49 protein-coding genes (2 of these 49 running past the window's edge) are annotated in these 57671 nt (G+C 70.5%); 14 read left to right on the forward strand and 35 right to left on the reverse strand.

The window, feature by feature from the left end; translation table 11 throughout:
• From AABA78_RS36705 to AABA78_RS36755, 11 genes are all read right to left on the reverse strand, one after another.
• Positions 1-1342 carry the 5' portion of a baseplate J/gp47 family protein gene (locus tag AABA78_RS36705; protein WP_338270141.1) on the reverse strand. It extends 2429 nt beyond the left edge of the window, so the window shows 1342 of its 3771 coding nt (coding positions 1-1342); its start codon is at positions 1340-1342; its stop codon lies beyond the left edge, outside the window.
• An 88-nt stretch (positions 1343-1430) separates the two neighbouring features.
• A complete protein-coding gene (locus tag AABA78_RS36710; RefSeq protein WP_338270142.1) occupies positions 1431-1805 on the reverse strand; it encodes a GPW/gp25 family protein in 375 nt (124 codons plus the stop codon).
• Positions 1805-2992, reverse strand: a complete 1188-nt coding sequence (locus AABA78_RS36715; RefSeq protein ID WP_338270143.1) for a phage late control D family protein — start codon at positions 2990-2992, stop codon at positions 1805-1807. The genes AABA78_RS36710 and AABA78_RS36715 overlap by 1 nt, the downstream gene beginning before the upstream one ends.
• On the reverse strand, positions 2992-3270 hold the full coding sequence (locus tag AABA78_RS36720) for a LysM peptidoglycan-binding domain-containing protein (RefSeq protein ID WP_171417096.1): 279 nt from the start codon (positions 3268-3270) through the stop codon (positions 2992-2994). The genes AABA78_RS36715 and AABA78_RS36720 overlap by 1 nt, the downstream gene beginning before the upstream one ends.
• A gap of 10 nt (positions 3271-3280) precedes the next feature.
• Entirely contained in the window at positions 3281-4009 is a 729-nt protein-coding gene (locus AABA78_RS36725) for a CIS tube protein (protein WP_338270144.1), read from the reverse strand.
• A complete protein-coding gene (locus AABA78_RS36730; protein WP_338270145.1) occupies positions 4006-4224 on the reverse strand; it encodes a hypothetical protein in 219 nt (72 codons plus the stop codon). Before AABA78_RS36730 ends, AABA78_RS36725 begins: the two co-directional genes overlap by 4 nt.
• A gap of 20 nt (positions 4225-4244) precedes the next feature.
• Positions 4245-5120 (reverse strand): hypothetical protein, encoded by an 876-nt coding sequence (locus tag AABA78_RS36735; RefSeq protein WP_338270146.1) that lies wholly within the window; start codon positions 5118-5120, stop codon positions 4245-4247.
• Between the two features lies 1 nt (position 5121).
• The gene (locus tag AABA78_RS36740) at positions 5122-5613 is read right to left on the reverse strand and encodes a phage tail protein (RefSeq protein ID WP_171417088.1); all 492 of its coding nucleotides are present in this window, start codon (positions 5611-5613) and stop codon (positions 5122-5124) included.
• A gap of 44 nt (positions 5614-5657) precedes the next feature.
• Positions 5658-6200: a phage tail protein gene (locus tag AABA78_RS36745; RefSeq protein WP_338270147.1), complete on the reverse strand. Its 543-nt coding sequence runs from the start codon at positions 6198-6200 to the stop codon at positions 5658-5660.
• Entirely contained in the window at positions 6200-8521 is a 2322-nt protein-coding gene (locus AABA78_RS36750; protein ID WP_338270148.1) for a phage tail sheath subtilisin-like domain-containing protein, read from the reverse strand. Before AABA78_RS36750 ends, AABA78_RS36745 begins: the two co-directional genes overlap by 1 nt.
• A gap of 16 nt (positions 8522-8537) precedes the next feature.
• Positions 8538-10496 carry a hypothetical protein gene (locus AABA78_RS36755; protein ID WP_338270150.1) on the reverse strand — a complete coding sequence of 653 codons (1959 nt, stop codon included), beginning with the start codon at positions 10494-10496 and terminating at the stop codon, positions 8538-8540.
• Positions 10497-10768: 272 nt separating this feature from the next.
• On the opposite strand from AABA78_RS36755, the gene AABA78_RS36760 reads away from it, so the two are divergent.
• The gene (locus AABA78_RS36760; protein ID WP_338270151.1) at positions 10769-11143 is read left to right on the forward strand and encodes a DUF1622 domain-containing protein; all 375 of its coding nucleotides are present in this window, start codon (positions 10769-10771) and stop codon (positions 11141-11143) included.
• Between the two features lie 175 nt (positions 11144-11318).
• Positions 11319-13640, forward strand: a complete 2322-nt coding sequence (locus tag AABA78_RS36765; protein WP_338270153.1) for a PAS domain-containing sensor histidine kinase — start codon at positions 11319-11321, stop codon at positions 13638-13640.
• Positions 13641-13642: 2 nt separating this feature from the next.
• Here the strand turns inward: AABA78_RS36765 and AABA78_RS36770 are convergent, their stop codons facing one another.
• The 4 genes from AABA78_RS36770 to carB all read right to left on the reverse strand — a co-directional run bounded on the left by AABA78_RS36770 (position 13643) and on the right by carB (position 20315).
• The gene (locus AABA78_RS36770; RefSeq protein WP_338270154.1) at positions 13643-14140 is read right to left on the reverse strand and encodes a hypothetical protein; all 498 of its coding nucleotides are present in this window, start codon (positions 14138-14140) and stop codon (positions 13643-13645) included.
• A gap of 26 nt (positions 14141-14166) precedes the next feature.
• Complete coding sequence (locus tag AABA78_RS36775) at positions 14167-16176, reverse strand: rhomboid family intramembrane serine protease (protein WP_338270155.1); 2010 nt, start codon at positions 16174-16176, stop codon at positions 14167-14169.
• A 148-nt stretch (positions 16177-16324) separates the two neighbouring features.
• Positions 16325-17002 (reverse strand): SMI1/KNR4 family protein, encoded by a 678-nt coding sequence (locus AABA78_RS36780; RefSeq protein WP_338270157.1) that lies wholly within the window; start codon positions 17000-17002, stop codon positions 16325-16327.
• A gap of 61 nt (positions 17003-17063) precedes the next feature.
• Positions 17064-20315, reverse strand: a complete 3252-nt coding sequence (carB, locus tag AABA78_RS36785; protein WP_338270158.1) for a carbamoyl-phosphate synthase large subunit — start codon at positions 20313-20315, stop codon at positions 17064-17066.
• Positions 20316-20457: 142 nt separating this feature from the next.
• Between carB and AABA78_RS36790 the strand changes: the two genes are divergently transcribed.
• Positions 20458-21207 (forward strand): hypothetical protein, encoded by a 750-nt coding sequence (locus AABA78_RS36790; RefSeq protein ID WP_338270159.1) that lies wholly within the window; start codon positions 20458-20460, stop codon positions 21205-21207.
• Positions 21208-21265: 58 nt separating this feature from the next.
• Here the strand turns inward: AABA78_RS36790 and AABA78_RS36795 are convergent, their stop codons facing one another.
• From AABA78_RS36795 to AABA78_RS36815, 5 genes are all read right to left on the reverse strand, one after another.
• Complete coding sequence (locus AABA78_RS36795) at positions 21266-22459, reverse strand: pyridoxal phosphate-dependent aminotransferase (protein ID WP_338270161.1); 1194 nt, start codon at positions 22457-22459, stop codon at positions 21266-21268.
• 79 nt (positions 22460-22538) lie between these two features.
• On the reverse strand, positions 22539-23021 hold the full coding sequence (gene coaD, locus AABA78_RS36800; protein ID WP_120557127.1) for a pantetheine-phosphate adenylyltransferase: 483 nt from the start codon (positions 23019-23021) through the stop codon (positions 22539-22541).
• A gap of 47 nt (positions 23022-23068) precedes the next feature.
• Positions 23069-23626 (reverse strand): 16S rRNA (guanine(966)-N(2))-methyltransferase RsmD, encoded by a 558-nt coding sequence (gene rsmD / locus AABA78_RS36805; protein ID WP_171414345.1) that lies wholly within the window; start codon positions 23624-23626, stop codon positions 23069-23071.
• 10 nt (positions 23627-23636) lie between these two features.
• Positions 23637-24692, reverse strand: a complete 1056-nt coding sequence (locus tag AABA78_RS36810; protein ID WP_338270162.1) for a hypothetical protein — start codon at positions 24690-24692, stop codon at positions 23637-23639.
• 48 nt (positions 24693-24740) lie between these two features.
• Positions 24741-25745: a cation diffusion facilitator family transporter gene (locus tag AABA78_RS36815; RefSeq protein ID WP_338270163.1), complete on the reverse strand. Its 1005-nt coding sequence runs from the start codon at positions 25743-25745 to the stop codon at positions 24741-24743.
• A 113-nt stretch (positions 25746-25858) separates the two neighbouring features.
• Between AABA78_RS36815 and AABA78_RS36820 the strand changes: the two genes are divergently transcribed.
• From AABA78_RS36820 to typA, 3 genes are all read left to right on the forward strand, one after another.
• Positions 25859-27448, forward strand: a complete 1590-nt coding sequence (locus AABA78_RS36820) for a sigma 54-interacting transcriptional regulator (protein ID WP_338270164.1) — start codon at positions 25859-25861, stop codon at positions 27446-27448.
• Positions 27445-28368, forward strand: coding sequence for an alpha/beta fold hydrolase (locus tag AABA78_RS36825; protein ID WP_171414353.1), 924 nt, complete (start codon positions 27445-27447; stop codon positions 28366-28368). The genes AABA78_RS36820 and AABA78_RS36825 overlap by 4 nt, the downstream gene beginning before the upstream one ends.
• A 166-nt stretch (positions 28369-28534) precedes the next feature.
• Positions 28535-30388: a translational GTPase TypA gene (typA, locus tag AABA78_RS36830; protein ID WP_338270165.1), complete on the forward strand. Its 1854-nt coding sequence runs from the start codon at positions 28535-28537 to the stop codon at positions 30386-30388.
• Between the two features lie 78 nt (positions 30389-30466).
• Here the strand turns inward: typA and AABA78_RS36835 are convergent, their stop codons facing one another.
• Positions 30467-31273, reverse strand: coding sequence for a hypothetical protein (locus AABA78_RS36835; protein WP_338270166.1), 807 nt, complete (start codon positions 31271-31273; stop codon positions 30467-30469).
• 160 nt (positions 31274-31433) lie between these two features.
• Between AABA78_RS36835 and AABA78_RS36840 the strand changes: the two genes are divergently transcribed.
• A complete protein-coding gene (locus AABA78_RS36840) occupies positions 31434-32252 on the forward strand; it encodes an AraC family transcriptional regulator (protein WP_338270167.1) in 819 nt (272 codons plus the stop codon).
• Between the two features lie 4 nt (positions 32253-32256).
• Here the strand turns inward: AABA78_RS36840 and cglE are convergent, their stop codons facing one another.
• The 14 genes from cglE to AABA78_RS36910 all read right to left on the reverse strand — a co-directional run bounded on the left by cglE (position 32257) and on the right by AABA78_RS36910 (position 48644).
• Positions 32257-32856 (reverse strand): adventurous gliding motility protein CglE, encoded by a 600-nt coding sequence (gene cglE / locus AABA78_RS36845; protein ID WP_171414384.1) that lies wholly within the window; start codon positions 32854-32856, stop codon positions 32257-32259.
• A 164-nt stretch (positions 32857-33020) separates the two neighbouring features.
• Positions 33021-35126, reverse strand: a complete 2106-nt coding sequence (locus AABA78_RS36850; protein ID WP_338270168.1) for a TonB family protein — start codon at positions 35124-35126, stop codon at positions 33021-33023.
• A 56-nt stretch (positions 35127-35182) separates the two neighbouring features.
• Positions 35183-35470 carry a hypothetical protein gene (locus AABA78_RS36855; RefSeq protein WP_171414363.1) on the reverse strand — a complete coding sequence of 96 codons (288 nt, stop codon included), beginning with the start codon at positions 35468-35470 and terminating at the stop codon, positions 35183-35185.
• 158 nt (positions 35471-35628) lie between these two features.
• On the reverse strand, positions 35629-37119 hold the full coding sequence (locus AABA78_RS36860) for a tetratricopeptide repeat protein (protein ID WP_338270169.1): 1491 nt from the start codon (positions 37117-37119) through the stop codon (positions 35629-35631).
• The gene (locus AABA78_RS36865; RefSeq protein WP_338270170.1) at positions 37116-40805 is read right to left on the reverse strand and encodes a tetratricopeptide repeat protein; all 3690 of its coding nucleotides are present in this window, start codon (positions 40803-40805) and stop codon (positions 37116-37118) included. Before AABA78_RS36865 ends, AABA78_RS36860 begins: the two co-directional genes overlap by 4 nt.
• Positions 40806-41066: 261 nt before the next feature.
• A complete protein-coding gene (locus AABA78_RS36870) occupies positions 41067-42605 on the reverse strand; it encodes a tetratricopeptide repeat protein (protein WP_338270171.1) in 1539 nt (512 codons plus the stop codon).
• A 2-nt stretch (positions 42606-42607) separates the two neighbouring features.
• Complete coding sequence (locus AABA78_RS36875) at positions 42608-43837, reverse strand: outer membrane beta-barrel domain-containing protein (protein WP_338270172.1); 1230 nt, start codon at positions 43835-43837, stop codon at positions 42608-42610.
• A gap of 9 nt (positions 43838-43846) precedes the next feature.
• On the reverse strand, positions 43847-44665 hold the full coding sequence (locus AABA78_RS36880; protein ID WP_338270173.1) for an outer membrane beta-barrel domain-containing protein: 819 nt from the start codon (positions 44663-44665) through the stop codon (positions 43847-43849).
• A gap of 354 nt (positions 44666-45019) precedes the next feature.
• Positions 45020-45688 (reverse strand): 50S ribosomal protein L3, encoded by a 669-nt coding sequence (rplC, locus tag AABA78_RS36885; RefSeq protein ID WP_171414376.1) that lies wholly within the window; start codon positions 45686-45688, stop codon positions 45020-45022.
• Positions 45689-45831: 143 nt separating this feature from the next.
• Positions 45832-46602 (reverse strand): hypothetical protein, encoded by a 771-nt coding sequence (locus AABA78_RS36890; protein ID WP_338270174.1) that lies wholly within the window; start codon positions 46600-46602, stop codon positions 45832-45834.
• An 80-nt stretch (positions 46603-46682) separates the two neighbouring features.
• Positions 46683-47156, reverse strand: a complete 474-nt coding sequence (locus tag AABA78_RS36895) for a hypothetical protein (protein WP_014396048.1) — start codon at positions 47154-47156, stop codon at positions 46683-46685.
• A gap of 55 nt (positions 47157-47211) precedes the next feature.
• On the reverse strand, positions 47212-47865 hold the full coding sequence (locus AABA78_RS36900) for a HupE/UreJ family protein (RefSeq protein WP_338270175.1): 654 nt from the start codon (positions 47863-47865) through the stop codon (positions 47212-47214).
• A gap of 66 nt (positions 47866-47931) precedes the next feature.
• Positions 47932-48501, reverse strand: coding sequence for a hypothetical protein (locus AABA78_RS36905; RefSeq protein ID WP_338270176.1), 570 nt, complete (start codon positions 48499-48501; stop codon positions 47932-47934).
• Positions 48498-48644, reverse strand: a complete 147-nt coding sequence (locus AABA78_RS36910; RefSeq protein WP_216619045.1) for a lmo0937 family membrane protein — start codon at positions 48642-48644, stop codon at positions 48498-48500. The genes AABA78_RS36905 and AABA78_RS36910 overlap by 4 nt, the downstream gene beginning before the upstream one ends.
• A gap of 303 nt (positions 48645-48947) precedes the next feature.
• Between AABA78_RS36910 and AABA78_RS36915 the strand changes: the two genes are divergently transcribed.
• From AABA78_RS36915 to AABA78_RS36945, 7 genes are all read left to right on the forward strand, one after another.
• On the forward strand, positions 48948-49685 hold the full coding sequence (locus AABA78_RS36915; RefSeq protein ID WP_338270177.1) for a lytic transglycosylase domain-containing protein: 738 nt from the start codon (positions 48948-48950) through the stop codon (positions 49683-49685).
• 221 nt (positions 49686-49906) lie between these two features.
• Entirely contained in the window at positions 49907-50230 is a 324-nt protein-coding gene (locus tag AABA78_RS36920) for an STAS domain-containing protein (protein WP_338270229.1), read from the forward strand.
• A gap of 144 nt (positions 50231-50374) precedes the next feature.
• Positions 50375-51355 (forward strand): AAA family ATPase, encoded by a 981-nt coding sequence (locus tag AABA78_RS36925; RefSeq protein ID WP_338270178.1) that lies wholly within the window; start codon positions 50375-50377, stop codon positions 51353-51355.
• Positions 51352-52332, forward strand: coding sequence for a DUF58 domain-containing protein (locus AABA78_RS36930; RefSeq protein WP_338270179.1), 981 nt, complete (start codon positions 51352-51354; stop codon positions 52330-52332). Before AABA78_RS36925 ends, AABA78_RS36930 begins: the two co-directional genes overlap by 4 nt.
• Entirely contained in the window at positions 52329-54398 is a 2070-nt protein-coding gene (locus AABA78_RS36935) for a transglutaminase TgpA family protein (RefSeq protein ID WP_338270181.1), read from the forward strand. The genes AABA78_RS36930 and AABA78_RS36935 overlap by 4 nt, the downstream gene beginning before the upstream one ends.
• Positions 54399-54817: 419 nt before the next feature.
• Positions 54818-55705, forward strand: coding sequence for an RNA polymerase factor sigma-32 (locus AABA78_RS36940; RefSeq protein WP_014396039.1), 888 nt, complete (start codon positions 54818-54820; stop codon positions 55703-55705).
• A gap of 69 nt (positions 55706-55774) precedes the next feature.
• Positions 55775-57671 carry the 5' portion of an OPT family oligopeptide transporter gene (locus AABA78_RS36945; RefSeq protein ID WP_338270182.1) on the forward strand. 569 nt of this gene lie beyond the right edge of the window, so 1897 of the gene's 2466 nt are visible here — the first part of the coding sequence; the start codon lies at positions 55775-55777; the stop codon falls past the right edge of the window.

The raw sequence follows: 57671 nt of genomic DNA on the forward strand, positions 1-57671 counted from the left end.
GCGCCAGCAGCAGCTGCTCGGCCTGGAGCCAGCCCGCGTGCACCGACGTCCAGGCCTCGGTGCGCCGCACCAGCGCCGTGCGCAGCCCGCCCTCCAGTTGCAGCGCGGTGCCGGTGATGACGAAGAGGGAGCAGTCCTCGACGGCAATCTCCCCCGGCGTGCCCACGTCCAGCACCGGCTCCAGACCGCCCAGCGGCGCGGCCACATGTAGCCCCACGACGTCCGCATCGGAGGGGAACGCAGGCAGCGTCAGCGGTCCCACGACCGAAGCCGACAGTGCATCCAGCGCGGCGGTGAGCCAGTCCGACCACGCCGAGGCCGGCTGCGCGGCCACCGGAACCGGCGCGGCCGACACTCGGCTCACCTCCACGTCGCGAACCGCCACCGGCTCCAGGGAAGGGCCGCCCAGCACCCGCATGCCCGTGGCGCGCGAGCCGCCCGCGACGTCCTCCACCTGCCCGATGCCCGCTTCGATGCCCTGCCCGCCCAGCGCGAGCAGGCCCAGCGCGAACGCCCCCTGCACCCGCTGCACGGTGAAGCCGCGCAACTGCAGCGCGCCCACGGAAGCCGCCATCAGCCCGACGCTCCACTCCGTCCCCAGCGCCTTCACGTCAGTGACGGACACGTCCACCGCGGACAGTCCCTCGCCCTCCTCCCGGGCGACCAGCACCCGAGCGCCGGTCGCGCTTCCGCCGGACACCATCGCCACCGTGAGCCCGGACAGGTCCGCGCGGGTGAAGCCCGCCAGCTCCATGCCCACGCCCGCCCCTACGCCCACGACGTCCCGCACCGTCACATCCGCCCACTGCGAGCGCTGACAGACCGCCCGCACGCCAAAGGCCTCGCCCACCGTAGCCTCCACGGCCCCGATGGACAGGCCCGTCACGCGGGCCTCCGCCGCCAGGAGCCGGAGCCCCGTCGCGTCCTCGCCCTTCGCCGCCGTCACCGAGAGCGAGTCGATGACCACCGTGCCGTCAGGGGTCTCCACGCTCAGCGCCGCGCAGTCGCCCGGGGAGTTGGCGCTCACCGTGACGTCCGCCACCTCCACCCGAGCGCCCAGGAGGATCAACCCGGCGTCCACCGCCACCACCGTCACGCCCGAAAGGCTGGTGACGAGGCCCGTGACCTCGAGCGTTGCGCCATCGAGCTTCAGCGCCACTCCCGGCCCACCCGTGAGCCGCAGCGCGTGCGCGGGCGTGCCGACGACAAGGTCCGTGGTGAGCACGCCCTCGCCCACGGGCAGCACCCACTCCACCTCGCCCGGCGGCGTCGCCAGCAACGCGGCCTGCGCCGCCGCGAGCGATGCCTCCAGCGGCAATGACAGCAGGACGCGCACGCTCACGGCAGCGCCTCCAGGTGCAACGGCTCCGCGTGCTCCGCCCCCATGACCAGCGAAGCCTCCAGCGCCAACGTCCGCAGGACGCGCGCGCTCACGGCGGCGCCTCCAGGTCCCGGCGGAACAGCTCCGCGTACTCCTCACCCGTCGCCAGCAGCGTGTAGAGGATGTCCACGTAGAGCGTCGCGTCCTCGGCGCTCACCTTCACCGCGTCCAGGCGCACCACGTCGCGCATGAACTCCTGCACGTTGAGGCGGATGATGTACTCGGCCGCGGCGGCGGCCTCCGGGCTCGCGGCGCCGAACACCATCCGCTGCACGCCGCACCCGAAGCGCGGCCGGTTCACCCGCTCTCCGGGCAGCGTGAAGAGCAGTTGCTCCAGCTGTTGCCGGACGACCTGCGTGGGCCCCACCGTGCGGGGCGTGCCCAGGTCTCCCAGCTGGAAGGGGAAGTGCAGGCCGCGTCCCATCACGCCACCCCGTTGAGCGCGTCGCGCGCCAGGTCCACGTCCACCTCGTAGCGGGCCAGCGCCTCCGCCCACACCCAGCGGTGCCGCGCGCCGCGCACGTACCAGGTGCCGTCCATCAGCTTGCCCGCGCCCACCAGCCCCACCGGACGCCGCGCGCGGAGGATGCGCTCGTACCGCAGCCCCTGAACCGTGCCGTTCGCCTCCGCCAGCCAGTCCGCCTCGCGGTAGTCCGCCCACGCCAGGTTCTCCACCTCCGGCACGTCGTGCGGCACGTCCACGAACTGCAACCCCACCGCCTTCGTCTGGGGCCGCCTGGGCAGCACCGCCGCCATGCGCGCCTTGAGGATGTCCGCGCGGCTCGTCGTCCCCATGCGAGGGAAGCGCGGCGCCGTCACCACCGCGGAGCGGATGCGCCGCGTGCGCTCGTCGATGTGCTCGCCCCGCAGCTCCGTGGGCCGGTGGCTCTCCCAGCGCGCCTTGAGCTCGATGACGGACGGCGTGGAGCGTGGAATCAGCGACAGGTCCGGCTGCTTCGGCCCGTCCGGCCGGGGCAGGTGGAAGTGGCCCACGCACTCCGCCGCCGCGTTCGCGCCCGCGCCCACCGGGCCCTGCTTGCGCTCCACGAAGGCCTCATAGCCGTTGCGCCGCGCCAGCCACCGGACGAGCGCCGCATCCGTGCCGCGCTGGAGCACCACCGCGCGCGCCGGGTCGCGCACCGGCGCCGTCTCCTGCACGTCCAGCGCGAAGCCGTATTCGCCGTAGAGCTGCCGCACGATGCCGGCGTCGGACAGCCCGCTGAACGACCGCGTGCGCTCCTCCAGGTGCATCAGGCACGACGCGTCCAGCCCGTACACCTCCAGCGACGAGTCCGGCACGCGCGACGGGCCGAAGTACGGCTCCACCGCGGTGATGTAGCCGTCGAACACCACGTCCTGCACGTCTGGCGCCTCGCTGTCCGGAAGCCCCAGCCCGAAGCTGATGGTGATGCGCTTGAGCAGCGCGAACCGGCCGTCCGCCAGCGCGTCCCAGTCCCCCGCGTCCGTGGGCGCCATGTCCAGCGACAGGTGGAAGGACGACGCGTCGTCGGTGCGCTCGTCCACCTCCAGGCGTGACACCCGGCCGCGGGCGTCCGTCATGGGCTGCCCGTCCACCCACAGCTGGAGGAACGCCGCGCGCTGCTCCGCCATCAGGGCTTCTCCGGGATGAGCAGCACCGTGCCCGGCACCAGGAGCGCCTCGGGCTCGAAGGTGGGGTTGGCGTCCACGATGCGCCACGCCTGGAACGGGTCGCTGAAGTAGCGCTGCGCGAGCAGATCCAACCGGTCCCCCGCCACCACCTTGTGCAAGAGGGACGTGGGCACGCGCGGCGCCACCCGGGGCACGTAAAGCGACACCGTGGCGCCCTCCGGGCCCAGCGGCACCGCGTACGTCGGCAGGTCCTTGTGTCGCGAGGAGGGGTCGCTCATGGCCTTCTCTTCAGCTCGCTCCGTTGAGCTTCACCTGCGGCGCCAGGGCCTGCGCGATGAGGGTGCTCGCGTCCGCGCCCTTCACCACCGCCAGGTCCTCCATCCGCAGGCGCAGGTCGCGCAGGTTGGCGAACGCCTGGGCCACCTTGTTGTTGGCCGCGTTCTCCCCCACCTCCAGGATGCGCATGCGCAGGTCCACCTCCGCGCGCAGCGGGTACAGCGCCGGGTCAAACCGCTGCTCCACGATGGTCATGCCGGTGATGACCACCGGGAAGGTGCGCGGCCCCAGCATCAGCAGCAGCTCCGTGGGGTTGAGCGACACGAGCTTCGTCGCGGGCTTCTTCTCCTCCTCGCCCGTCTGGTCCTTGCCCAGCGCCATGCCCTCCAGGATGGCCAGCTCCGGCAGCACGCCCTGCGTGCCCGCCCCGGTCGTGTCGCGCAGGAGCGCCTCCGTCACGTCGAAGACGAGCTTGAGGGCAATCGTCTCGCTCTTGGCGTGCAGGCCGCCGCCGCGCTGGGCGTCGGTGAGGACCTTGGTCTGCTCGGGCGTCTTGCCGGGCTTCGTCTCCCACTGGCCCGCGCGCGTGCGCGTCACCGTCTCCGGGTTGTACTGGAAGCGCAGCGCGCGCACGGACGGCTCGGACTTCTTGTCGTCGGCCGTCTGCGGCAGCGTCACCAGCATGCCCTTCTGGAGCTGCTGGTCGAACGCGATGAGCGTCGGGTCCAGGTTGCGCGTCATCCGTTGCCCCGGGCACCGGTACCGGCCGACTCGCGCTGGGCCAGGCCGCGGGCGATGGCTTCGTTGTTCTTGTCCATCAGCGTCACCACCGTCTGGGTGAGCAGCTTCATGAACTCCTTGGGGTTCTCCGGCACGCTGCGCAGCATCCACGCGAGCTCCCGCTCCAGCTCACGGCGGGTGAGTCCGACCTGTCCTTGCACCGGGGGTGGGGCCATGGCGTGTGCGTCCTCTCTCGTCAGCTCCAGCCATCCACCAGCGGACGGCCTTCCAGCTCGTTGCGAAGCAGCTCCAGGTAGCGCCACCGCCGAGCCCGCGGCAGGGCCAGGATGTCCGCCTCCGACCAGTGGTAGTGGAAGGCCAGCACGTGCACCTCCGTCTCCAGCCGCGCCGCCCCACCCCGCAGCTCGCGCGCCAGCAGCGCGAACGGATCCAGCTCCAGCTCCAGCCACACGGCGCACTTCGGACAGCGCGCCAACAGCCCCAGGTCCGGCGCGGACGTGCCTTGCGCCAGCGCCAGCGCCACCGCGTGCCGCGAGCGCGCGGGCAGCGAAAGCCACGCGGCCGGCGTCAGCGCCTGCCCCTCCACCACCACCAGCCGCGACCACAGGAGCGCGGACCGCTCCGCGCGGGTGCCCTGCGCGTCCGCGAGCACCGCGTCGTCCTCGCCCGTCGGCTCACGCACCTCCGCCCGCCCTTGCGGCAGCGCGACGGCGAGCACCTCCGGCGCTTCAGCGGCCCGCTCCGGTGAGAGCGCGGAGAGCCGCACGTCCACGTCCGCCATCGCCTCGCACGCGGGCGCGGGGCAGCGCGCCACCAGCGTCACCCGGTCCCCGTACATCCGGGCCCGCAGGTGCAGCGCCAGGTGATGCCGGTCCCCGCGCGTGAGGCAGGCCGCCAGCTCCGCGTCCACGCGCGGATAGTCCCCCAGCCGTCCCAGGCACGCCGCCAGCAACGCGCTCACCGCGCGCGGGCCGGGACGTTCGCCGGCCTGGGCCAGCGCCCACTCCTCGCGGCCGGTGAGCGGGCGCAGCTCGCCCTGGCGGTGGCAGCGGCCGTCCTCGTCGAAGAGGCCGTGCGGCAGCAGCACCGGGATGGGGGGCTCGAGCAGCACGTCAGGTCACCGCCTCCAGCGTGAAGCCCTCGTGCTGGATCTCCACCGTCTCGATGAGGATCTCGTTCGCCTCCGCGGCCAGCTCCGACATCGCGGTGAACTTCGAGACCCACGCGTTGCGCAGCACGAACTTCTTCACCGCGCGGTTGAAGTCCAGGTCGTAGACGAGGATCTCCACGGTGCGCCGGTAGTCCGGCTCCGCGGCGCGGAAGCCCGGCGTGGCCTCGTGGCGGATGAGCTGGAGGGCCCAGTCCCGGAACGTCGTGTCCTGGGTGAGGCCCGCCTCCAGCGTGAAGGGCTCGTAGTGCACGCGGCCCGGGGACAGCTCGTCCACGGAGGACGGGCTGTTGCCGGAGCGGAACTTCACCACCTCCACGGTGCCGGTGAGGCCGGAAATCTTCCGGCACGCGGCCACCTCGATGTTGTTGAACAGCACGCGGAAGTTGAAGTTGCGGTACGGGTCGCGCTTCGTGGATTCGACGAATCGGGGCATGGCGTCACTCCTCGAATGGGACGTCAGGGCGTCGGGATGACCGCCTAGGGCCTGGACAGGTTGGGCCGGGGCACCGGCTCCCAGCCTTCGTGGGTGAGCTCCAGCGACAGGAGCGCCACCTCCCCCGCCATGGCGTCCAGCTTGGGCAGGGCGTGGAACTTGCTCACCCACGCGTTGTGCACGTGGAAGCTGCGGATGCGCGCCTCCATGCCTCCGGGCGTGGGCACGTCCGTGGGGTGCGCGTAGGCGTCCCACAGGTCGATGAAGAGGTCGCGCTTCACCGGCTCGCCGGGCGCCTTGCCGGTGCGCGCGAACTCCAGCACCGCGCGCGCCCAGCGCTCCAGCGTGTCGTCCAGCGCCAGCCCCTGCTCCAGCACGAGCGGATCCCAGTTCACCTTGTGGGGCTGCGCGTAGCGGTGCAGGTTGTTGCCGCCCTCCCAGACCTCGAAGGCGCCCACGTTGACGGACAGGCCGGACACGGAGCGCACCCCCGCCACGTACTCCCCGGCCGCGGACGTGCTCATCCGGAGCCGGAAGCGGAAGGTCCGCAGCGGGTTGCGGGCGTTGGCGGGAACGGGCGTGGGCATCAGGCCGCCAGCAGGCTCTTCTGGCTGATTTCGATGACCACGAACTCCGCGGGCTTCAGCGGCGCGAAGGCCACCTGCGCGGTGACGATGCCCGCGTCCACGTTCTCCTGCGGGTTGGTGCTCCGGTCGCAGACGACGCTGAAGGCCTCCTCGGGCGTGCTGCCCTGGAAGGCGCCCTGCCGGAACAGCCCCAGCATGAAGGACTCGATGGAGACGCGGATGCGGCCCCACAGCTCCTCGTCGTTGGGCTCGAACACCGCCCACATCAGGCCGCGCCGCAGGGACTCCTTGAGGAACAGCGCCGTGCGGCGCACCGGGATGTAGCGCCACTCCGGATCCGGCGACAGCGTGCGCGACCCCCACGACACCAGCCCCACGCCGGGGAACTGGCGCAGGCAGTTGAGGCTCACCGGGTTGAGCAGGTCCTGCTCCGCGTCGATGACGGGGTACTGGAGGCCCAGCGCCTCGGAGATGGACGCCTCGATGCCGGCGGGCGCCTTCCACACGCCGCGCGTGGAGTCCGTGCGGGCGAAGAGGCCCGCCACGTGGCCGGACGGCGGCACCAGCCGCGTGGGGTTGCGGCCCACGCCCACCGGATCCGCCACGCGGATCCACGGGTAGAACATGGCGGAGTTCTTCGAGCGTGAGGGCAGCCCCTCCACGAACTGCTTCGCGTCATCCGGCACGACGGCGAAGTCCTTGTCCACGCCGCCGGGGCCATCCGCGAGGAAGAAGCAGTCCCCCCGGTTGTCGCAGTACGCGATGCCGGCGGCGATGAACGCCACCTCGTTCTTGCCCGGCAGCGCCACGATGTTGACGTCCTCGGTGTCCAGCGCGTGCAGGCCCGTGCGCGACGCCGCGTCGCCCGCGAAGTCGGACGTGTCCAGGAGGCCCGTGCCGTCGTCGCCGCCCAACAGCCGCACGTTCGTCACCGCCGCCGGGCGCACGACGGGGTTCGCGGGCGAGTCGTCGGAGTAGCCCCGGGCACGCGGCGCGAAGCCCAGCTGCCGGAGCATGGTGGGCACGGTGGGCTGGAGCGTCTCGCTGATGGACAGCTGGAGCCCGTCGAAGGTCTCCGAGGTCAGGCCCGGCGTGCCCGCGGCGGCGGTGCCGGTGAAGCCGGTGGCGGAGAGCGACAGCGTGGACGTGCCCGCGGGCGTGGCCAGCCCCGTGATGACGGTGTTGCCCTGCGCGTCCGTCACCACCGACGCGACCTTGCCGGCGAGCGCCGTCGCCAGCGAGTGGTTCAGCTCCGCGGGCGTCACCGCCCCCGCGTTCGCCGCGAGGATGGGGATGGGCACCACCGTGGTGCCCCCCGGCGGCCCCACGGTGACCTTCGCGTCCTCCGGGTCCAGGTCGTACGTGGCGCCCGAGGGCTTGGGGATGGTGAGCGTGGGCCCGGTGGCCACCTTCAGCGAAATCTCCGGCGAGTCCGTGCCGCCGATGACGAAGGTGTTGGTGAGCCCCGCGGCGGTGACGGCCTGGGTGAGGACGGCCTTGAGTTGGGTGGTGTCCAGCTGCGTGCGGCCGTTGGCGAACGTGGCGGCCGGCACCGCGGTCGTCACCAGGGACTGGGTGATGGGAACGTCCAGCGTCGTGCGGGGCAGGTCCGGTTGGGCTTCATCCCAGGTGGAGAGCTGCAGCTTGCCGCCGTCGTAGAGGCTGTACTTCGTGCCGGACAGCACGGCGGCCTTGAGCTTCGGCGGCACGCCCGGCACCAGCACCGCGCCGGGCGGCTGAGCGGCCAGCTTCAGCTGGAACTCGTCGCGCACGCGGATGTAGCGGGAGATGTCGTTGATGCGATCGGCGACGTAGTCCTCGCTGGACGGGTCCATGCGCACGTCCTCGAACGCCTCCAGGCGGCGCGTGGCCCCGGCCTCCGTCCAGACGACCTCCACGCGGAACGCCTCGCTGGGGAAGTTGGTGGAATCGCTCACGTGGACGCGGAGGAAGTCGGACCACTCGCCCGCGCCCCGCGCCAGGAACGTGAGGGCGTTGAGGCCGCCCCCCGCGCGCGACACAAGGGGCGCGGACGCACCGGCCACCGCGTCGGAGGGCAGCACGCGCACGACGTAGGCGCGCCGTCCGCCGGAGTCGAAGAAGGCCTCCACCGCCTGCGCGACGAGCCCCGCCTCTCCGGGCTCGTGGCCCCCGAAGGCGCGCTCGTACTCGGCGAAGCCGGTGACGAACTGGGCCAGGCCCGGGATGCCGCGCGCCGTGCGTCCGACGAACGCCGCCGTGGACGTGCCCACCCCTTCGATGGGGCGCGCACCGGCACTGATCTCTTCGACATAGACGCCGGGATGCAATCGCTCAGCCACGTTCATCCTCCTGGTTTCAGATGGTCCCGCGCCTGGCGGTCTCGACTTCGGTGACGGACGTTCCCGGGTGGCCGCTGGCACCGCGCGCGGCACCGCGCGCGACGAGGTCCACCTGGGGCTTCTCGACGAGGCGGGCGCTGGTGCGCGGGTTCGGCTCGTCCATCAGCGCGGAGACGCGGTAGTCCACGCAGCAGCGGTACAGGTGGTTCAAGAGGTCGTCGCGGCGGCGCAGCTGGGTCTGGAAGAAGAAGCACTCCTCCTCGAACACGAGCGTGCGGCCCCGCGCCCAGACGCCCTCCACGGGCTTGCTGAGCGTCACCGCGTCGCCGTCCAGCCCCAGCACCAACGCCTGGAAGCGCCGCTTGCCCACGCGGTAGCCGTCCTCGCTCTCCCCCAGCACCACCACGTCGCCGACCTTGAGGCGCGGGGCCGCGGTGACGCTGCGGCGCAGCGCCGGGTCCAGCGGGCCCACGGGCTCCGCCACCAGGTGCAGGTGGTCCACCGTGAAGTCCAGCGGCGTGCCCGTCTGCGCGCCCAGCGTGAGCACCATGTCGCTCGCGGCGACGGTGACGCCGGGCGCGGCGACGGGCGGCGCGGGCGTGGCCTCCGGATCCTGGAGCGGCTGCGGCGTCCCGTCCGCCGACAGCCACACCACGCCCTCCCCCGCCTCCAGCCGCGCGTGCAGCGCCACGCCGGCCTCCAGCCGCTCCACGGGGAGGCGCCAGCGCGTCTCCGCGACCTGCGTGCCGCTGCCCTGGGACAGCGTCGCGGTGGCCACCACCTCGCCCATGAGCCGGGTGCCCACCTGCTCATAGCGGACGACGAGCCGCAGCACGGGCTGCGCCTGCGACAGCAGCACGGCCACCGGCAGCGTCTGCGCGGCCACCGCGCCGGAGGCGACCCGCAGCCCCAGCGACAGCGCCAGTCCGTCCGGGGCCGGATTGTCGGCGTGGAATGGATCCGGCACGGCGGGCAGGGGGTACACGAGGACGGAGGCGGTGCCGGTCCCGGACAGGCGCAGGCCCTCGGAGGCGGGCAGGAAGGACGCGCCCGGCGTCAGGTCCACGCGTCCGCCGCGCGCGCGCTCCAGGCCCAGGTCGCTGGCCTCCAGGTGCGCCAGGGACATGAGCGTGGTGGGCTCGCCGCGCGGCAGCAGGCGGAGCGTCGTGGCGCCGTCGGGCACGTCCTCGGCCAGCAGCGACGGGCGGAGGACCATCTGCCCGCGCGTGGGGATGGAGAGCGCCACCGTGTCCATGATGGACGCCAGGTCCCCCTGCGAGCCCGCCCACAGGTCCACCTGCACGTCGATGGCCATGGCCTTGGGCGCGCGCAGCTTGCTCAGGAACGCCCTGCCCTCCTGGGCCCGCTCCGGAGGCTCCATGCCCAGGGGATCCGCGATGCTGCCGGTGACGGGCAGCACCTCCACGCTGGAGCGGAACGCCATGGAGGCGATGCCCGGGTCGGAGCTGAGCGCGAACCGGCCGCCCTCCACGTCCCAGCGCGCGGTGGCGGCGGCGAGCGCCTCCAGCAGCAAGGGGTCCGTGAGCGGCGCGCCCGTGGGCTCCTGGAAGAGGCCGCCGGCGAGCGCCTCCGCCAGCTTCGCGTTGATCGCGGCGGTGAGCGCGGGGCCGGTGTCGGAGGAGGCGAACGAGCCCCCCGGCAGGCCCGTGAGGGTGACGGTGGCGCGGCCATCCAGGCGCAGCTTGAGCGCGCCACCCGGGGGCACGCTGTCCGAAGCCGCGCGAGGCCTGCCGACGAGGTGGCCCGGGACGCGGACCGTGGCGACGCCGGTGCGGCCGTTCTCGCGCTCGGGTTCAGGGAAGAGGCCCAGCGGACCGACGACGGAGAGGAAGGGCACGCGGGACGGCCGGTAACCCTCATCCACATAGCCATGCGCGGCGAAGACACGCACGTCGCCGCTGCGCAAGGCCATCCGGCCCTGCCACAGCAGTCCGCTGAGGATCTCGCGAATCACGCGAAACGACCCTCCAGGGCAGTGTCATGTCTGGTTTCAAGCTGCTGCGTCACGGCACCCCCCGGCACCCCGCAGAACCGCCTGTCCCCCGCATGAGACACGCGGAGGGCGACGACAATGAACCAGGAACTCCACCGGCGTCAACACCAGACACACATCAATCCTTGACTGACATGTGACAATCACAACGCATGTATCGCCCCGCGGGGCAGGTGGGAGGGGGTGGTTGTCCACCGGGCCGCGGGCCATCTTCTCCGGGAGGGGAGCGGCGGATGCCATTCGCGGACTTCGTGGGCCTGGCCGCGCGGCTGTTCGAGGCCACGGGCGTGGGAGTGATGCTGGTGGGGGTGTTGGCCTCCGTGGCCTTCGCGGCCCGGGACGCCCGAGGCCCGAAGCGGGCGGGGGCGTACCGTCAGCTGCGCCAGGACCTGGGCCGCGCCATCCTGCTGGGCCTGGAGCTGCTGGTCGCGGCGGACATCATCCGCACGGTCACGGAGTCCCCCACGATGGGACAGGTGCTCGTCCTGGGACTCATCGTCCTCATCCGGACCTTCCTCAGCTTCACGCTGGAGGTGGAGATCAACGGACGCTGGCCCTGGCAATCCCGCCCAGGCGACGAGGAAGGGGCCGGCCCCCCGCCGCCGTGAGGCCTTGGCCTTGGGGGCCAGCCAATCAGTGGCTGCGCCTCCAGGTGGGCGCGGGCTGCCCGCGCGCGTCGCGGATGCACACCCTCCAGGTCAGGCCACTCCCATGGTGGGAAGCGGCGTCACGGGGCCCTGCCTCCAAGCTCGCCGGGAAGGGCCGGGGTCAGAGGAGGCGCGCGTGGAGAGTCACAGCGCAAGCTTCGACCCGGAGGCCTCCGTGTCCATCACCGAGGCGCACTCCCGGCTGCTCCTCGAGACACTGGTGGCCAGCACGCCCGTGGGGCTCGCGGTCGTGGACATGGAGCAGCGCTTCGTCCAGGTCAACGAAGCGCTCGCCGTCATGAACGGCATCCCGCGCGAGGCCCACCTGGGCCGCAAGGTGCAGGAGATCGTCCCGGAGATGTGGCCCACGCTCCGCCCCCAGTACCAGCGCGTCCTGGAGGGCGGGGGCGCGCAGACGGTGGAGGTCAGCGGCGCCACCTCGAAGGATCTCGGCGTGGAGCGCCACTTCCTCGTCAGCTACTACCCGGTGCGCACGGGAGCGGGCGTGTTGCTCGGCATCGGCGTCATCGTGGCGGAGGTCACCGAGCAGCGCAGGGCGCACGACGCGCTCCGGGCCAGCGAGCAGCGCTACCGCTCGCTGGTGGAGGCCATGGCGCAGCCGGTGTGGACCACCAACGCCCGGGGCGAGGTGGTGGAGTCCGCGCCGCGCTGGCGGGCGTTCACGGGCCAGACGCACGAGGAGCACCTGGGGCTGGGCTGGCTCACCGCCATCCACCCGGATGACCGCAAGCGCGTGGTGCGCGGCTGGGTGGAGTCCCTGCGCACGAAGACGTCCTACCGGGGCGAGTTCCGCCTGCGCTTCCACGCCGGGGGCTACCGGAACGTGGTGGGCCGGGCCGTGCCCGTGTTCGGCGACAAGGGCGCCATCCGCGAATGGGTATCCACGGCGGAGGACATCACCGAGCGCAAGCAGGCGGAGGCCCGGGCGGAGAACGAGCGCGCGAGGCTGAGCGCCGTGCTGACGAGCGCCCCGGCGTCCATCGCCATCCTCTCCGGCGAGCAGCAGGTCTTCACGCTGGTGAATCCCCTCTACAAGGTGCTCGCGCGGGGCAGGGACCTGCTGGGCATCTCCGTCAAGGACTACCCCACCCCCCGGGGGATCGAATACTCCCGGATGATCGAAAAGGCCTACACCCGCGGCGAGCCGATCATCGAGAAGGAGCTCGCCGTCACGTCCGACTTCAAGGGTGACGGGGTGGATTCGACGCGGCGGTTCGACGTCGTCTACCAGCCCTTGCGCGACGTGAATGGCCAGGTGGACTCCGTGCTGTCCTTCGCCATCGACGTGACGGAGCGGGTGGAGGCGCGCAAGAAGCTGGAGGAGTGGGCCGCGTCGCTGAGGAACCAGCAGCAGTGGCTGGAGGCGGTGCTGGACCGGACGCCGGTGGCGCTCATCCTGGTGGAGCCCCGGACCGGCCGGATCCTCTTCGCGAACCAGGTGGCCCGGCGGATGGCCGGCGGCGACTTCCCTGGGGGCCTGCGGCCGGAGGCCTATTCGGGAGTGCATCGCTTCACGGATGAGACGGGGCGGGAGCTGAGCGTGGATGAAATCCCCGGCATCCGGGCGGTGAAGGGTGCGGCCGTGCACGGGGAGCCGGTCGTCTGGCACACGCCCACCGGGCGCTACTCGTTGCTGGTGGAGGCGGCCCCCCTGCCCGCCCAGCATGGCCATCCCGCTTCGGTCCTCCTGGGGCTCCAGGACGTCACCGAGCTGCGCAAGACCCAGGCCCAGCTCCAGCACGCGGTGTCCCTCAGGGACGAGTTCCTGACGGTGGCGTCGCACGAGCTGAAGACGCCGCTGACGCCCTTGCAGCTCAAGCTCCAGTCCCTGGTGAAGGACGCGCAGTCGGCCCAGACGCTGGAGGCGCTGCGGGAGCGCGTCTTGAGGACGGCGGAGACCATCTCCGGGCAGGTCCGGAAGATGACCACGCTCATCAACGACCTGCTGGAGGTGACGCAGCTCACGGGCCCCGCCGCGCCGCTGCGGCTGGAGGACGTGGACCTGGCGGACGTGGTGCGCGAGGAGGTGGAGCGCTTCAGGGTCCCGGCGGAGAAGGCGGGCTGCGAGCTCATCGTGGAGGCGGCCCCCGGAGCGGTGGGCCACTGGGACCGCCACCGGCTGGAGCAGGTGGTGAGCAGCCTGTTGTCCAACGCGCTGAAGTATGGCGCCGAGCGCCCGGTGACGCTGAAGGTCGAGCGTGACCGGGACCGGGCAAGGTTGAGCGTGAGGGACGAAGGCATCGGCATCGCGCCGGGGAGCCTCCAGGCCATCTTCGAGAAGTTCACCCGCGCCGTGTCCGCAAGGCATTACGGAGGTCTGGGATTGGGCCTCTTCATCACCAGACAGATTGTCGAAGCCCACCACGGCACCCTGCGCGCGGAGAGCCAACCCGGGCAGGGTGCGACGTTCATCGTGGAGTTGCCGGTGTCGAAGTAAGGCTACGGGTCAATCTCTCTCAAAATGCGCACAAAGCTCGCATCAGAAGCCAAGTGAGTGCGGGTCTCCCAGTCGAGTTGCCCCTGCTCGTTCGGCGGAGCCGACGCTCGCGAGGCCAACACAGAGAAACGCTGCGCCTGGATCTCCACGACGTCCTCGTCCCTGCCCCTCAGCACCACTTCCCCGGTCGCGCCCACGGGCAGCACGGTGGAGAACGAATAAGACAGGAGCCCAGCGCTCGTGGTCTCCATGGGGAACTCCACGACGATCCAGCATCCCGTTGGGACCCGCGCCTCCTGGAATGGCAAGGTCAACGCCCCCAGGCCGTGAAAGCACAGCCAGACCCTTCGGAGCTCCGTGTCTGGTGCCTCGCTGAGGGGCGAGTCCAGGTCGAGCACCAGGCCCCAGGGGAGCACGTCCCAGCGGATCGCGGCGACCCGCGAATCCTGCGCGACTCCAAACCGCTGGGCCCCGCTCAACTCCACCACCGCCTCATCCATGGTTCCGCCGCTCCGTGTGCGTGTCCTCAGGCCGCCGCGGCCACCTGCCCATAGTAGTGCGCCGTGAACTGGCCCTCGGTCGCGAAGCGCGGATAGCGGCCCTCGGCCAGGGTCGGCGCGTCGGGCATGGGATTGGCGGCGGAGTGCTCCAGCAGTGCCGCCAGGAAGCGAGCATAGGCCTCACGCGGCGCGACCCCGGGATGGCGCTCCGCCAGCCCGAGCCCGGCGGCCGGGATGCGCAGCACGGTCGGCCCGCGCTCCGGGTCTCCCCAGGACACCACCAGGTCGGTGAGCACCGTCTGCCTCGGTGCTGCCCCTTCCGGCACGGCGACAGGCAGCATTCCCACGGCCACCGCCAGGACCTCCGTGATGGACAGCGACCGGCGCTGACCGCCCTGCGCCTCCACCAGCAGGGCCTTGGAGGACAGCCCCAGGATGCGACAGGGAACGATTCGCGGGGGCAGCAAGGTCCCCCCGACCGCCACGGGCGCCAGGGCCGCCACGGCGCGGGTCCGGGCCGTCGCGGACTCCGTGTCCAGATCCATTCCCCGGTTCTTCATCCGCGCCCCCATCCGGACCGCCTCCACCTCCAGCTGTTCCACCCGCTCCGCCAACGCGGCGGCATCGCCTGTCGCCAGCGCCTTCGCCCGGGTCAGGTATCCGGCCGCCTGCTCCGGAGCGTCACGGCGCGCCAGCCTCAGCTCCGCCGCCCGAATCAGGGCACGCACCGCCATGATGCCGGTGCCCTTGCCGGCCGCGGCGTAGAGCGACTCGGCCATGGCTGTGGCGTTGGCGGGAGCCTCGCCCTGGTCCAGGCCCTGCGCCACGCGCCACGCGACACCCGGACGCAGCCGCTCCACCGGGAACAGCTCCCCCAACTGGTCCACCGCGTTCCAGAGCGGTTCGGGGACGTCGTGGGCGACCAGCAGCTGCAGTGCCTTCTCCACCCGCGCGGAGCCGGACGGCACCTGGCCGTCCTCCAGCTCCATCCGCCCCAGCCAGAGTAGCGCCTCGGTGTGGTCCGGATGATCCGCCAGGATGCGTAGGAAGGTCGCGCGCGCCTTGTCCCGGTCGCCGCTCTCCAGCGAGGTCTGCGCCTCCACCATGCGGGGATCCGCGACCCAACCGCCGTCGCGCTCGGCGATGGCGGGGGCGACGAAGCGCTCCTCCAGGCGGGTGAGCCGCAGCGCGCCGGCCGCGCCGAAGCCAAAGACAAACCCGCCGATGTGGGCCATCACCGCGACGCCGGTGTTGTTGCCCCACAGCAGGAAGTTGAGCACCTCGTTGCCGAACCAGAGGCTCGCCCATAACCAGCCGGGAACGCCAAAGGTCCCGCGCCAGAAGTGCAGGAACCAGACGAGGTAGCCCACGCGGACCTTGCGCGTGGCGAAGCGCAGGCAGAACGCGCCCATGCACGCCGCCACGGCCCCCGACGCGCCCACCATCAGGGTCTGGGACGTGGGAGCGAGCGCGAAGTGGGCCACCGCCGCCACCAGGCCCCCCACCCCGTAGAACCCCGCGAACAGCGGCCGGCCCCAGACGTCCTCGAGCAGCAGGCCCACGACGTAGAAGAACAGCAGGTTCCCCAGCAGGTGCATCCACCCGAGGTGCAGGAACATGTACGTCAGCCAGCCCCACTGCTTCAGGCCCCGCGCGGGCACCAATCCCAGACGTTGAAGCAGTCCGGAGTCCCGGACCTTCAGCACGCCGTCGCAGTGCGCGTCGAGCTTCGCCTGGAGCACCTCCACGTTCACGTTGCGGAGCGATGTCGGTGACTGCTCCTTCATTCGAGCCAGCAGGGCCTTGCCGTGGTCGCTGAGCAGGGCGCCGCACGCCGGGGGCAGCTCCAGCTGGCGATGAACGAGTGTCTCCTGGATCAGCGCGCGGACCTCCGCCTCGTTCACTCCCACCGGGTTCGCGGGAATCACCCAGGTGATGAAGAAGGCAACGACACAGACGGCGGTGATGGAAAGCGAGACCCAGGGGCGTCGCTCCAACGTCGCGCCCTCCACGCCAAGCGGGAGCAAGAAGACCATGTCGGATGCCTCACCTCGGCGGGCTGGCCCCCAAGCCATGCCGCGCCACGCGATGCGCATGGACATAGCACGTCAAGGCACACGCCTTCATCCGGCGCGCTCAACAGGACATGTCTTCAAAATCCACCAAACCGCAAAGCCATGTAATTCAAAACCAACCCAGGTCCTCACCCTGGAGCACGCGCAACACCAAGGCCTTGCGTGACGCCAGGTCCTTCATGGCCCGAGCGAAGAACGCGTAATCAAACCCAGCCACGGGCGCGTCTCCGTTCATCCATCGCAACACCACCGCGGCAATGGCCATGTCGAAGAACGCTTGTTCGACAGGGTCGGTGATGCTCGCCCGGAGCGCCGTCACGTCCTGCTCCCCCAGGAACACCTGGGTGCGGGCCCCGGCTGGGTGCTCCTGGGCCCAGACGCGCCGCTGGCGCATCACCCAAGCGAAGACCTTGTTGGACCAGAAGCTCGCCATCGTGAGGGTGACCTCGAAGCCGGTCTCCGCGTTCACGAGGTCCCACTCCCCTGCTGCGTTCACCGCATCCACGGCGAACGCCACGGTGTGCTGGAAGTCGAAGTCCGCGAAGGACACCCGCCCTCCAGGCGCCAGGAAGAGCTCCTCCAGGGGCCGGATGACGAGCGCAGGCGCCTCCACCCTCAGCCCGTCATGGGCCTCGTAGAAGCGCCGGACGTTCGCGGGGAACGTCACCCCCAGCCGCCGCTCACAGGCATCGAGGTCTTCCTGCGTCGCGCCAGGACCGAAGCGGACCTCCATCCCGGTACGGGACGCCGCCTTCTCAAGAGCAGGCCGGAACTCCTCGATGCGCATCCATCCCCCTCAAACCGACGCGCGGCCCCCGGTCTCCCAGGGGCCGCGAACCTTCACGGCACTACCGCCGCGCCGGAGGCACGCCGCCTTCGCCGTACAGGTACGCCTGCAGCGGCTTCACCGCGAGGTCCGAGCGCTTCAGCGACTCCAGCGCGCCCACCGCCATGCGCGCCGCCTGCACCGTCGTGTAGTACGGCACCGAGTGCATCAACGCCTCACGGCGGATGGAGAAGCTGTCCGCGATCTCCTGCTTGCCGAAGGTGGTGTTGATGACCAGCACGATCTCCCCGTCGACGATCTTGTCGACGATGTTCGGCCGGCCCTCCTTCACCTTCTGCACCCGCTGCGACTCGATGCCCTTCGTCAGCAGGTAGTCGTGCGTGCCCGCCGTCGCCGTCAGGCTGAAGCCCAGCGACCGCAGGCGGCGCGCCAGGTCCACCACCGCCGGCTTGTCCTCGTCCTTCACGGAGATGAACACCCGGCCCGTCTTGGGCAGCTTCACGCCCGCCGCCAGCTGGCTCTTCGCGAACGCGGACGCGTAGTCCTCCGCCAGGCCCATCACCTCGCCCGTGGACTTCATCTCCGGGCCAAGAATGACATCCACTCCAGCGAAGCGCGCGAACGGGAAGACGCTCTCCTTCACCGCCACGTGCCGGAACTCCGGCTCCTCCGTGCGGCCCAGCTCCTTCAACGTCTTGCCCACCATGCAGAGCGCGGCGATCTTCGCCATGGGCATGCCCGTCGCCTTGGAGATGAACGGCACCGTGCGGCTGGCGCGCGGGTTCACCTCCAGGACGTAGATGTTCTTCCCCTGGATGGCGAACTGCACGTTCATCAGGCCCACCACGCCCAGCTCGCGCGCCATGGCGATGGCCTGGTCCTTCATCCGCTCCACCAGGTCCGGCGACAGCGAGTGCGGCGGCAGCGTCGCGGCCGCGTCACCCGAGTGCACGCCCGCCTCCTGGATGTGCTCCAGCACGCCGCCAATCAGCACCTGCCCCGTGCGGTCCGCCACCAGGTCCAGGTCCACCTCGATGGCGTCCTTCAGGAAACGGTCGATGAGCACCGGGTGCTCCGGCGACGCGCTCACCGCCTCGCGCATGTAGCGCTCCAGGCTGGCCGCGTCGTAGACCGTCTCCATCGCCCGCCCACCCAGCACGTACGACGGGCGCACCATCACCGGATAGCCGATGCGCTCGGCCACCTTGAAGGCCTCCGCGTGGCTGCGCGCGACGCCGTTCTCCGGCTGCTTCAGGCCCAGCTTTTCAATCAGCTTGGAGAACTTCTCGCGGTCCTCCGCCCGGTCGATGGCGTCCGGCGACGTGCCCAGGATCGGCAGCCCCGCCTGCTCCAGCGGCACGCTCAGCCGCAGCGGCGTCTGCCCGCCGAACTGCACGATGGCGCCCACCGGCTTCTCGCGCTGGGACACCTCCAGCACGTCTTCGATGGTCAGCGGCTCGAAGTAGAGGCGGTCGGACGTGTCGTAGTCCGTGGACACCGTCTCCGGGTTGCAGTTGACCATCACCGTCTCGTACCCGGCCTCGCGCAGCGCGAAGGCCGCGTGCACGCACGCGTAGTCGAACTCGATGCCCTGGCCGATGCGGATGGGGCCGCTGCCCAGGATCAGCACCTTCTGCCGGTCCGTGGGGGGCGCCTCGTCCTCCTCCTCGTAGGTGGAGTAGAGGTAGGGCGTGTACGCCTCGAACTCCGCGGCGCAGGTGTCCACCCGCTTGAACACCGGCCGGATGCCGCGCGACTGCCGGTGCGCCCGCACCTCCGCCTCCGGGTAGCCCATCAGGTTGCCCAGGTACTTGTCGGAGAAGCCGTGCGCCTTCGCCTGACGCAAGACGTCGTCCGGCAGGTGATCCAGGCGGCCGATGTCCGCCAGCGACTGCGCCTCGTGCACCAGCGCCTCGATGTGCCGCAGGAACCACGGGTCGATGGCGGAGAGCTGGTGCACCTGCTCCACCGTCATGCCCTCGCGGAACGCCTGCGCTACGAACCACGGGCGCTCCGGGCGGGGCACGCGCAGCCCCTCGTGGAGGACCTTCTCGCGCTCCTCCTTCTCCGTGGGCAGCTCCGGCGACTCCAGACCCACGCGCCCCAGCTCCATGGAGCGCAGCGCCTTCATGTACGCCTCGGGGAAGGTGCGGCCAATGGCCATGACCTCGCCCACCGAGCGCATGCTCGTCGTCAGCGTGCGGTCCGCCTTCGGGAACTTCTCGAAGTTGAAGCGCGGCACCTTCACCACCACGTAGTCCAGCGTCGGCTCGAAGGAGGCCGGCGTGTCGCGGGTGATGTCGTTGCGCAGCTCGTCCAGCGTGTAGCCCAGCGCCAGCTTCGCGGCGACCTTCGCGATGGGGTAGCCCGTCGCCTTGGACGCCAGCGCGCTGGAGCGCGACACGCGCGGGTTCATTTCAATGACGACCATGCGGCCGTCGCGCGGGTGGATGCCGAACTGGATGTTGGAGCCGCCCGTGTCGACGCCAATCTCGCGGATGATGGCCAGCGACGCCTGCCGCATGCGCTGGTACTCGCGGTCCGTCAGCGTCTGCGCGGGCGCCACGGTGATGGAGTCACCGGTGTGCACGCCCATCGGGTCCAGGTTCTCGATGGAGCAGATGATGATGACGTTGTCCGAGGAGTCGCGGACCACCTCCAGCTCGTACTCCTTCCAGCCGAGCACGCTCTCCTCCACGAGGATGGTGGAGGTGGGGCTCGCCTTGAGGCCCGAGCGGCAGATGGCCTCGAACTCCTCGCGGTTGTACGCGATGCCGCCGCCCGTGCCGCCCAGCGTGAAGGAGGGACGGATGATGGCCGGGAAGCCGATCTCCTCCACCAGCGCCATGGCGTCCGTGAGCGTCGTGGCGTAGCCGCTCTTGGGCAGCGACACGCCGATCTTCTGCATGGCCGCCTTGAAGAGCTGGCGGTCCTCGGCCTTGTTGATGGCCTCCAGCGACGCGCCGATGAGCCGCACCCCGTACTTCTCCAGGATGCCCCGCTCCGCGAGCGCCTTCGCCAGGTTGAGCGCCGTCTGCCCGCCCATGGTGGGCAGGAGGGAGTCCGGGCGCTCGGCGGCGAGGATCTTCTCCGCCGCCTCCACGGTGATGGGTTCAATGTAGGTGCGGTGCGCGAACTCTGGGTCCGTCATCACCGTGGCGGGGTTGCTGTTGAGCAGCACCACCTCCACGCCCTCGTCCCGAAGCGCCTTGATCGCCTGGGTGCCTGAGTAGTCGAACTCGACGGCCTGCCCGATGACAATCGGGCCCGAGCCAATCACGAGAACCTTCCGGATATCAGTGCGCTTTGGCATCGGGCGCCCCCCATACCAACGTCCGCCCCCACATGCACGCGGTGCGTTGTGGCATCCGAAGAGACCGTCCGACGCCCGCTCGCTCGGGGGACCCCGGCCCGGCGTCCTCTGCTACGCTGCCGCGCTTCCCTCCGGAGGTTTCATGCGTCGCTGGCCCCTGGCCCTGCTCGTCCTTCTCGCCGCGCCTGCCCTCGCCCAGGACCCCGCTCCCGCCGCCACGCCCGCCCCCGCCGAGCCCACCCCGGCCCCCACCCAGGCTCCGGCCGCGGCCGCGCCGACTCCTGAACCCGCCGCGCCGACTCCGGCCCAGCCACCCGCGGCGTCCCCCACGCCGGCCCCGCGCAAGGCCGCGCCAGCGCCCACCCCGGCCCCGGCCCCGGCCGCCACGCCCATCGCGCCCACCGCGCGCCTACCGACGCCCCCCACCCCCTCCAGCGCGGGCACCGTCGACCTGGGCAAGCTGCGGGAGGCCGCGCGCCCCAGTGAGGAGGACCTGACCCCCGAAGGCCTCGCGCGCTCGGTGATCCGCAACGAGGCGCGCTTCCTCTTCCAGAGCCTGCTGACGGGGGACGTGCGCAACGCATCCGCGGAGCTGGCGTACCCGTTCCAGTTGGAGGACAAGCGCTTCAACACCCCGGACGAGCTGGTGCAGGTGTGGGTGAAGCAGCTGCGCGCGCGGCGCACGGACCTGGTCACCCTCTACGACATCGAAGTGCTGCCCATCGCGGAGATGGAGAAGAAGTACGGCAAGCCGCCCGCGCGCCTGGGGCTGGATCCGCGCGCGCTCAAGGACACCTGGGCCGCGGTGGGCAACCTCTCCGGCCACGCGGCCATCTTCCTCTTCCGCGGCAGCCCGGACCTGAGCTGGCACGCCTTCGCCTACACGGACTGAGACGACAGGAGCGCCCGGCGTTTCCACCGGGCGCCCTGCCCTGCGTCAAGGCCGCGCTTCAGCTCAGCGCCGCGACGAAGTCCCGCAGGCGCGCGAGGCCCTTCTGGAGCACCTCGCGCGAGGTGACGAAGCTCATGCGGATGTAGCCCGGCGCGCCGAACGGATCCCCCGGCACCGCCGCCACGAGGAAGTCGTTGAGCAGCGCCTCGGACATCTGGAGCGAGTCCGTCAGCGGCTTGCCCTTGTACGTCTTTCCCAAGAGGCCGCGCACGTCCGCCATCGCGTAGAAGGCCCCTTCCGGCAGCCGGCAGCGGATGCCGGGGATGGCGTTGAGCCCCGCGACGAACAGGTCCCTGCGCTCGCGGTACTCGTTCACCATCGCGGTGATGGTGTCCGTGGGGCCGTTGAGCGCCGCCAGCGCCGCCTTCTGGGTGATGGAGGACGCGTTGGACGTGGACTGGTCCTGCACCAGCTGCATGCCGGAGATGAGCGCCTTGGGGCCCGCCGCGTAGCCCAGCCGCCATCCCGTCATCGCGTAGGACTTGGACAGGCCGTTGGACACCAGCAGCCGCGGCACCAGGTCCGGCGCCACGTTGCCGATGTTGAGGAACGGCTCCCCCGTGTAGAGGAGCTTCTCGTACATGTCGTCGGTGACGAGCATGCAGTCGTGGCCGCGCACCGCGTCCGCGATGCCCTCCAGCGTGGCGCGCGAGTACACCGCGCCCGTGGGGTTGGCCGGGCTGTTGAGCACGATGGCGCGCGTGCGCGGGGTGAGCGCCTTCTTGATGGCCGCGGGGTCCGGCGCGTAGCCGTCCTCCTCGCGCGTGGGGACGATGACCGGCGTGCCGCCCGCCAGGTGCACCATGTCCGGGTAGCTCACCCAGTACGGCGCGAAGATGATGACCTCATCCCCTTCGTCCAGCAGCGCCTGGAAGCAGTTGTAGAGCGACTGCTTGCCGCCCGCCGTCACCACCACCTGATCCGGCGCGTACTTGAGGCCGTTGTCCTTCTCCAGCTTGCGGCAGACGGCCTCGCGCAGCTCCGGCATGCCCGCGGTGGCGGTGTACTTCGTGAAGCCCGAGCGGAGCGCGTCGATGGCCGCCTGCTTCACGAACTCCGGCGTGTCGAAGTCCGGCTCACCGGCGGCGAGCACCACCACGTCCTTGCCACCTGCGGCGAGCGCCTTGGCGCGGGCGTTGAGGGCCAGGGTGGCGGAGGGCTTGATGGCATTCAGCCGGCGGGCGAGTTTCATGTGCCTTGCCTAGCGCGGAACTCCCGAAGCCGACAAGCACTACGGGCACGCCGCGTTGCCCGGCTGCCCTTCCGTCGCCCTACGGTTTCGGGCCGAACTTCTTCTTCAGCCCCGCGTTCACGTTCGGGGGGACGAGCCCTTCCACGTTCCCTCCGAAGGTGGCGACCTCCCGGACGAGCTGCGAGGAGATGTAGAAGTAGTCCTCGCCCGTCATCATGAAGACAGTGTCGATGTCCGGCGCCAGCTTGCGGTTCATGTTCGCCAGCTGGAACTCGTATTCGAAGTCCGACACCGCGCGCAGCCCGCGGATGACGACGCTCACGTTGCGCTGGTGCACGTAGTCCACGAGCAGGCCGTGGAAGGCGTCCACCTCCACGCGGGGGTCGTTCACCGCCTCGCGGATGAGCTCGATGCGCTCCTCCTGGCTGAAGAGGGGCGTCTTCTTCGGGTTCACCGCGATGGCGACGATGAGCCGGTCGAACATCTTCAGGCTGCGCTGGATGAGGCTCAGGTGCCCGTTGGTGAGCGGATCAAACGAACCAGGATAGATGGCAACCGGCATGGGTGCGCAGGAGTCTCGGCGGGCCCACGGGGCGGGTCAAGCGCACGTCACGGCGCCCGGTAGAAGCTCACCAGGGTGTCCCCGAACCGGCGCTGATCCTCCCGGGTGAGCCCCGCGTGGGCGTCCGGGGCCGCCTCCCGCTTGTCGTGCTCCACCACCACCGTGCCGCCCGGCGTCACCACGCCCGCGGCCGCCACCGCGTCCAGCACCGTCTCCACCACGCGCGCCGCGTAGGGCGGATCCGCGAAGACGAGCTCGAACTTCTCCCCCTGCTTGCCCAGCGTCCCCAGCGCGCGCACCACGGGCTGCGCCAGGATGGACACCTGGGCGGTGAAGCCCAGGTCGTCGGTGTTCTTGCGGCACAGGGCCAGGGCCTCGCGGTCCTGGTCCACCAGCACCAGCCGGCCCGCGCCCCGCGACAGGGCCTCCAGCCCCAGCGCGCCGGTGCCCGCGTACAGGTCCAGCACGGCCTGGCCGTCCAGGAACTGGCCCAGCATGTTGAAGATGGTTTCACGGACCCGGTCCGCCGTGGGGCGGATGTGTCCGGACGACGGCTTGGGCCCCGTCAGGGCCCGGCCCTTCGCGCTGCCTGCAACGATGCGCATGGGCGCCCTTCTAGCCCAGGTCCCCGTCCGGCTTCGCCAGGAACGCCATGGCCACCGACGCCGAGCGGTGCGCCCCCAGCGCCGCCAGCGCCTCCGTGGCCTCCGCGAAGGACAGCGCCTCCAGCGTCTCGCGCGAGGCGGGCGACAGGGGCGGCAGCCCCTCCTCCAGCACGGACAAGAGCTCCCCGGCCGGCATGCCCGCCGCCTGGGCCCGCGCCACCACCTGCTCGCGCACCTCCGGCGGCCAGGCGCGCAGGGCCAGCGGACCGAAGGGCCCTGCCCGGTCCACCTTGCGCACGCCCGCGGCCACGTAGCTGGACAGCCCCCCGGAGGCCCCCGGGGACACGTCGCCCACCGCCACCGCCACGCCCTTCCCGGCGGCGGTCTCCACCACCCGCCGGAGCAGCTCCACGTCCAGCTCCGCGCCGGGCTCGCCGGCCCCCAGCTGCGCGTCCGACACGCGCAGGAAGCGCACCGGGACCTGCCACTGCGACAGCCCCTCCAGCAGCGTCTCGCACGCGTCCACCAGCCCGCCGGAGGACGCCTGCGGCGGGGACACCTCCAGCGACAGCTCGCGCTCCTTGAGCGGGCCCACCAGCGCGTTCACCGCCTCCACCGCCTCGTAGGAGGTGAGGCGCGACAGGTCCAGCGACACCAGCGCGAAGCCGGCGTCCACCACGCGGAAGAGCCCTTCCTGGAGCGCGTCCAGCACGTCCGCGTCCGTGGACGTCACGCGCAGGGGACCGGCCTGGAGGAACAGGGGCCGGGTGTGCCCGGCCTCCTGGGCGGCCGCGTGCACCGACTGCACGAAGCGCTCCGGCGCGCCCCGGTCCGCCAGCGGGTGCGGACACGCCAGGCCCAGCACCGCGTCCTCCGCTCGGGCCGCGCCCAAGAGGCCCGGCAGCGCGCCCTTCGCCAGCACCGGCAGGCACGGCAGCGCCGTGGGCGTGGACTCCAGCGCCCGCAGCAGCTCCCGCGGATCCAGCAGGGGCACCCGGGAGCCCGGGCCCACCCGCGCCACCACGTTGCCCGGCCGCAGCGACAACACCTTGTCCAGCACGCTCATAGGAGCCGGCCAGAATCCCCGCCCCGCGCGCCTTTCGCAAGCGCGGGCTCAGTGCACCTCGCCCAGGTGAGCGTAGGACTGGCTCTCGATCTGGATGGTGGTGTGGTCGATGCCGAAGCGGTCGAAGAGGTCGTGCTTCACCGCGGACAGGATGTCGTCGTTGTTGCAGACCATGGGGTCCGCCACCACCAGGTGCGCCGACAGCGCGTACATCCCGCTGGAGATGGTCCACACGTGCAGGTCGTGCACCGCCTGCACGCCCGGCACCTTCCCCATGAGGTCCCGTACCTGCTCCAGGTCCACGTGCGCGGGCACCGCCTCCAGCAGCACGTCCACCGCGTCCCTCACCAGCCGCAGCGCGCCCACGACGATGATCATGGAGATGAGCACGGAGATGATGGGGTCCACGATGTACCAGCCGGTCCACCACATCACGCCCGCGCCAATCAGCACGCCCACCGACGACAGCGTGTCCCCCAGGACGTGCAGGAATGCGCCGCGCACGTTCATGGAGTGCGTCTGGTGCAGGAAGCCCAGCGCCGCCAGGTTCGCCACCAGACCGATGCCCGCCACCAGCGCCATGGGCCCCAGCTCCACCGGGGCCGGCGTGCGCATGCGCTGCCAGGCCTCCATCAGGATGAAGATGGTGATGACCAGCAGCAGCACCCCGTTGAGCAGCGCGCTCAAAATCTCCATCCGGTAGTAGCCGTAGGTCTTCTTCAGGTCCGCGGGCCGCCCGGCGAACCACAGCGCCAGCAGGCTGAGGATCATGGCCGACACGTCCGTCAGCATGTGCCCGGCGTCGGAGAGCAGCGCCAGCGAGTTGGTGAGGAAACCACCCACCGCCTCCGCCACCATGATGGTCGCCGTCAGCCCCAGCGCGAACAGCAGCCGGCGGCGGTCCTTGCGCCGCTCCTCCGCCAGCCCGCCCCGCTTGGGGCCGTGCGAATGACCGTGCCCGGGGCCGTGCGAATGCCCATGGTGGGAATGGTCATCATGGTCGTGCGAATGGCCGTGCCCTGCCCTGCCGTGTGTATGTGGGGGTGCGCTCACAGGGAACCAGGGTACGCGAACAGCGCTGTCATTCGGACAGGTGCCGCTGGATTGATTTCGGACAACCCCGTAGATCCGTTGTCCTGATCCGCAACAGGACGAGGACCGTGGGGATGGACTTCGAGAAGCATCAGAATCTGCACACCATTGTCATGTTGAGGGATGTCATCCGCAAGTGGTGGCAGGTGGAGCTGTCGTTCGCGGATCGCCACGGCATCGTGCACGACTGGCAGCGCGGGGATTTCATCCCGCCCCCCAACGACTTCTGCCGCCACTCGCTGGGGGCGCGGGAGGGGATGCGGCGGTGTGCCCAGTCGGTGCGGGTGCTGCATGAGAAGTTCAAGGCCGCCAAGAACCTGCGCCGCTCGCTGTTCCACGACTGCCACCTGCGCCTGTCCATCGTGGGCGCGCCGCTCTACATCCGCAACGAGTACGAGGGCTTCCTCTTCGTGGAGGGCTTCGCCCGCCAGCCGCTCACCCCCGGCGACGGGCAGGTGCTCCTGGGGAAGATGCGCGACATCGCCCCCGGGGCGCTGCTGGAGCTGGAGGGCGCCGCGGAGCGCGTGCCGGTGCTGGACGGCTCGGAGCTGAGCAAGCTGTCCGACCTCCTGGAGTTCGCGGTGACGGAGATCGCCAACCAGGAGGTGGAGCTCACGCGCAAGGAGGAGACCATCCAGTCCATGGCCTCCGAGCTGTCCAACCGCTATCGCTTCGAGAAGATCATCGGCCGCTCCGGGGCCATGAACGAGGTCTTCCGCTTGATGGAGAAGGTGGCCAACTCCGACTCCACCGTCCTCATCAACGGCGAGTCCGGCACGGGCAAGGAGCTGGTGGCGCGCGCCATCCACCACAACGGCCCGCGCAAGGACAAGCCGTTCGTCGTGCAGAACTGCTCCGCCTTCAACGACAACCTGCTGGAGAGCGCCCTCTTCGGGCACACCCGGGGCGCCTTCACCGGCGCGCTCAAGGACAAGAAGGGCCTCTTCGAGGTCGCGGACACGGGCACCTTCTTCCTGGACGAGGTGGGCGACATGTCCCCGGCCCTCCAGGTGAAGCTCCTGCGCGTGCTCCAGGAGGGCACCTTCCTGCCCGTGGGCGGCACCCAGTCCCGCGAGGTCGACGTGCGCGTCATCGCCGCCACCCACAAAGACCTGGGGGAGCTGGTGAAGCGCGGCGAGTTCCGCGAGGACCTCTTCTACCGCATCAACGTCATCCGCCTGCAGCTGCCGCCCCTGCGCGAGCGCAAGGACGACCTGCCCGTCCTCATCGACCACTTCCTGCGCAAGCACCACCGCGAGGGCCAGCGCGCGCGGGGCCTGGCGCCGGAGGCCCTGGGCATCCTGGGCGCCTACGCCTGGCCGGGGAACATCCGCGAGCTGGAGAACGAGATTGAACGCCTGCTGGTGCTGGGCGGCGAATTGGAGGTCATCCCCGCGGAGCTGCTCTCCAGCCGCATCCGCGACGCCGTCGTCCCCGGCGGCGGGCCCTTCATCGCCCCGCGCGCGCACGGCAAGCTGCACGAGGCGGTGGAGTCCCTGGAGAAGGAGATGATCCACCAGGGCCTGGTGCGCACCCGCTACAACAAGAGCCGGCTGTCGCGCGAGCTGGGCATCAGCCGCTCCAACCTCATCTTGAAAATCTCCCGCTACGGGCTGGACAAGGGCATCCCCGAAGGCCTGGACGCGGACGAGGTGGAAGCGTGAGCGCGCCCCATGGACAGGCGGTCTCCTTCCGCCAGGACTCGCTGCGGGTGCCCGACGGCGCGGACCTCTACTACCAGGTGCGCGGGGACGGCAGCCCGGGCATGGTGCTGTGCGACGGCCTGGGCTGTGACGGCTTCGCGTGGAAGTACCTATTGCCCTACCTGGGCCGGCGCCACCGGGTGCTCAGGTGGCACTACCGGGGCCACGGCAAGAGCACCGTCCCCACGGACCGCACGCGCATCGGCATGGCGTACACCTGTGACGACCTGGCGCGGGTGATGGACGCGGCGGGGATGGAGAAGGCCGTGCTCTTCGGCCACTCCATGGGCGTGCAGGTGGCGCTGGAGTTCCACCGCCGCTACGCCCGGCGCGTGGAGGGGCTGGTGCTGGTGTGCGGCAGCTACGGCATGCCCCTGGACACCTTCCACGACTCCACGCTGCTCAAGCGCATCTTCCCCACGCTCCGGTCCGCGGTGGAGCGCTTCCCCCGCCACACCGCGCGCATCGTGCACGGGGCGCTCACCACGGAGCTGGTGGTGCAGCTGGCCATCCGCCTGGAGATGAACCCGGAGCTCATCGCGCGCAACGACCTGGCGCCCTACTTCACCCACCTGGCGCGCATGGACCCCGTCGTGTTCGTGCGCACCCTGGACTCGCTGGCGAACCACACCGCCGAGGACCACCTGGAGCACGTGGACGTGCCCACCCTGGTGGTGGCCGGGGAGAAGGACCGCTTCACCCCCGGGTGGCTGTCCCGGAAGATGGCCGAGCACATCCCCGCCTCCGAGCTCCTGATGATTTCAGAGGGCACCCATACCGCCCCACTGGAAGTCCCGGGCCTCGTGGAGCTGCGCGTGGAGCGCTTCCTGAGAGAGCGGCTGGGGGTTGAAACGGCCGAGTCACGACCCAAGGTGGGATAAGCGCCCGAGGGGGGGACGGCCTGATTGTCTGCCTGCTGGACACCCGCCTTCATTGCAGGCGGGAAGCCCCCGGCATATAAGCCCCCGCCTTCCGGGTTCCGGTGGGATTGAGAAACCCCGTCCTGGGCGTCTCTCCTCGCACCTTCTTTCTAGTCAGTTGGTCCGCATGATCTCTCGCGAAAACATCCGCAACGTCGCCATCGTCGCTCACGTCGACCACGGCAAGACCACCCTCGTCGACCACCTGCTCCGGCAGGCCGGCACCTTCCGCTCCAACGAGCACGTGGCCGAACGGGTCATGGACTCGAACGACCTCGAGCGCGAGAAGGGCATCACCATCCTCGCGAAGAACACCGCGGTCTCCTACAAGGGGATGCAGATCAACATCATCGACACCCCGGGCCACGCCGACTTCGGTGGCGAGGTGGAGCGAGGTCTGCGCCTGGTCGATGGCGTCATCCTGCTGGTGGACGCCGCCGAAGGCCCCCTGCCCCAGACCCGCTTCGTGCTCACCAAGGCGCTGGCCATGGGCCTGAAGACGGTGCTGGTCATCAACAAGATCGACCGTCAGGACGCCCGGGCCAAGGAAGTGCTGGACCTGGTGTACTCGCTCTACATCGACCTGGGCGCGAACGAAGAGCAGTTGGAGATGCCCGTCCTCTACACGGTCGCTCGCCAGGGTCAGGCCTCCACGTCGCTGGACGTGCCGGGCAAGACGCTGGAGCCGCTGTACGACGCCATCATCAAGCACATCCCGCCCCCGCCCCCTCCCCCGGCGGAGCAGACGACGCTGCAGCTCTTGGTCGCCAACCTGGACTACGACGACTACGTCGGCCGTCTGGCGGTGGGCCGCGTGCAGGCGGGCCGCATCACCCCGAACATGCCCGTGTCCGTCGTCCGCGAGGGCGGCAAGGTGCAGCAGGGCAAGGTCGTCAAGCTGTTCGGCTTCTCCGGCCTGAAGCGCACGGAGATCGCGGACGCGGGCCCCGGTGAGATCGTCTCCATCGCGGGCATCGAGGAGATCTCCATCGGCGACACCATCGCGGACTTCGAGAAGCCCGTGGCGCTGCCGCGCATCACCGTGGACGAGCCCACGATGATGATGATCTTCAAGGTCAACGACGGGCCGCTGGCGGGCAAGGAGGGCAAGTACGTCACCTCCCGCAACCTGCGCGAGCGCCTGTACCGCGAGGCCTACCGCAACGTGGCCGTGCGCGTGGAGGACACCGCGACGCCGGACGCGTTCCGCGTGGTGGGCCGTGGCGAACTGGCGCTGGCGGTCATCATCGAGAACATGCGCCGCGAGGGCTACGAGCTCACGGCCTCCAACCCGGAGCCCATCACCAAGACGGTGGACGGCCAGGTCCACGAGCCCATGGAGCTGCTCTTCTGCGACGTGCCGGAGAACAGCGTGGGCGTCGTGACGGAGCGCCTGGGGCCCCGCAAGGGCCGCATGACGGACATGACGCAGCTGGGCTCGGGCCGCACCCGCCTCCAGTTCCGCATCCCCGCGCGCGGCCTCATCGGGTTCCGCTCGGAGTTCCTCACCATCACGCGCGGTGAGGGCATCATGAGCAGCCAGTTCGACGGCTTCGAGCCGTGGTTCGGCTACATCCCGAAGCGCGCCAACGGCGCCATGGTCTCCGACCGCCTGGGCGACACGGTGCCGTACGCGCTGTTCAGCATCCAGGAGCGCGGTCAGCTCTTCGTGGGCGCGGGCACCACCGTGTACGAGGGCATGATCATCGGCGAGCACGCGCACCCGTCCGAGCTCAACGTCAACTGCTGCCGCGAGAAGAAGCTCACCAACATCCGCGCCGCCGGCCGCGACGAGAACGTCATCCTCGTCCCGCCGCGCGAGATGGGGCTGGAGAAGGCCCTGGAGTGGATCGCCGACGACGAGCTCGTCGAGGTGACGCCCAAGTCCGTGCGCATGCGCAAGAAGGCGCTGGCCGTGGGCGAGCGCTACCGCGCCGAGCGCGACCGCAAGCGCGAGGAGCGCGCCGAGGCGGCGGACTGAAGCCGTCTCGATAGCGCCTGAAGCTTCCAGGGGCCGTCACCCAGCACACCGGGTGGCGGCCCCTTCTTCGTCCAAGGCCTAGAAGCCGAACTGGACGAGCCGGGCGCGGTACGGCGTGGAGTTGCTCCGGCCCGCCTGGTCGTCCCAGCCCTTGAACTCCACGTCATCCAGGAGCCGCTCCGTCTGGCCGTTGACGGTGACGGCGTTGATCAACGGCGCGCCCAGCGAGCCCACGTTGCGGGCCGCGAGCCGGTTCACCGGATCCAACGCCTCCTGCCGTCCCTGGGAGCAGCTGTCGGTGAAGTAGCAGCCCCGGTCGCAGGTGGCCTTCGAGTTGTAGGCGCCATGCTTGTTCACGGCCACGTAGATGCGCGGCGCGCCCCGGTACGCCCCCGCGTACTCCAGCTGCGCGTAGCCGTACCAGCCCGACGAGTCGCACGCCGTCTCCAGGTGCGCGGACAGGAAGGCCTGGTCCAGGTACCAGCGGCCGTCGGCGTAGTGCACGTCCAGCACCTGGAACTCGGAGTCCCCGTCGTGCGCGAAGACGTTGAAGATGCCCAGGCTGGGGATGCCGTGGTCCTCCGAATAGGCGTCCAGGTAGAAGATGCGCAGCGTGCGCAGCGCGGAGCTCAACGGCCGCGCCGCGAAGTACGGCCGGCGCGCCACGCCCTTCTCCCCCTGGGCAATCCACAGCGTGGGCATGAAGGCCGCCGCCACCTGGAGCTCGCAGGCGTCGCTCACGCCGTCGCCGTCCGCATCCGGCACCTGCCCCCAGCACGCCTCCGCGGGCGGCAGGTCGGGCAGGCCTTGCGCGAGCGCGGGGACGGACAGCAACGACAGCACCAGCACCCACGCTCGAGCGTGGGAACGGAGGACGGGGGTCATGGGCTTACCTGGAAAGAACCGCGAGGGTGACTTTCAGGGTGAGCACACGAGCGACAGAGCTGAATCCGCCCGTCAGGCCGGGGCACCTGTCCGCCGGTCGTCGAAGCGGTAGTAGAACCGCGCCAGGACACGGGCGTCCGGGAGGAGGCGGCAGCAGCGGGTGGAGTCCAACGCGGGCAAGCCTCGGGGCCTGTTGCATCCGCGCCCGGATCCCCGGCACTTCGAGCACGTCCGCGTCCTGCCGTCGGAGGACCTGCGCCCCTGGGTCGAACACTTCTGGGCCGTGCGCTGGGACCTGCGCGGACAGCCGCCCGTGCATCAGCAGACCCTGCCACACCCGTCCGTGCACTGGGCCTTCCAGGACGGCACGTCACGCGTGGGCGGCGTGCACCGGGGCCGCTTCTCCCTCACGCTGGAGGGGCTGGGCGGCGTGTTCGCCATCAAGTTCCGGCCCGGAGGCTTCTTCCCCTTCGTGGGCACGCCCGTGTCCGCCCTCACGCAGCGCACCGTGCCCCCGGAGCCCCTGCTGGGCCCCAGGGCGCGGGAGCTGGAGGCGGCCATCCTCGCCACCGACGTCACGCGCGACGCGGACGCGGAGCGCATCGCGCTGGCGGAGGCCTTCCTGCGGGCGCACAGGCCCGCGCCGGATCCGAACGTGGCGTGGGTGCAGGAGCGCGTCACCCGCATCCTGGAGGACCGCGCGGTGACGAAGGTGGAGGACCTGCTCACGCCGGGTGGCCCGGGCCTGCGCACGCTGCAGCGGCTGTTCAACCGCTACGTGGGCGTGAGCCCCAAGTGGGTCATCCAGCGCTACCGTCTGCATGAAGCTGCGGAGCGGCTGCGCGAAACTCCGCCGCCGGAGCTGGCGCGGCTGGCGCTGGAGCTGGGCTACTTCGACCAGGCCCACTTCATCCGCGACTTCCGGCGCGTCGTGGGCCACACGCCCGCCGGATACGCCCGGCAGGCGGCGCGGCGTTGAAGCCTCAGAACGTGTACTTCACGCGCGGGAACACGGCGAACGACATGATGTTGGGCCCGAAGATGTAGCGCCCCAGCAGGTCCGCCCCCACGGAGAAGTGGTCGAAGGACGTCGCGTACTCCACGCCCACGCCCAGGCCCGCGTTGAAGGCGTTGATGGAGCGGCCCGGGTCGCCCTCGTCCGGATCCACCGGCGTGGGGTCCAGGCGCGTGTAGCCCGCCGCCACCTTGGGCGTCAGGTAGAAGCGGTGGGCCAGCTGCACGTGGTACGCGGCCGTCAGGTCGCCAAAGGCCACCGTGAAGTTGTCCGACAGCGCGCAGACGTTGGAGTCCGGCAGGTAGCCCGCGAAGCAGTTCTGCGCGGAGGACCCCAGCGCGAAGTGGGCGCCCAGGGACAGCCGCTCCGTCAGGTCATAGCCGATGCCCAGCTGCACGTACGACTGCGCGTTGGAGTAGCTGTTCTCGCCGCCCACCGTGAAGAACACCCCGACGTCGGTCTCGGTGAAGAACCCCCGGCGCGGCTCGAACGGGACGCCCTCCGGCGGGGTGGCTCCCAGGGCCGGCGTCGCCAGCGCGAGCGCGGCCAACAGCAGCGACTTCCTCACGACTCCTCCCGTCACGTTGTCCTCCTGCTCCCTCGCACTCCGGGCAGCAGCGGCACGGACAGTAGTGATGCCGGGCACGAAACGGCAGCGGGGAAAAACGAAAATGGCGTGGACCGTTTCGTCCACGCCACTTCGGTCTTCCAGTCTACGAATCGCGCCCCACGTTACTCAGCGGCGTCCGCGCCCGAGGGCGAGAACAGCCAGGGGTACGTCACATTCACCACGCCGCCGCCCTTGGGCTCCGGGAACTTCCAGCGGCGGATGCGGGAGATCATGCACTGCTCCGCCGGGGTGCTGCCCAGCGTGGACTCCGACACGTTGGCGTCCGCCACCGCGCCCGCCGGGTCGATGGTGAAGGCCACCGCGACCTTGCCAGCCAGCGCCGGGTTCTTGTTCAGCTCCGACTCGTAGCAGTACTTGATCTCATTCTGGTGCCGCCGGATGACCTTGGCGATGACGTCCTTGTCCAGGCCGCCAATCACCGTCGTCTTGCCGGGGATGACCTTGGTGACGGACTTGCCGCGGCCGCCCAGGTCGATGCCGCCGGACCCGCCCGTGCCCCGGCCGTTGCCCTGGGTGCCCAGGCCGCCGATGCCCAGCGCCGTGCCGCCACCGCCGTTGCCCGTGCCGCGCGAACCCATGCCGCCCACGCCGTGAGCGTCACCCATGGCCGCGCCGCCCTTGAGGCCGCCCAGCGAGTTGTTGATGCCGGTGCCGATGCCGCCCGGACCGAACACGTCCGACGCGCCACCCTTCATGCCCTTGAGCGCGCCCAGGAGACCGACCTTGCCCACCACCTGGCGGTCCTTCTCCTTCTTGCTCTTGTCCACCACCGGGGTGCCCGGCTTGGAGGGCGCGGCCTCCTCCTGCTTCGCCTCCTGCTTGCCGAACTTGCCCTCTTCGTCCTTCGCCTTGGCCCCCTCCTCCACGCCGGAGAGCTGGAGCTTCTTCGCCTCCACCTTCTTCTCCGGGGCGATGAGGAACTTGGCCACGCGCTGCTGGGACTCGAAGACGTCGTCCGCGGACTTCGTCTCCGTGTGCGGCGTCAGCACCATCGCGGTGACGAAGGCCGCCGCGGCGAGGATGCAGATGGCGGCGATCTTGAAGAAGCTGAAGTCGCGGTCGGACAGCGACGTCGCCAGGATGGCCGGCGACGGCTTCACGTAGCGCATCACGAACGCCACCGTGCCCAGCGACACCTCCGCCCGGTCATGCAGGCCCAGGGTGAAGAGCTGCTCCTGGTCCGGCGTGGCGTTGTTGAGCTGGCCCGCGGCGCGCAGCGCGTCCTTCGTGCGCACGTCGCCGTTGTTGGTGACGAACACGCCGGAGCCCGCCGGAGCGCGCAGCTCCAGCTTGTCGCCCTTGCTCACCGCCAGCACGTGGCGCTTGCCCACCTGCGGCGAGTACACGGTGAAGGTGTTCTTGGCGCCCTCGCCGATGGTGACCGGCGCGCCGTCCTTGAAGTGCTGGACCTCCAGCATCTGGTCGCCCCAGAGCATGGAGACCTGCAGCACCTTCGCGTCGGGCGTCGGCTGCGCGTCCCTGGGCAGCGGCTCCTGCAGGTGCGGCGGAGGCTGCGGCTTGCGGGCCGCCGCCACCTGGGGAGGCGTGGCCTTGCGCGCCGCCACCGGAGGCGCCGGAGGACCGAACACCGGGGTGGACGTCACGTTCGTGGACACCTGCGCGCCCATCGCGCCCGCCGGAGCGGAGCGCGGCGTGCTCACCGTGCCCACCACGTTGGCCGCGGGCGCGGCGTTCATCGCGGGCCGCGGAGGCGGAGGCGCCTGCCGCATGTTCGGAGGCACCGGAGCCGCGTGCGCCGCCGGAGCCGCATGCGCCGGGGGCGCACTGACCGGAGCCGCGTGGGCCACCGGAGCCGCCGGAGGCATCACCGGGTGCTGCTGGAACACGCCGGGCTGGGCCACCGCCGCCGCCGGAGCCACCGGCCGGGGCGCGTCACCGAAGAGCACCTCCACCTGCGAGGTGCCCACCGTGAGCACGTCCCCGGGCTTGAGCGCCGTGGGGATGATGAGCCTCTGCCCGGACACCTGGGTGCCAGCTTCACTGCCCAGGTCGATGGCCGTCACGGAGCCATCGTTGTCCACCTTCAGCATCACGTGGAGGTTGGACACGCGCGGATCCTGAATCTTCACCGCCGCCTGGGCGCCCGACCCCACGATGACACTCTCCGCCTCCGAAACCGTCTCCTGGATGGAGCCGTCGGGGGTGGTGATCCGAAGCGTCAAACCGTTTTTTCTCGCCGCCGCCATGAAGTTCTTCCTTCTTCCCTTCCCGTCCCGAAAACGTTCAACGCCACCTGTGCCGTCTAAAGATTGTCCGCTGACTTCTGAAGCTCCGGGTCGAAGTTCTCCCGGACCTTGATGAGGCTCTGGAAATCCGTCTTCTTGCGGTTGAGCACGTAGGAGCCTTCCGGCTTCGTGAGCTCGCCCTCCACCGCCACGTCCGTGAAATCAATCACCGTCTTCTTGCGGTACACGGTGCGATCCTCCTCCTGGATGATCTTCACCGAGTCCTTGCCGCTGTCCTGCGCCAGGGCGGGAGCCGCAGTCCCCAGTCCCGCCACCATCACCATCGCTGCCAGCAGTCGTTTCATGTGATGTCTCCGCCAGGCCCGCTTCGCGCTGTCCATTGCAGGGCTCGCACCAACTCCAAGTCCCTGGATTCTAAGGGTGTCGCCCGGCCGCTTGCACCTGGGGGGCTGGAGGCGGGAAGAAAGTTCTCGTCCTTCCCGCCAGGGCGACTGTTGTTTCTTCAGGGCGTCGGAGCAGGCGAAGGCGCCGCCTGTCCATTGCCAGACGTTTCGTCGGCGGCGGGCGCGGCCGGAGCCGCCTCCGGAGCCGCTTCGGACGCACCGGTGCTGCCTTCCGCGGGGACCTGCTCGGGCGCGTTGGCGTCCTGGGGCAGCTGGTTCATCACGGACGAACCCGCGCCCCCGGTGGCGGCCGCGTCCTTCTTGGGCTCGCCCTCCGCGTCCGCCGTGGCGGCGGCCGGAGCCGGGGCCGGCGGCGGGTTCTTGAGCATGTTCTGCAGGCCGTTCACCTTGGCGGTGATGAGCTGCTTGTCCTGGTCCGTCGAGACGGGCAGCTCCTTGCAGCGGTCCAGGAACGCGATGGCCTTCTCGAAGCCCGCGCGGTCGGACGCGTACGCCCAGCCCGCGCCGCACACCGCCTCCGGCTTGTCCGCGGCGCGCGCGAGCACCTTCTCGAACGCCTCGCCCGCGGCCACGCCCTTCTTCGGATCCATGCCCTTCTGGCCGTCCAGCGCGTACGCCAGGTACAGCTGGCCCTCCAGGCCGTCCGGCTCCAGGGACAGGGCCTTGGTGAAGGCCTTCTCCGCGCCCGCGTAGTCGCGGTAGCTCAGCGCCAGGGCGCCCAGGTTGAGGTGGCCGGGCGCGAAGGTGTCATCCAGGGACACGGCCTTCTGGAACTGGGCGAGCGCGCGCGGGCGGTCGTCCATCTTCAGGTAGATCATCCCCAGCGTGTTGGAGATGGCCGGGTCGTCCGGCGTCACCTTGCGCGCGTTGATGATCAGCAGCTCCGCCAGGCGGTACTGGCCCCGGTCGTACGCCACCAGCGCCAGCGTCTTGTACGCCTCCGGGTTGTCCTTGCTGCGCGCCAACACGCGCCGGCCCGTGGCCTCCGCCTCGTCCAGCTTGCCCGCCAGCCGGTACGTCGCGGCCAGCGCGTTGAGCACGGGCTCGTCGTGTTCGTGGCCCGGCGTCTGGAGCGCCCGGGTGTAGAGCGAGAGGGCCTCGTCCAGCTGGCCCTCGTGCCGGTGCATCAGCCCCAGGTTCATCACCGACGGCGTGTGCGCGGGGTCAAGCGTGAGGACCTGCTCGTACGCCGCGCGGGCGTCCGCCGGGCGGCCCTGCTTCTCCGCGATGACGCCCAGGTTGAACCGGGCGTTGAGCGCCTTGGGCTCCTGGGAGACGACCGCCTCGAAGCCCTTGCGCGCGGCGTCCAGGTCCCCGGCCTCGTAGGCCTTCAGGGCCTCCGCGAACTGGCCGTCGGTGTCGTCCTTCTGGGCCGGGGCGGGCGAGGGCCTGGCGGCGGCCACGGCGGCGGGCTTCTCCACCGTGTTCAGCGCGACCGGCGTGGGGCGGGGCCCCGTGGCGCAGGCCGTGGTGAAGGCGAAGGCGAAGGCCCCCGCCAGGAACATCCGCTTGGTGCGAAAGCCGTTCATCCCCGTCGTCCCCATCCCCTTCAACTGGCTGCTGATGTCGATGCTGTGGTTCGTCTTCACGGCCGCACCCCCTCGAGCAACGCGGTGGGTTCAGGCTTCGGCGCTCCGGAGCCTTCGGGCGGCCCTTCCGGCGCGGCAGGCTTCGCGCCCTCCGCGGGCACGGCCTCCGGCGCGGCAGGCGCGGCGGCGGGCTTCGGCTCCGCGGAGGCGCTGATGGGGCCGTTGAGGTCCTTCAGCACGCCCGCGGCGATGCGCGAATCACTGCTGCCCCGGTACGTCACCGGCTTCACCTGGGCGTAGGCACCCGGGCGCAGCTTGTTGATCTGATCCTGCGCGGCCAGCGTCCACTCGCTGTAGATGCCCAGCTCGTAGGCCTTCTGGAGGCCCTTCTCCAGCGCCTCGCTGGACTTCTCCTCCAGGGGCATGGCCAGGTTCTCCAGCTCCGCGCGGTACATGCTGAGCTGCTCGTCATCCAGCCCGGACGGGTCCGGCGAGTCCATGATGTTGCGAGCGAAGTCCGCGTACGCCAGGCCAATGCGGGTCAGCGCCGCGATGCCCCACTCGCCGGAGCCCGTGGCGAGCACCGCCGCGTACTCCTTCTCCACGCGCTGCATCTCCTTCTGCTTGGCCGTCAGGTCGCGGCGGATGGTGGAGACGCGCGTGAACTTGATGTCCGAGAAGCGCTTCCACGTGGGCTCCAGCGCCAGGAAGCGCGCGTGGCCGTACGCGTTGAGCACCGCGGTGTCCTTGCGCACGCTCTCCGCCAGCTTGTTCCAGCCGCGCACCAGCTCCTCCTGCGCCTTCTCCTGGCCGCGCACGTCCTTCATCTTCTGGTACGCGAGCAGCTCGTGGTACCGCGCCAGGTACGGCTGCCCCGCGACGGTGCGCGAGTCCCGGCCGTAGTCCTCCACGAAGCGGTTGAAGGCGCGGGCCGCGTCGCCCCACTTCTTCTCCTTCTCCCACACGAGGCCGATGGAGAACGCCACCTGGGGCACGTCCTTGCGGTCCTTGAAGCGCGTCAGGTAGCTGTTCCACGCGTTGACGGCCTTCTGGGACTCGCCCAGGCCGTCGTACCAGACGCCCGCGTTGAAGAGGGCGTCCGCCACCCACTCGCCCGCCGCGTCCACCTGCGCCTTGCGCTCCGCGGCCTTCTGCGCGCGCTTGGACTCCACGTCCTCCACGGCGCCCGGCGTGTCGTCCTTCTTCGCGACGGTGGTGGCCTTGGCCTTCTTCTCCTTGTCCTTCTTCGACTGCGACTCGCGAGCCTTGATGGCGGCGTCGTACTCGGCCACGAAGGACTCGGACATCGCCGCGGCCTTCTTGAACTCGGCGACCTTCTCGTAGAGGCCGGACAGCGTGTAGCGGGTCTTCAACTCGAAGTTGCTGTTCGGGTACTCCTTGAGGACGCGCTCGCCGGCGGTGATGCCCTTGTCCACCTCACCGGCCTCCTGCGCGATGACCATGGCGTAGGTGAGCGCGCGGTCCGCGTTCTCCGACTTGGGGAACTCCGTCACGAAGGCGAGGAACTCCTCGGCGGCCTTCGCCGGGTTCTTCTCCTTCTTGTAGACGACCTCGTCCACGTACTTGTACTGGCTGCCTTCCACCACGCGGGCCACGCGCAGGGCGAAGTCGGAGCCGGGCTTGGACAGCTTCTTGTTGCCCAGGAACTTGCGCGAGAGCGTGTTGAGCTCCTGCCACTCCTCGCGGCTCTCCAGCACGTACAGGGTCAGGTCCGCGGCGTCGCGCGAGCGGCGCTCCTCCGGGAACTTCTCGATGATCTCCCCGAAGCGGCGGGCCGCGTCCACGAAGTGCGCGCGGTCGTAGAGGATGACGGCCGCCTGGTAGCGCAGGTCGATCTCATCCTGGTTGCCCGGGTAGAGGGTGTTGTACGTGTCGCACGCGGCGACCAGCCGGTCCTCGAACTTCGTGAGCGCCTGCTCGGCCTGCTCCTTGGCGTCGCGCTTCACCAGCTTCTGCTTGGCGACGTCGCCCTTGTCCTTCTTCTCGTCGACCTTCTGGCCGTCCTTCAGGTCGCTCTTGGAGAGCTGGCCGCGCTCGATCTTGACCAGCTTGTCGTACGCGAGCACCGCGTTGTACGCGGCGGACTTGCGGTAGGACTCGTTGGAGACCTCCTTCGCGGAGTCGCGGTCCGGGATCTTGAACGCCACGACGGCGTCGTACTCGCCGGCGGCGGCCTCCCACTCCTCCAGGGCCCAGAGGATTTCCGCGTAGAAGAAGCGGATGTTGAAGGCGGAGTCCGCGACGAACTCCGGGTTGTCGCTGGAGGCGAACGCGTCCACGTACTGCTTGTAGATGTCGCGGGCCAGCCGGTAGGTCTCCACCTGGCGCGTCTTCTGCGCCTCCTGGTGGTACTCGGTGACCATCACGCGCATGGCCTCTTCGGTGACGCTGAAGGCGTTGCGCAGCACGCCCGCGTTGCTGGCGTTGGCGGTCCACCACTCGCCACCCGGGCGGTAGAGGTCCACCATCCGCTTCATCTCCTTGCGGACCTGCTGGCGCTGGCGGAGCCCTTCGTACGCGCGCACCACCGCCTGCTGGTACTCCGGCGCGTTCGCGCCCATGGGCGAGTCGTCGATGAGCGTGCGGTACACCAGGATGGCGCTGTCGAAGTGGCCCGCGTCCACCAGGCCCGCGGCCGTCTTGGCCAGCAGCCGGCCCTGGCGCTTCGGCGGGGCCTTCTGCTTGAAGTAGGCGAGCGCCTCCTTGGGCTGATCCAGCTGGACGTAGAAGACGGTGAGGTCGTTGAGGGCCTCCGTGCGCAGGTCGCCCAGCTCCTCGCCGCGCTGGCCCGCGTAGTCCACGACCTCGTGGAGCTTCTTCAGGCCCGCGTCCAGGTCGCCCGCGTTGAAGTCACACCAGGACAGCTTGTAGGTGGCGTAGGCGTAGATCTTCGGGACGCCGGAGTCGCGCGCCTTCTCGTAGTTCTCCTTCGCGGGCGCGAGCTTGTTGTTCTCGAAGTAGTGGTTGCCCAGCTGGATGTACGCGTCCGGGACGAACTGCGACTTCGGGAAGTCGCGGATCAGCTCCTCGTAGCGCGCCACCGCGTCCTCGCGGCGGTTGAGCTCGTAGAGGTTGTAGCCCAGGGAGAAGAGGACCTCGTCGCGGGCCGGGTAGTCCGGGTACTCGCTGAGGATGGCCTCGTAGATGCGCATCGTCTCCGCGCGGTAGCGCTCGGAGTCGCGGTGGTCCTGCTCCGGGGCGGTGGCCTTCTCGCCGCGCGCCACGGCGGCGTCGTAGGCCTTCTCCGCCGCGAGGAACCGCTCCATCTCCAGCGTGTAGAGGTACTTGGACTTCTCCCAGTAGAGCTCCGACAGGCGGTACTGCATCTCCGCCTTCTGCGTGGAGGTCTCCTGGAGCTTGGGGATGAGGCGCTTGAAGCCTTCAATGGCCTCGTCGCGCTTCTTGTCCGCCAGGGCGTCCTTCTTGGAGTCCGCGATGCGCGGCATGTCCGCGAACTTGGCCGTGGCGGGCTTCACCCGCGCCGGGCCCTTGCGCATGTCCTGGGGCGCCACGCCGGGCGGCAGCTCCGCCTTCTTCGCCTCCTGCTTCCGGGCTTCCTCCTTCTTGCTCGCGGCCTCGCCCTTCTTGCCCGCGGCCTTCGCCGAAGCGGACTTCTTCGTAGCCACCTTGCGCGGCGGTGCCGTCGTCTCCGCCGCCTCCCCCACCCCACCGGCCGCGAGCGCGACGCCCACCGCCAGTGCACCGAACCGAAGAACCACCTTCATGCGAGCTCCTGGAGAACCGCGCCTCGCCACCCTGGGAAAACTTCTGCCCAGTTGGGAGGGACGACGGAAAGTAGACGCGGGTACCCAGATTGAGAAGTGGCCCGGAACGTGCCTTGTGCCCCGGCGTACGCGATCACGCCGAGCCACCTTCCAGGACTCAACATCACGCGAAGAGGCCCCGTCCCCCGTGACGGCTGTCACGGTGGCGGGGCCTCGAAAGTGCTTCGGAGGGCTGCCGGGTGGGCTTGAGGCCTACCCCTGCTACTTCTCCTGGCGTGCGGGGCAACCCCGCTTGAGCGTGTACTGGTAGTAGCCGATCTCGTCGATCCAGAACTCGCCCTGGAAGCGCCAGTAGTTGTAGTCCGCGCCGGGCATCTTCGGGCGGTAGAGCGTCTGGCGGGTGAGCAGCGCCTTCTGGTCCACGCCCTCGGAGAAGAGGTCCTTCTCATCCAGCGCGGTCTGCACGCGGATGATCTCCGCCTGGTCGGAGAAGGTGCGGAGGTTGTCCGCGGCCTCCTTGATGCGGTTCTTGGCCAGCGTGCCGCCCACCTGGAGCAGCGTGGTGCGGATGTCCTCCAGCGACGCCACGGTCTGCGCGGCGAACGGCGTCCCGCGCCACGGGCCCTCGCTGATGGCGCGCTTCTCCTGGTCCACGCGGGAGAGGGTCCGCATGACTTCGCGGATGCGCTCGTTGTTGCGGATCCACAGGTACACCGCGCGCGGCAGGCGGCGGTTCTCGGAGGCCACCAGGTTGAAGGCGTTGATGGGCGCCACGTCCTCGCCGGTGAAGGGCTCCAGCTGCTTCGCCATGGGGCCATAGCGCTCGTCGAACGCGGCGAGCGTCGTCTTCACCTCGTCGTAGAGGCACGAGTAGTAATAGACGGTGGCCTTGAGGATCCACGACTCGGGCTGGAACGCGCCCTCGAACTGCGGCGCGTGCAGCGCCTGGAGGCTGCCCAGCGCGCCGCCGAAGTCCTCGTTCTGGAAGCGGGCGAAGCCGTTCTCGAAGAGGGCCTGGTCCCAGAAGCGCGCGTAGCGGGGCACGCCCTCGTACGCCTTCACCGCGTCCGCGTACTCGCCCCGGCGGTAGTGCACGCGACCCAGCGCCAGCAGCGCCAGCTCGCGCGTCTCCGGCAGCTCCACCTGCGGCTCCTTGGTGTTCAGCACGGCCTGGAACGCGGCGATGGCCTCCTTGTCCAGCGTGTCCCCTTCCCCGGGACGGCCCGGGAAGCGCGGGTCGGCGAGCACGGTGCCCAGCAGGTAGCGGGCCTTCGCGTAGACGCGGCTGTCGGCGGGCACGGCCTCGAGCAGCGACCGGGCCTCCTCGAAGCGCATGCGCCGCTGGCTGGCGGTGCCCACCAGGTAGTTGATGCGCGCGAGCACCTCCTTGGGCAGCGTGACCCACTGGTCGCGCACCTCGTCGGAGTAGGCCTGGTTGAGGATGCTGGGGATGAGGTTCTGCTCGTCCAGCCGCTGCTGCATGTCCACCAGCCCCTCGATGGCCTTGAGGTACGAGGGGTGCTTGGGGCCGGCGTTGACGATGGCCGCGTAGGAGATGAAGGCCGCGACGGGCAGTTCCTTCTTGGCGAAGGTCTGCGCCAGGTAGAACTCGGCCTTGCCCTTCAGGTCCGCGTCCTGCCCTTCGGCGAGCTGCGCGAAGAGGGGGGCGGCGGCGTCGAGCTGGCCCGCGTTGAAGGCGGACAGCGCGCGGTTGTACGTGCCCACGTCCTGCTGGGCGAACGCGACGGCGGGCACGGCGAGGGGCCCGAGGACGACGAGGAGTCGGAGCAGTCGGGACATGGCTAGAAGAGCACCGAGAAGCCAGCGTAGAAGCTGACGTTGTTGAGGACGTCCGACGAAGGCTCGGCGACGAGGTCCCTCCCGAGGATGATGTCCTCGCGGTAGTTCTTCTTCGTCTTCGGGTCCACGCCGTCGAACTTCGACACCTTGCAGCTGCCGCTCAGGTTGAGGCCGTCGAAGGGCTGGTTGGCCGCGCGCGCGGCCTCCAGCGCCTCGAAGTCCGCCAGGCTGCAGCCGTCCACCTTGTCCACGCGCGCGGTGTAGATGAGGTCGCGCACCTCCAGGCGGATGGCGTAGGACTCGCCGAACTGCAGGCGGAAGCCGCCGCCCACCTCACCCAGGAACTTGTTGCCGGTGTCGCCGAAGCGCGCGGGCACCTGGTACGTCTGGCCCTCCACCTCGTTCGCCACCTCCGGACGGATGAGGTGGCGCGTCTTGCCAATGCCCGCGCCGCCGCTGAGCACCACGCTGAACTGCGCCAGCGAGTTGTTGAAGAAGGCGAACTTGCCGTAGAGCGGCGTGACCTCGACGCCCGCGTACGCGCCCCACTGGAGGAGCAGCGACGACGCCGCCTGCGCCTGCTCGCGCACCTTGTCGATGAGCTCCAGGTTGAAGTCGCTCTCGTCGGAGTACCAGTTGTACTGGCCGCCCACCTGGAGGGCGAAGTTCTCCTGCAGGTGGTAGACGTAGCTCAGCGCGGAGCCCACGTGGTTGGTGAACTTGCCGTTCACCTGCACGGCGGCGGGGTACAGCACCAGCTCGTGCTTGCCCTCGTCCGCGAAGCGCTTCTTCTGGACGATGTGGACGTTGACGTTCGGGTTGTAGAGCGGCGCGCCATTCACCAGTCGCTGCTGCTGCGCGTCCGTGGTGCGCGGCGCCTCGCCGGAGCCCAGGGAGTCCAGCACCGGCGCGTCCGCGGGCGCGGTGGCGGCGGGAGCCCCGGGCTCGGAGGGCGCCGTGGACTGGGAGGACGGCGTGCTGCCCGTGTCGTCCTCCTCAGGGGTGGCGGGCGCGGCCGGACGGGCCGGCGCCGCTTCCGGCGTGGACTGGGGAACGGTGGGCGCGGCGCGCTCGGTGCGCTGACGCTCCGGCGGTTCCGCGGGTGAAGGAGAGGCCGGCGCGGTCGCATCCGGACCCGGAGCGGCCGGCGGCTGCGCCGGGGCGGCGCCTTGCGCGAACGCGAGGGCAGGCACCGCGGCGACGAGGAGCGCGATGGAACGGAAGGGTCGCATAGGAAGGGGTCAGAAGGAGAAGGTGTAGCCGAGGTCGAACTGCACCAGGTGCGTGAGGCCCGGGCTGGCCGCGGGCTCGCCGGTGGCCTTGCCGGCCTCCCAGTCGTCGCGCAGCAGGTTCACGCGGTAGCTGTCCTTGAAGATCCAGTCGCGCAGCTCCAGCCGCACGCCGTGCTGCTGGTTGATGAAGAAGCGGAAGCCCAGCGCGGCGGACACCACCGGCGCCACGCGCGACTCCTTCACCCAGTAGTTCTCCGTGGCGCTGCCCCGGTCCGTCACGTCCGTGCGGTTGTCACAGACGCCCGCGGCCCGGTCCACCACCTGGGTGCACTGGATGACCGACTGGCGCTTCAAGTTGGTGAGGCCGCCGCCCGCCCAGAGGTACGTCTGGAAGTGCACCGGGATGTCCGCGACGAGGGAGATCTTCCCGTAGATGGGAGCCCACCGCGCGCCGACGACGCCGTGCAGGCCCATCCGCCACATGTCCTCCAGCTCGTCCGTGACGCGCTTGTCCTCGCGGTCCAGGAAGGACTCGGAGATGGAGCGCGCCAGGCCCGTCTGGCGGCTGGCGGCGTAGCCCGCGCGGGCTTCCAGCGCGAACGTGTCGAAGAGGTTGTAGGCCAGCCCGACGTCGAAGAAGTAGTGCGCCGTCAGGTGCGTCTGCACTGGCAGGCCCACGGACAGGGACAGCTCCGGATGGCCCGCGGGCTTGTAGAGCCGGTTGCGGACGACCGCCGAGTCCAGGACGCCGTCTTCCTGTGCGGCGGCGCCGAGCGCCGTCAGCGAGAGGCTCAGCGCGGCGAAGACGCGAAGCGTGCGTGCTTTCATATCTCCTGCCCGGCCCGGGGGTGGGCCGTTGGGTGATCCGGAGGGCAACCCGTCTGCTTGGACGGCGAGGCTCCGGCGTGGGACAGCCATGTGAGCACGGCGCCCCTTCACCGCAAGCGGATCCCAGCGGCAGTCGGTAAAGTTTTCGCCCTTTGAGCCCAGGGCGACCAGCACTCAACGTTTCCACGGGGATGCGAGCCCTCCGGCCCCATCCACACCGCGAAGGAGCCCGCGCGCGCACGCGCATGCAGCGGAGGCTGGAAACGACGAACGCCCCGCCCGGGACCCGAAGGTGCCGGAAGCGGGGCGTTGAACGGGGCGCGGTGAAGCGCCCCGGCGTCAGCGGCTCAAGAACTACTTCGCGGCCTTGTGCTGCGCGCGCATGGCCACCTTGATGGAGGGACGCACGATGACGATGCCGTCGTTGTGGCCGGCGACCGCGCCCTTCACGAGCACGAGGCCCTTCTCCACGTCCACGTCCACCACGGTCAGGTTCTGCGTGGTGACGCGCTCGACGCCGTAGTGACCCGGCATCTTCTTGTTCGGGTACGTACGGCCCGGCGTCTTACGCTGACCGATGGCGCCCGGGTGACGCTGATACTCGTGCGTACCGTGGGTCTTGGTCTGCGAACCCTTGAAGCTCCAGCGGCGCATGACGCCGGAGAAGCCGCGACCCTTGGTGATGCCGGTGACGTCCACCAGCTCGCCCTTGGCGAACATGTCCGCCTTGATGGCGTCGCCCACGTTGAAGCCCGCGGCCTCCTCGGCCGTGACGCGGAACTCACGCAGGTGGCGGCGCGGCGTGGCGCTGGCCTTCTTGAAGAAGCCGAGCTGCGGCTTGTTCAGGATCTTCTCGCGAATCGCGCCGAAGCCCACGGTCACCGCGGAGTACTGATCCTTCTCCGGGGTGCGCTTGCCGACCACCAGACAGGTGTTGACGTCGATGACCGTCACCGGAACGAGGTTGCCCTCGTCGTTGAACACCTGGGTCATGCCGATCTTCTTGCCAATCAGACCCTTCACGTCGTCCTCACAGCGAGCGCCCGTGGCGCTGAAAGCCCAATGAAATCAATGAACTGGCCTACACGCGTCCCCGCGGCCGCCAGGAAGCGGCGCAAGATAGCAAACACGTCCCCTACGTCAAGCACCAAGGGTGGGCGTCCCCCTCACTGCGCGACATCCAACCGCGGGTAGTAGGAGTCGAGCTGCTTATCCGCGATGCGCTGGGCATACACCTCTTCGCCGAGGAGGAACAGGGCTTGATCCAGATAATCTTCCGCGCCCTTGATCTCCTCCTCCTTGGCGGCGATGGCCTGGTCGATCTCCGCCATCCGGGCGTCGTGCTGGAGCTTCTGCTCCGCGGCGGCGTCCTCCAGCTCGATCAGGCGCTTGTGCGCCAGGATGCCCGCCGCGCCGGGCTGACCGGGGGTGGGCGTGAGGGCGGTGGCCAGCTGGGCCTCCCAGTCCTCGACCTCGCGGGCCAGGCGCATCTGGGCGATGCGGTTCTTCTTCAGGTTCTGCCGGGCGGTGTCCAGCTTCACCGGATCCTGGGTGGTCATCTCCAGGTCCGCGAGCTTCGCCTCCAGCTTCTTGAGGCCCGCGACGGCGTAGCGCAGGTCGGCGCGGCGCGTGTCCAGCGTCTTGCGCAGCCCCTTCACCTTGCCTTCCACGGCCGTCACGGCCTTCTGGAACCGGCCGGTGATCTCCTTCTGGGCGGCGCACTCGTCCTCGTGCTGCGCCATGAAGTCCTGATAGGCCACGTCCTCGTCGTTCATCTCCGCTTCCAGCGCCGCCAGCTCGTCCCGGCGCGCCTCCAGCACCTCTTCGGCGCGGTAGACGCGTTCCATGGAGCGGGGGCAGTTCGGCTTGCCCGGGAGGACGTCCCGGGCCAGGTCGCCGAGCTGGAAGATGAGATCGTTGTAGCTCTCCTTCGCCATGGGCGGAGTCATACGCCCAAGACGCCAGGACTGTCACCGGCCGAGCGCATCCGAAAAAGCGCCCGGCCCGGCCCTCCTCCTCAGGAGTCCGCGGGGGCCGCGACAGCCTGGGACTCGCCCCGCCGCACCGCCGCCAGGGCACCTTCCGCCAGGGCGAGCAGCTCCCGGGCGCGGTCCTGCTCCTCGGTGCGGTTCAGTTCGCACACCCACGCGGACGACAGGTCCGCGTGCTGGCGCGCCATCTCCGCGGTGGTCTCGTAGCGCGCGGCCGACGCGCGGGCGAAGGCCCCCTCGCGGCGCAGCTCCAGCACCGTGTCGGGATCCAGATCGATCTCCTCTGGAGGCACCGGCAGCGGCCCGCGTCCCAGCGCCGCCAGACGGGCCAGCAGCCGGGACGCATGGGCGCGGCAGAACGCGGCCAGGACCATCAGGCGCGCCCGGACCCGCGCATCGTTCATGCGCTCCGCCAGCCCCGTCATGCGACGAGCTGACACCACTTCCGCCTCCCACGCGGCGGCCAGTGCAGCGGCCAGCCGGGTATGCCTCGCACCCATCAGCGTCCCTCCCCCACCCTCGTCAGACGCAAGCTAGGAACGCTGCTGGGGCAATTCAACCGACCGCGCGAGCAACCATCCAATAAAGCCCCACCCCCGCGAGGCAGATGGATGACAGGCGCACAACTTTCGAGTGCAACCGGGGTCTGCGCTGGACGATGCGCAGCACGGGGACCAGGAAGGCCACCACCACCGCCTGCCCCACCTCCACGCCCAGGTTGAAGCCAACGAGCGCCGACAGCCCGGAGCCCCCCAGCTCGTAGCCGCCGAGCACGCTCGCGAAGCCCAGCCCGTGCACCAGGCCGAACAGGAAGGTGAGCCCCGCGCGGTGTCCATGCCGGCGCAGGAGCAGGTTCTCCAGCGCCATGTAGAGGATGGAGGCAGCGATCGCGGCCTCGGCCCACCGCGTGTCCCGCGCGCTCAGCGTCAGGAAGCCCAGCGCGGTGATGGCCAGCGTGAGCGAGTGCGCCAGCGTGAAGGACGTCACCAGCAGGAGGATCCGCCGGAACGAGCCGCCCACCAGCAATACGGCGAAGAGGAACAGGAGGTGATCCGCGCCCGCCAGGATGTGGCGGATGCCCTCGCCCACCCAGCCAGCGAAGCCGTCCACCGCCGCGGGCGCGACCTCCACCTCATGGGCGTGCACGGCGGCCGGCCCCAGCAGGACCAGGGCCAACACCACCACCCGGGCTGCGGGGAACGGCTTCATCGCGCGAGGCAGCCTGCCCTCCGCGCGCCCCACGCGTCCACTCCGGGATGAATCAGCCGGGCCTGCCTACTCGCGCACGAACTCCAGGTGCACCTGCTGGCGGCCGGAGAGCCCGCCGTGGTGCGCGCCGCAGCGCGGACAGACCATGGGCTGATCCCATTCCCACGACGCCTGCACCTCTTCCCCGCAGCAGACCATGGGGAGCGTGCGCAGCAGCTCCTCGTCCGGAGGCAGCGGCCGGGGCAGCGGCTCCGGCGCCACCGACACGAAGGTGGGCCGCGGGTTCTGCGACAGCGTGCGCTGCACGTACGCCAGCTGCTCGTACCGCACGTGGTTCGCCCACGCGCGCGCCATCTGCTCCACGTGCGCGGACTGATCCGGCGTGAGCCACGCGTCCGGCAGCGCGCGGTGGCCGCAGTACAGGCAGTGCCACGCGGGCAGCTCCTCCACCGTGTACGCCTCGTGGAGGTTCTCGAAGGGGAAGTAGCCCGCGAGCAGCCGCTGAAGCATCCCCGCGTCGTGGCGGCTGGGCCGCGTCTTGAAGGAGCGCTGGCAGCGGGGACATTCGCGCCGCACGAAGCCCGCCTTGTCCCTCGGCAGCTCCAGCCACGCCATGTCCAGCTCCGGCAGGTTCACGCCAGCCCCCGCCGGCGCCCCAGCGACGCGACGCCCAGCACGAACGCGATGAGCGAGAACACCAGGAGGAGGTGCACCCACTGCCCCTCCGTCGAACCGGTGATCAGCCCCATCACCCACAACACCATCAAGATGATGCCCATGGTCCAGTACACGCCACGCCTCCCGCCACACAGGGCCCAAGAATGAGACCGGGCGCAAGCTAGGAACGCGGAGGCAGCGCGGCAACAGGTGGAGGTTTCTGCAGGGTCAGGTTGGGAAACAAACTTCCCAGGCCGGGCATTTTTTCCGGCCACCGTGAGCCGCGCCGGACCTGTTTCAGGCCCTCTCTTAAGGATCCGTGAGGCAGCCAGCGCACGCTACGTACGCTGGCACGTTGCCTGCTTAGCCGCTGGGTGTGGGCGAGTCAGCGGGCGCGGGGAGTTGGGGCGCCAGGGGAGGGCGAGATGCGGGGCTGGACGGTGGCGATGGCGGCGGCGGTGGTGCTGGTGGGGACGAACGCGGTGGCTTTCCCGGTGCAGGTGCCGGTGGGTGCGCAGGGTGAGGCGCCGGACGTCGCGGCCCTGAGGGCGCAGCTGGCGGAGAAGGACGCGCAGCTCAAGGCGGCCCTGGCCCGCCTGCAGCAGTACGAGGACGAGGCGGACTACCTCCGCGCGGAGCAGATGGGCGTGGCCGAGGCCGTGCGCGCCTCCGGGCTCCCCGAGCGGCAGCAGCGCCGGCTGGCGGTCTCCATCGTCCGCGAGGCGGAGCGCAACAACCTGGATCCGCTGCTGGTGGTGGCGCTGATCCGCTGCGAGTCCTCCTTCAACAACTACGCGGTGTCCGGGGTGGGCGCCATGGGCCTCATGCAGGTGATGCCGGACACGGGCAAGTACCTGGCGGAGAAGTCCGGCTACAAGCTGGGCCGCCACACCAACCTCTTCGACTTCGAAACGAACGTGAACCTGGGCACGGCCTACCTGGCGGACCTGATCAGCCGCTTCGGCACCGTGGAGGGCGCGCTCGTCGCCTACAACGCGGGCCCCGGGCTGGCCAAGCGCATCCTGGCCAAGAAGGAGAACCGGGTGAAGTTCATGGCCGGCTACCCCGCCAAGGTCGTGAAGGAGTTCCGCAAGCTGAAGGCCCAGCAGGAGCGCGCCATCAGCCTGCGTGCCGAGCAGACGACAACCGACCGCAAGGGTTGACCGCTGCGTGACACGCGCTTCGCTTGGTCGCCAACACTCCGGCCGAAGTTGCAAGCCCGCCACTGACTGAATCTTCCGGAAGGGTGCAGTGTTGGATCCGGCTGTGCACCCCCACGACGCGTGGGGCCCCCCCGGACCATTCGTGGTCCGGAACGTGTCTCAGTCGCCAATTCACCATCGCAGGCGGCACACACGTGCACACCTCAGCGGGAGCGCGCAACATGACGGGGCTTCAGATTCATCAGGAAGAGGCGGCGGGTCGGATCACCCTGCGCCTGGAAGGAACGCTGGACGGCCGCACGGCCCAGGAGCTGCGCAACTCGCTCCAGGCGCTGAGCCAGAGCGAGGTCGTCCTGGACTTCGCGCACCTGCGGGAGTTCAAGGACAGCGCGGTGGGCGTCCTGACCCACGGCCTGAAGGACAGCGCCGTGCAGCTGCGCGGGCTGGCCACGCACCACGAGCGGATGTTCCGCTACTTCGGCGTGCTGTCCTCGCCGGCGACGCACCGGGCGTACTACACGCCCGAGGACATCCTGTCCGCCTGAGTCACGGGTAGGGCCCTCCGGGCCGCGTGCATCCCCGGAAAGCAGTGGTCCGCGCCCCCAGGGCAGGCGGCCATCCGGCGTGGAACACGGACGACCTGGAGGGGTGCCGGCTTGCGGTCGCCTGGGCTACAGTCCGCGCCCAGGATGACCCAGCCCGCTCGCGTCCTCGGACCCGCTCCCTCCCCTGCTTCCGCACGCGCGGTGATGGAGCGGCTCGCCGCCCAGCTTGGCCGCGCCGTGCAGGGCAAGCCCGAGGAGGTCCGGCGGGTCGTCACCTGCGTGGTGGCCGGCGGGCACCTGCTCCTGGAGGACATGCCCGGCGTGGGCAAGACGACGCTGGCGGAGGCGCTGGCCCGCGCGTGCGCCCTGTCCTTCGCCCGCATCCAGTTCACCGCGGACCTGCTGCCGGCGGACATCCTGGGCACGCAGGTGTTCCACGCGCAGACGGCCACCTTCTCCTTCCGGCCCGGGCCGCTGTTCCGGCAGCTGGTGCTGGCGGACGAGCTCAACCGCGCCCCGCCGCGCACCCAGTCCGCCCTCCTGGAGGGCATGGCCCAGGGCCAGGTGTCGCTGGACGGGCAGACGCATCCCTTGCCCTCGCCCTTCACCGTGGTGGCCACCCAGAACCCGGTGGACTTCTCCGGCACCTATCCCCTGCCGGACTCGCAGCTGGACCGCTTCCTCGTGCGCCTGTCGCTGGGCCACCCGGCGCCGGACGTGGAGGCGCGCCTGCTCACCACGCGCGGCGCGGCGTCCCCGCTGCCGTCGGTGGAGGCGGTGACGGGGCCGGAGGAGCTCGCGTCGCTGCGCGACTTCGTCCAGGACGTGAAGCTGGAAGCGGCGGTGGCGGACTACGTGGTGCGGCTGGCGCGGGCCACGCGCGAGCACGGCGACCTGGAGCGCGGCGCCTCCACGCGCGCGGTGCTGGCGCTGGGGTCCGCGGCCCGGGCCCAGGCCCTGTGGGAGGGCCGCGACTTCGTCACCCCCGGCGACGTGCGCGCCATGCTGGTGCCCTGCTGGGCGCACCGCGTGCTCTTGCGGAGCGCCGTGCAGGGCGTGTCCGCGCGGGACGAGGCGGCGCACCTGGTGGAGGAGATCGCCCGCAAGGTGGCGGCGCCCCGGTGAAGGCCCCCGCCCGTCCCTCCTTCAAGGCGCGGCTGCGCGCCTTCCTCCGTCCGCCGCGCACGCTGTCGGTGACGAAGACGGGCCGCACGTACCTGGTGGTGACGTTCGGCGTGGGGCTGGGCGCGCTCAACACGGGCAACAACCTGCTCTACCTGCTGCTGGGCCTGCTGCTCAGCATGGTGGTGGTGTCCGGCGTGCTGTCGGAGCGCTGCCTGCGCGACCTGACGGTGCGCCGGGTGGGCGCGGACGCGGCCTTCGCGCGCGAGCCCTTCGCCTACCGCTGGGCGGTGTCGCGCAAGGCGGGCCACGGCTTCGCGCTGACGTTCTCCGAGGACCTCTCCCCGCTCACCGGCACCGGGAAGCTGGGGCACCTGCACGCAGGCAAGGAGCACATCGTCCGGGCGGACCTGGCCGCGCCCCACCGGGGCCCCGTGAGCCTGTCCGGCGTGCGCGTCACCACGACGTGGCCCCTGGGCCTGTTCGCCAAGACGCGCGTGTTCTCCCTGGAGGGGATGCTGCTCGTGTACCCGCGCCGGGGCTACGCCTGCAAGGAGCCGGGGCCCGCGGAGAAGGGCCCGCGCGGAGAGGCGGGCAGCCCGCGCCACCTGGACGGCACCGGTGACGTCGCGGGCCTGCGCGAGCTTGCCGCGAACGAGGACGCGCGCCGCATCCACTGGCTGAAGAGCGCCGCGGCGGGGCGCCTGCTGAAGGTGGAGCGCGAGCGCGAGGAGCGCCGCGTCTGGAAGCTCGCGCTGGAGACGGGCCTCACGGGCGACGCGCTGGAGCGCCGCTGCGAGGAGGTCGCCGCCCAGGCGCACCAGCTGCTGGACGCAGGGCACGAGGTCGGCCTCCAGCTCCCGGAGCGCACGCTGCGCCCGGCGGCGGGGGCCTCGCAGGAGCGCCGCATCCTCCAGGCGCTCGCGTGGGTGGGCTTCGAGGACGCGGACGCTGGGGCGGACTCCCGGGAGGCCGCGTGAAGCGCCCCTTGAGGCTGCGGCTCGTCCTGCGCGACCTGGCGGCGGGCTCCGCCTTCGGCGCGATGGCCGTGTCCGGGCAGCTCCCCCTGTGGGCGCTGGGCCTCTTCCTGGGGGCGCTGGTGCTGGCGCTGTGCGACGTGCGGCTCGTCGCGCGCCACTCGCGCCTGTCCGCGCTGGGGCTGCTGGTGGCGGCGGTGCTCCTGGGCCTCCAGCTGACGTCCGGCGCGATGAACGCGGTGGTGGCCGCGTGCTCCTTCGCGGGCCTCATCGCCGCGCAGCGGATGCTGTCCACGCCGGACGCCGCGGCGGAGGGCCAGACGCACCTGACGGGCCTGCTGATGGTGGCCGGTGGCGCGGCGCTGTCGGGCGACATGACGTACGCGCTGTGCCTCATCGCCTTCGGGGTGCTGGCCAGCCTGTCGTTGGCGCTGGGCGTGGTGGAGGCGGCGGTGCCGGACGGCGAGCCCGTGCCGGTGCGCGCGGTGATGCGGCCGCTGTCCGCGGGCCTGGCGTTCGCGGTCGCCGGCGCGGTGGCCTTCTTCGTCCTCTTCCCGCGCCTCAACTGGGCCATGGTGGGGCCGCGCTCGGCGCCGGGCCTGGGCGCGGTGAGCAGCGCGGGCTACTCCAACACCGTGCGGCTGGGCGGCGCGGGCACCATCAAGGGCAACCCGCGCGTGGTGCTGCGCGCCACGCTCACGCCGGATCCGGAGCGCGACGCGCTGGACGCCTACTGGGTGGGCCGCACCTACGACACCTTCGACGGCATGGAGTGGGCGAACGTCGTCGGCGCGAAGCAGACCGAGCGGCAGATCACCCTGCGCCCCGCCAGCGACACGCTCCTGCACCAGCGCATTGAGCTTTTGCCCGCCTACGGCGCCCGCACGCTCATCGCCCTGGAGATGCCCTCGCGCCTGGGCAACGCCATGGCCCACACGCCCACCGGCACCCGGAGCAGCCCCGTGCAGCTCCAGGGCGGCGGCGAGGTGCGCTTCACCATCGCCGCGCCGTCGTACACCTACGAGGCCTACAGCCTGCCCCCTGACGCCAGGACGGGCATGTCCGCCGGCCTGGTTCAGGCGGAGCGCGACCAGCTCCTGGCGGTGCCGGAGCACCTGGATCCGCGCGTGGCCCGGCTCGCGGCGCAGGTGCTCCAGGGGGAGAAGGAGCCGCTGGCCGCGGCGCGCAAGCTCGCGGCCTTCCTGCAGCGGGACTACGCGTACACGCTGGAGCAGGCAGGCACCCCGGAGGATCCGCTGGCGGACTTCCTCTTCGTGCGCAAGGCGGGGCACTGCGAGCACTTCGCCACCGCGCTCACGCTGATGCTGCGCACCCAGGGCATCGGGGCGCGGCTCGCCACGGGCTTCTACGGCGGCACGCGCGTGGACGGCGGCTACCTGGTTCGCGCGGGGGACGCGCACGCGTGGACGCACGTGCTCGTGCCGGGGCGGGGCTTCGTCACCGTGGACGCGACGCCGCCGTCGAACCGCACGAGCCAGGGCTCCGTGCTGCTGGAGAAGCTGCTCGCCTTCTATGAAGCGGTGGAGGCGCGCTGGCGCAACTCCGTCGTCGACTACTCCTTCCGAGACCAGTTCGAGCTGGCGAGCGCCCTGGTCCGCCCGCCGCGCCGCCCGGCCGGGTCCCCCGCGAACGAAGCCCCCAGCCGCCTGCCCCCACCGCGCGCGTGGGTGACGGCCGCCGTCGTGGCCTTCGTCGTCTGGCGCGCGGCCCGCTTCGCCTCCCGCTGGACGGGCCGCGCCCCCACGCTGGAGGCCACGCGCTTCCTCGACCGGGTGGACGCGCTGCTCCAGCGCGCCCACGTGCCGCGCATGGAACAGGAGACGCTGGAGGACCTGACCACGCGCCTGGCGCGCGACGGCCACCCGCTGGCGCTGGCGATGACACCCCTCACCCGCCGCTACCTGGAGGCCCGCTTCGGCGGCCGGGCCCTGCGTGAGGGGGAGGCCGAGCACCTGCTCGCCACCCTGCGCCGCGCGCTGGACGCCGAAGCCGCCCGCCGCGCCGTGAAGCCGGCCGGCCAGGCAGGCCCTACCGCCCGCGCATCCTGAGCGGAAGAGAAGTGCCCTCCGGGAGGAAGCTGGCTTCCGTCGCCGGTCGCCCGCCCTCCCCAGGAACGCCCAGCCGAGGTGGAGAAATGTCGCCACTGTCGGCCTGCGTCGCCATTAAGCCTTTCAGCGAACCCGCTTCGCGAAAGCCAGCGCGACGTGCGCTCGAGGGCCGTGAGCCGTGCATTTTCTCCCCTCCCAGACCCGCGGATTTCCTCTCGGCCACGGGTAACGGTTACAGACCGTTCCCGGAAGGCGCGGGTCTGCGTCTTCCAACCCCTCGGAGACACACGCGAATACATCCGACCCTGGTTGGCATCCCGGTTGCTCAGGGCAGACACGTCAAGTTGTAGGACTTGAACCCAGAGCACCTTTCAAGCGCCTCCGCCGCGGCAGGAGGCCCCGATTTGGAGAACCCATCCATGCAGGCTTCGACCGAGCAGTCGTCCAACTCCGGCTCCCTCGCGATGTACCTCTCGGAGATCAACCAGTACTCGCTCCTGAAGGTGGAGGAGGAGCAGGAGCTGGCGCGCCGGTTCATCAAGGGAGACCTGGCCGCGGGTCACCGGCTGGTGACCAGCAACCTGCGCTTCGTGGTGAAGGTCTCCTACGAGTACCGCTCCTACGGCATCAAGATGTCGGACCTCATCCAGGAGGGGAATATCGGCCTGATGAAGGCGGTGCAGAAGTTCGATCCGGACAAGGGCATCCGCCTCATCTCGTACGCGGTGTGGTGGATCCGCGCGTACATCCAGAACTACATCCTGAAGAGCTGGTCGCTGGTGAAGCTTGGGACCACGCAGGCGCAGCGCAAGCTGTTCTTCAGTCTGGCGCGCACGCGCCGGGAGCTGGAGAAGCTGGGCAGCGGCGAGGCCGTGGTGAACGTGGATGAGATTGCCCGCAAGCTCCATGTGAAGCCGGGCGAGGTCCGGGAGATGGAGCAGCGCATGGGCGGCCGGGATTTGTCCCTGGACGCGCCCATGGGCGAGGACGGCGGCAACAGCCACGTGGACTTCGTGGTGAGCGCCGCGGCGCCCCAGGACGACGAGTTCGCGGACAAGGAGGAGGCGGGCCTCATCAACAACCGCGTCCGCACCGCCCTCATGCGCCTGGATCCGCGCGAGCGCTTCATCATCGAGCAGCGCGTGATGAACGAGCGCCCCATGACGCTCAAGGAGCTGGGCGAGCACTTCGGCTTCTCCCGCGAGCGCGCGCGCCAGCTGGAGATCCGCGCCAAGGACAAGCTCAAGTCGGAGCTGGCCGCCCTCATGGCGGAGGTGGATCCGGAGACGCTGGCCGCCCAGGGCTGAGGCTGTTTTCGCACCCCGGCGGAGACCCTGCTACAACAGGCCCCCTGATTTCCTGTCAGGAGTGCCTGCTTGGCCCATGGTTCCCCGCCGGTCGTCGATGATCGCGTTCCCCTCGCGGAGGCGCATGGCGCCCCGCACAAGCCCTACGTCTCACCGGAGCAGTCGCCCGCGGAGCTGACCCTCCGCGGCCTGGTGCTCGGGTCGGTGCTGGGCATCGTGTTCGCGGCGTCGTCCGTGTACCTGGCCATCAAGGTCGGCCTCACGGTGTCCGCGTCCATCCCGGTGGCGGTGCTCTCCATCGCCATCTTCCGGGCCCTGGGGCGCTCCAGCATCCTGGAGAACACCATCGTCCAGACGACGGGCTCCGCGGGCGAGTCTCTCGCGTTCGGCGTGGCGGCGGCGCTGCCCGCCCTGCTCATCCTGGGCTACGACATCAGCCTCACGCACGCGTTCCTCACCGCCGCGCTGGGCGGCGTGCTGGGCGTGCTGATGATGATTCCGCTGCGCCAGGGCCTCATCGTCCAGGAGCACGGCAAGCTCACCTACCCGGAGGGCACCGCCAGCGCGGACGTGCTCATCGTCGGTGAGCAGGGCGGCACCAACGCCCGCACGGTCATCCTGGGGTTCATCATCGGCGGCGTCTACAAGTTCGCCTACTCCGGGATGAAGCTCTTCAAGGAGGCCATCGGCACGCCCATCAAGGGGCTCAAGGCCGCGACGCTCTCCACGGAGGTGTCCCCGGAGCTGCTCGGCGTGGGCTACATCATCGGGCCGCGCGTCGCGTCCATCACCTTCGCGGGCGGCGTGCTCAGCTACCTCATCCTCATCCCGATGGTGTCCTTCTTCGGCAGCGGCATGGAGACGCCGCTGCTCGTGCACAACGGGATGCTCATCCGGGACATGTCGCCGGATCAGATCCGCAACGCGTACGTGCTCTACATCGGCGCGGGCGCGGTGGCGACGGGCGGCCTCATCAGCCTCATCCGCTCCCTGCCCACCATCGTGGGCGCCTTCAAGCGCAGCGTGGAGACGCTGCGCCAGTCGCGCACGCAGGGCGCCCTGCCCACGGTGCTGCGCACGGATCAGGACCTGCCCATCACCGTGGTGCTGGTGGGCAGCGCGCTGCTCATCCTGGCCATCTGGCTGGCGCCGCCGCTGCACGTGAACTTCATCTCCGCCATCCTCATCGTCGTCTTCGGCTTCTTCTTCGTGACGGTGAGCGCGCGCATCACGGGCGAGATCGGCTCCTCGTCCAACCCCATCTCCGGCATGGTGGTGGCCACGCTGCTCGTCACCTGCCTCGTGTACCTGCTGTTCGGCTGGACGTCGTCGCCGGACCGCTTCATGGCGCTCACCACGGCGGCCATCGTGGGCATCGCCGCGTCCAACGGCGGCACCACGGCGCAGGACCTGAAGACGGCGTTCCTCGTGGGCGGCACGCCCAGGAAGCAGCAGATCGCCCTCTTCGTCGGCGTGCTCACCAGCGCCATGTTCATCGGCCTGGTGCTGGTGCTGCTCAACCAGGGCGCCACCGCGGTCATCCCGGAAGCACACCCGGGCGTGCAGGTGACGGAGATGTCCACCGAGACGCGCACCCAGCACACCTATCGCTGGGCGGTCTCCCAGGACGCGCTCACCCAGCGCGGCATGACGCCCGCGCAGCTCAAGCGCTCGCTGTGGGCGGAGCGCCTGGACATGGTCCCCGCGGACGGCGCGCTGGAGCTGCGCAGCTGGCGCCCCATCCCCGCCCAGGAGCTGTCCAACCTCACGCTGGCGCCGGCCAACGGCCCGTCGCTGAAGCTGTCAGACGCGGGGCTCGTCACCGCCGGTCCGGACCGCGTCTACAAGGAAGGCTTCGTGCGCGGCGCGGACACGCCCGTGCCCGCCGGCCGCTACCTCGTGGATGATCAGGGCAGCATCCAGTACGTGGTGGACCCGGGCATCGGCGGCCGCATCAGCGAGTACG

This window comes from Corallococcus caeni, from assembly GCF_036245865.1.
In the GTDB taxonomy this organism is placed as follows: Bacteria; Myxococcota; Myxococcia; order Myxococcales; family Myxococcaceae; genus Corallococcus; species Corallococcus caeni.

Coding starts and splice junctions, on each gene's coding strand:
- AABA78_RS36710 (WP_338270142.1), bottom strand. CDS start 1,805: ATGGGACGCGGCCTGCACTTCCCCTTCCAGCTGGGAGACCTGGGCACG.
- AABA78_RS36715 (WP_338270143.1), bottom strand. CDS start 2,992: ATGGCGGAGCAGCGCGCGGCGTTCCTCCAGCTGTGGGTGGACGGGCAG.
- AABA78_RS36720 (WP_171417096.1), bottom strand. CDS start 3,270: ATGAGCGACCCCTCCTCGCGACACAAGGACCTGCCGACGTACGCGGTG.
- AABA78_RS36725 (WP_338270144.1), bottom strand. CDS start 4,009: ATGACGCGCAACCTGGACCCGACGCTCATCGCGTTCGACCAGCAGCTC.
- AABA78_RS36730 (WP_338270145.1), bottom strand. CDS start 4,224: ATGGCCCCACCCCCGGTGCAAGGACAGGTCGGACTCACCCGCCGTGAG.
- AABA78_RS36740 (WP_171417088.1), bottom strand. CDS start 5,613: ATGCCCCGATTCGTCGAATCCACGAAGCGCGACCCGTACCGCAACTTC.
- AABA78_RS36745 (WP_338270147.1), bottom strand. CDS start 6,200: ATGCCCACGCCCGTTCCCGCCAACGCCCGCAACCCGCTGCGGACCTTC.
- AABA78_RS36760 (WP_338270151.1), top strand. CDS start 10,769: ATGCCATTCGCGGACTTCGTGGGCCTGGCCGCGCGGCTGTTCGAGGCC.
- AABA78_RS36770 (WP_338270154.1), bottom strand. CDS start 14,140: ATGGATGAGGCGGTGGTGGAGTTGAGCGGGGCCCAGCGGTTTGGAGTC.
- AABA78_RS36775 (WP_338270155.1), bottom strand. CDS start 16,176: ATGGTCTTCTTGCTCCCGCTTGGCGTGGAGGGCGCGACGTTGGAGCGA.
- AABA78_RS36780 (WP_338270157.1), bottom strand. CDS start 17,002: ATGCGCATCGAGGAGTTCCGGCCTGCTCTTGAGAAGGCGGCGTCCCGT.
- carB (WP_338270158.1), bottom strand. CDS start 20,315: ATGCCAAAGCGCACTGATATCCGGAAGGTTCTCGTGATTGGCTCGGGC.
- AABA78_RS36790 (WP_338270159.1), top strand. CDS start 20,458: ATGCGTCGCTGGCCCCTGGCCCTGCTCGTCCTTCTCGCCGCGCCTGCC.
- AABA78_RS36795 (WP_338270161.1), bottom strand. CDS start 22,459: ATGAAACTCGCCCGCCGGCTGAATGCCATCAAGCCCTCCGCCACCCTG.
- coaD (WP_120557127.1), bottom strand. CDS start 23,021: ATGCCGGTTGCCATCTATCCTGGTTCGTTTGATCCGCTCACCAACGGG.
- rsmD (WP_171414345.1), bottom strand. CDS start 23,626: ATGCGCATCGTTGCAGGCAGCGCGAAGGGCCGGGCCCTGACGGGGCCC.
- AABA78_RS36810 (WP_338270162.1), bottom strand. CDS start 24,692: ATGAGCGTGCTGGACAAGGTGTTGTCGCTGCGGCCGGGCAACGTGGTG.
- AABA78_RS36820 (WP_338270164.1), top strand. CDS start 25,859: ATGGACTTCGAGAAGCATCAGAATCTGCACACCATTGTCATGTTGAGG.
- typA (WP_338270165.1), top strand. CDS start 28,535: ATGATCTCTCGCGAAAACATCCGCAACGTCGCCATCGTCGCTCACGTC.
- AABA78_RS36835 (WP_338270166.1), bottom strand. CDS start 31,273: ATGACCCCCGTCCTCCGTTCCCACGCTCGAGCGTGGGTGCTGGTGCTG.
- AABA78_RS36850 (WP_338270168.1), bottom strand. CDS start 35,126: ATGGCGGCGGCGAGAAAAAACGGTTTGACGCTTCGGATCACCACCCCC.
- AABA78_RS36855 (WP_171414363.1), bottom strand. CDS start 35,470: ATGAAACGACTGCTGGCAGCGATGGTGATGGTGGCGGGACTGGGGACT.
- AABA78_RS36865 (WP_338270170.1), bottom strand. CDS start 40,805: ATGAAGGTGGTTCTTCGGTTCGGTGCACTGGCGGTGGGCGTCGCGCTC.
- AABA78_RS36870 (WP_338270171.1), bottom strand. CDS start 42,605: ATGTCCCGACTGCTCCGACTCCTCGTCGTCCTCGGGCCCCTCGCCGTG.
- AABA78_RS36875 (WP_338270172.1), bottom strand. CDS start 43,837: ATGCGACCCTTCCGTTCCATCGCGCTCCTCGTCGCCGCGGTGCCTGCC.
- AABA78_RS36880 (WP_338270173.1), bottom strand. CDS start 44,665: ATGAAAGCACGCACGCTTCGCGTCTTCGCCGCGCTGAGCCTCTCGCTG.
- AABA78_RS36890 (WP_338270174.1), bottom strand. CDS start 46,602: ATGGCGAAGGAGAGCTACAACGATCTCATCTTCCAGCTCGGCGACCTG.
- AABA78_RS36895 (WP_014396048.1), bottom strand. CDS start 47,156: ATGGGTGCGAGGCATACCCGGCTGGCCGCTGCACTGGCCGCCGCGTGG.
- AABA78_RS36900 (WP_338270175.1), bottom strand. CDS start 47,865: ATGAAGCCGTTCCCCGCAGCCCGGGTGGTGGTGTTGGCCCTGGTCCTG.
- AABA78_RS36910 (WP_216619045.1), bottom strand. CDS start 48,644: ATGGGCATCATCTTGATGGTGTTGTGGGTGATGGGGCTGATCACCGGT.
- AABA78_RS36915 (WP_338270177.1), top strand. CDS start 48,948: ATGCGGGGCTGGACGGTGGCGATGGCGGCGGCGGTGGTGCTGGTGGGG.
- AABA78_RS36920 (WP_338270229.1), top strand. CDS start 49,907: ATGACGGGGCTTCAGATTCATCAGGAAGAGGCGGCGGGTCGGATCACC.
- AABA78_RS36925 (WP_338270178.1), top strand. CDS start 50,375: ATGACCCAGCCCGCTCGCGTCCTCGGACCCGCTCCCTCCCCTGCTTCC.
- AABA78_RS36940 (WP_014396039.1), top strand. CDS start 54,818: ATGCAGGCTTCGACCGAGCAGTCGTCCAACTCCGGCTCCCTCGCGATG.